Origin of the sequence: Pseudomonas sp. MB-090624 (genome assembly GCF_003205245.1) — a bacterium.
In the GTDB taxonomy this organism is placed as follows: domain Bacteria; phylum Pseudomonadota; class Gammaproteobacteria; order Pseudomonadales; family Pseudomonadaceae; genus Aquipseudomonas; species Aquipseudomonas juntendi.
In genome coordinates this window covers 38,838-95,272 of the sequence record NZ_QJRK01000022.1, presented here as the reverse complement: position 1 = coordinate 95,272, position 56,435 = coordinate 38,838, and the positions used below count along the sequence as shown (strand labels likewise).

At 61.2% G+C, this 56,435-nt stretch carries 49 protein-coding genes, 2 tRNA genes and 2 pseudogenes (1 of these 53 only partly in view); 24 read left to right on the top strand and 29 right to left on the bottom strand.

Annotated elements, in window-relative coordinates:
• Positions 1 to 595, bottom strand: partial view of a phosphatase PAP2 family protein gene (locus DMX12_RS14230; RefSeq protein WP_110678195.1) — the 5' portion only. The gene continues 200 nt to the left of window position 1, outside the view; 595 of the gene's 795 nt are visible here — the first part of the coding sequence; it begins with the start codon at positions 593 to 595; the stop codon falls past the left edge of the window.
• Positions 596 to 704: 109 nt separating this feature from the next.
• On the opposite strand from DMX12_RS14230, the gene hslO reads away from it, so the two are divergent.
• From hslO to DMX12_RS14215, 3 genes are all read left to right on the top strand, one after another.
• Entirely contained in the window at positions 705 to 1,604 is a 900-nt protein-coding gene (gene hslO, locus DMX12_RS14225) for an Hsp33 family molecular chaperone HslO (protein ID WP_054905720.1), read from the top strand.
• A gap of 179 nt (positions 1,605 to 1,783) precedes the next feature.
• Positions 1,784 to 3,325 (top strand): phosphoenolpyruvate carboxykinase, encoded by a 1,542-nt coding sequence (locus DMX12_RS14220; protein ID WP_110678193.1) that lies wholly within the window; start codon positions 1,784 to 1,786, stop codon positions 3,323 to 3,325.
• Between the two features lie 187 nt (positions 3,326 to 3,512).
• A complete protein-coding gene (locus tag DMX12_RS14215; RefSeq protein ID WP_110678191.1) occupies positions 3,513 to 3,953 on the top strand; it encodes a thioesterase family protein in 441 nt (146 codons plus the stop codon).
• A gap of 214 nt (positions 3,954 to 4,167) precedes the next feature.
• On the opposite strand, the gene DMX12_RS14210 is transcribed toward DMX12_RS14215, so the two are convergent.
• From DMX12_RS14210 to fdhD, 3 genes are all read right to left on the bottom strand, one after another.
• On the bottom strand, positions 4,168 to 4,590 hold the full coding sequence (locus tag DMX12_RS14210; RefSeq protein WP_125920221.1) for a glycine zipper domain-containing protein: 423 nt from the start codon (positions 4,588 to 4,590) through the stop codon (positions 4,168 to 4,170).
• A gap of 290 nt (positions 4,591 to 4,880) precedes the next feature.
• On the bottom strand, positions 4,881 to 7,226 hold the full coding sequence (locus DMX12_RS14205; protein ID WP_110678189.1) for an FdhF/YdeP family oxidoreductase: 2,346 nt from the start codon (positions 7,224 to 7,226) through the stop codon (positions 4,881 to 4,883).
• A 5-nt stretch (positions 7,227 to 7,231) separates the two neighbouring features.
• On the bottom strand, positions 7,232 to 8,062 hold the full coding sequence (gene fdhD, locus DMX12_RS14200; protein WP_110678187.1) for a formate dehydrogenase accessory sulfurtransferase FdhD: 831 nt from the start codon (positions 8,060 to 8,062) through the stop codon (positions 7,232 to 7,234).
• Between the two features lie 178 nt (positions 8,063 to 8,240).
• Between fdhD and lysM the strand changes: the two genes are divergently transcribed.
• Positions 8,241 to 8,681: a peptidoglycan-binding protein LysM gene (lysM, locus tag DMX12_RS14195; protein ID WP_054913526.1), complete on the top strand. Its 441-nt coding sequence runs from the start codon at positions 8,241 to 8,243 to the stop codon at positions 8,679 to 8,681.
• Positions 8,682 to 8,811: 130 nt separating this feature from the next.
• Here lysM and yrfG read toward each other — a convergent pair whose 3' ends face one another.
• Complete coding sequence (yrfG, locus tag DMX12_RS14190; RefSeq protein WP_110678185.1) at positions 8,812 to 9,474, bottom strand: GMP/IMP nucleotidase; 663 nt, start codon at positions 9,472 to 9,474, stop codon at positions 8,812 to 8,814.
• 64 nt (positions 9,475 to 9,538) lie between these two features.
• Between yrfG and nudE the strand changes: the two genes are divergently transcribed.
• Together nudE and cysQ are read left to right on the top strand one after the other, a co-directional pair.
• Entirely contained in the window at positions 9,539 to 10,105 is a 567-nt protein-coding gene (gene nudE / locus DMX12_RS14185; protein ID WP_029885608.1) for an ADP compounds hydrolase NudE, read from the top strand.
• Positions 10,102 to 10,920, top strand: a complete 819-nt coding sequence (gene cysQ, locus DMX12_RS14180; RefSeq protein ID WP_110678183.1) for a 3'(2'),5'-bisphosphate nucleotidase CysQ — start codon at positions 10,102 to 10,104, stop codon at positions 10,918 to 10,920. The genes nudE and cysQ overlap by 4 nt, the downstream gene beginning before the upstream one ends.
• A gap of 147 nt (positions 10,921 to 11,067) precedes the next feature.
• Here the strand turns inward: cysQ and DMX12_RS14175 are convergent, their stop codons facing one another.
• From DMX12_RS14175 to rfbC, 4 genes are read right to left on the bottom strand one after another with little or no spacing between them, the layout of a single operon-like run.
• Positions 11,068 to 11,523 (bottom strand): YiiD C-terminal domain-containing protein, encoded by a 456-nt coding sequence (locus DMX12_RS14175; RefSeq protein ID WP_110678181.1) that lies wholly within the window; start codon positions 11,521 to 11,523, stop codon positions 11,068 to 11,070.
• Positions 11,523 to 12,929: a sigma-54 dependent transcriptional regulator gene (locus DMX12_RS14170; RefSeq protein WP_110678179.1), complete on the bottom strand. Its 1,407-nt coding sequence runs from the start codon at positions 12,927 to 12,929 to the stop codon at positions 11,523 to 11,525. The genes DMX12_RS14175 and DMX12_RS14170 overlap by 1 nt, the downstream gene beginning before the upstream one ends.
• Positions 12,926 to 14,740 carry an ATP-binding protein gene (locus DMX12_RS14165; RefSeq protein WP_009684783.1) on the bottom strand — a complete coding sequence of 605 codons (1,815 nt, stop codon included), beginning with the start codon at positions 14,738 to 14,740 and terminating at the stop codon, positions 12,926 to 12,928. Before DMX12_RS14165 ends, DMX12_RS14170 begins: the two co-directional genes overlap by 4 nt.
• Positions 14,741 to 14,782: 42 nt before the next feature.
• Positions 14,783 to 15,328: a dTDP-4-dehydrorhamnose 3,5-epimerase gene (gene rfbC / locus DMX12_RS14160; RefSeq protein ID WP_054913520.1), complete on the bottom strand. Its 546-nt coding sequence runs from the start codon at positions 15,326 to 15,328 to the stop codon at positions 14,783 to 14,785.
• Between the two features lie 277 nt (positions 15,329 to 15,605).
• Between rfbC and aguA the strand changes: the two genes are divergently transcribed.
• The 3 genes from aguA to DMX12_RS14145 all read left to right on the top strand — a co-directional run bounded on the left by aguA (position 15,606) and on the right by DMX12_RS14145 (position 18,834).
• The gene (gene aguA, locus DMX12_RS14155) at positions 15,606 to 16,712 is read left to right on the top strand and encodes an agmatine deiminase (protein WP_110678177.1); all 1,107 of its coding nucleotides are present in this window, start codon (positions 15,606 to 15,608) and stop codon (positions 16,710 to 16,712) included.
• A 184-nt stretch (positions 16,713 to 16,896) separates the two neighbouring features.
• A complete protein-coding gene (locus DMX12_RS29965) occupies positions 16,897 to 17,094 on the top strand; it encodes a hypothetical protein (RefSeq protein ID WP_082416218.1) in 198 nt (65 codons plus the stop codon).
• A 420-nt stretch (positions 17,095 to 17,514) separates the two neighbouring features.
• A complete protein-coding gene (locus tag DMX12_RS14145; RefSeq protein WP_029885603.1) occupies positions 17,515 to 18,834 on the top strand; it encodes an OprD family porin in 1,320 nt (439 codons plus the stop codon).
• A 184-nt stretch (positions 18,835 to 19,018) separates the two neighbouring features.
• Here DMX12_RS14145 and DMX12_RS14140 read toward each other — a convergent pair whose 3' ends face one another.
• Together DMX12_RS14140 and DMX12_RS14135 are read right to left on the bottom strand one after the other, a co-directional pair.
• Positions 19,019 to 20,395, bottom strand: coding sequence for an ATP-binding protein (locus tag DMX12_RS14140; protein WP_110678175.1), 1,377 nt, complete (start codon positions 20,393 to 20,395; stop codon positions 19,019 to 19,021).
• Complete coding sequence (locus DMX12_RS14135; RefSeq protein ID WP_110678173.1) at positions 20,388 to 21,110, bottom strand: response regulator; 723 nt, start codon at positions 21,108 to 21,110, stop codon at positions 20,388 to 20,390. Before DMX12_RS14135 ends, DMX12_RS14140 begins: the two co-directional genes overlap by 8 nt.
• Positions 21,111 to 21,249: 139 nt before the next feature.
• Between DMX12_RS14135 and DMX12_RS14130 the strand changes: the two genes are divergently transcribed.
• The 3 genes and pseudogenes from DMX12_RS14130 (at position 21,250) to DMX12_RS29000 (ending at position 26,694) form a co-directional block, all read left to right on the top strand.
• Positions 21,250 to 23,547, top strand: coding sequence for a TonB-dependent siderophore receptor (locus DMX12_RS14130; protein WP_110678171.1), 2,298 nt, complete (start codon positions 21,250 to 21,252; stop codon positions 23,545 to 23,547).
• A gap of 211 nt (positions 23,548 to 23,758) precedes the next feature.
• Positions 23,759 to 23,934, top strand: a pseudogene (locus tag DMX12_RS30335) (IS110 family transposase); the annotation flags it as partial.
• A gap of 1,203 nt (positions 23,935 to 25,137) precedes the next feature.
• The gene (locus tag DMX12_RS29000) at positions 25,138 to 26,694 is read left to right on the top strand and encodes a P-loop ATPase, Sll1717 family (protein ID WP_146226828.1); all 1,557 of its coding nucleotides are present in this window, start codon (positions 25,138 to 25,140) and stop codon (positions 26,692 to 26,694) included.
• A gap of 468 nt (positions 26,695 to 27,162) precedes the next feature.
• Here DMX12_RS29000 and DMX12_RS14105 read toward each other — a convergent pair whose 3' ends face one another.
• From DMX12_RS14105 to DMX12_RS14080, 5 genes are all read right to left on the bottom strand, one after another.
• The gene (locus tag DMX12_RS14105) at positions 27,163 to 27,438 is read right to left on the bottom strand and encodes a hypothetical protein (RefSeq protein ID WP_081255175.1); all 276 of its coding nucleotides are present in this window, start codon (positions 27,436 to 27,438) and stop codon (positions 27,163 to 27,165) included.
• Positions 27,435 to 28,415, bottom strand: a complete 981-nt coding sequence (locus DMX12_RS14100) for an integrase domain-containing protein (RefSeq protein WP_063546592.1) — start codon at positions 28,413 to 28,415, stop codon at positions 27,435 to 27,437. The genes DMX12_RS14105 and DMX12_RS14100 overlap by 4 nt, the downstream gene beginning before the upstream one ends.
• A 929-nt stretch (positions 28,416 to 29,344) precedes the next feature.
• Positions 29,345 to 30,664 carry an integrase arm-type DNA-binding domain-containing protein gene (locus DMX12_RS14090; protein ID WP_063541515.1) on the bottom strand — a complete coding sequence of 440 codons (1,320 nt, stop codon included), beginning with the start codon at positions 30,662 to 30,664 and terminating at the stop codon, positions 29,345 to 29,347.
• 162 nt (positions 30,665 to 30,826) lie between these two features.
• Positions 30,827 to 30,902, bottom strand: a tRNA-Thr gene (locus DMX12_RS14085).
• 98 nt (positions 30,903 to 31,000) lie between these two features.
• The gene (locus DMX12_RS14080) at positions 31,001 to 31,249 is read right to left on the bottom strand and encodes a hypothetical protein (RefSeq protein WP_009682865.1); all 249 of its coding nucleotides are present in this window, start codon (positions 31,247 to 31,249) and stop codon (positions 31,001 to 31,003) included.
• Between the two features lie 500 nt (positions 31,250 to 31,749).
• Between DMX12_RS14080 and DMX12_RS14075 the strand changes: the two genes are divergently transcribed.
• Entirely contained in the window at positions 31,750 to 32,025 is a 276-nt protein-coding gene (locus tag DMX12_RS14075) for a DUF3077 domain-containing protein (protein ID WP_029885296.1), read from the top strand.
• A 230-nt stretch (positions 32,026 to 32,255) separates the two neighbouring features.
• Here DMX12_RS14075 and DMX12_RS14070 read toward each other — a convergent pair whose 3' ends face one another.
• From DMX12_RS14070 to DMX12_RS14045, 5 genes are all read right to left on the bottom strand, one after another.
• Entirely contained in the window at positions 32,256 to 33,461 is a 1,206-nt protein-coding gene (locus DMX12_RS14070) for a methyltransferase (protein ID WP_110678167.1), read from the bottom strand.
• A 128-nt stretch (positions 33,462 to 33,589) separates the two neighbouring features.
• A complete protein-coding gene (locus DMX12_RS14060) occupies positions 33,590 to 34,279 on the bottom strand; it encodes an ABC transporter permease (protein ID WP_054905008.1) in 690 nt (229 codons plus the stop codon).
• The gene (locus DMX12_RS14055) at positions 34,279 to 34,971 is read right to left on the bottom strand and encodes an ABC transporter permease (RefSeq protein WP_009682870.1); all 693 of its coding nucleotides are present in this window, start codon (positions 34,969 to 34,971) and stop codon (positions 34,279 to 34,281) included. Before DMX12_RS14055 ends, DMX12_RS14060 begins: the two co-directional genes overlap by 1 nt.
• A 54-nt stretch (positions 34,972 to 35,025) precedes the next feature.
• Positions 35,026 to 35,778 (bottom strand): ABC transporter substrate-binding protein, encoded by a 753-nt coding sequence (locus tag DMX12_RS14050; RefSeq protein WP_110678165.1) that lies wholly within the window; start codon positions 35,776 to 35,778, stop codon positions 35,026 to 35,028.
• Positions 35,779 to 35,789: 11 nt separating this feature from the next.
• A complete protein-coding gene (locus DMX12_RS14045; RefSeq protein WP_009682872.1) occupies positions 35,790 to 36,563 on the bottom strand; it encodes an ABC transporter ATP-binding protein in 774 nt (257 codons plus the stop codon).
• Positions 36,564 to 37,204: 641 nt separating this feature from the next.
• Here DMX12_RS14045 and gabP point away from each other — a divergent pair.
• Positions 37,205 to 38,590 (top strand): GABA permease, encoded by a 1,386-nt coding sequence (gene gabP / locus DMX12_RS14040; protein WP_029887657.1) that lies wholly within the window; start codon positions 37,205 to 37,207, stop codon positions 38,588 to 38,590.
• A 180-nt stretch (positions 38,591 to 38,770) separates the two neighbouring features.
• On the opposite strand, the gene DMX12_RS14035 is transcribed toward gabP, so the two are convergent.
• Positions 38,771 to 39,211 carry a hypothetical protein gene (locus DMX12_RS14035; RefSeq protein WP_009682874.1) on the bottom strand — a complete coding sequence of 147 codons (441 nt, stop codon included), beginning with the start codon at positions 39,209 to 39,211 and terminating at the stop codon, positions 38,771 to 38,773.
• A gap of 165 nt (positions 39,212 to 39,376) precedes the next feature.
• On the opposite strand from DMX12_RS14035, the pseudogene DMX12_RS14030 reads away from it, so the two are divergent.
• Both DMX12_RS14030 and DMX12_RS14025 read left to right on the top strand, forming a co-directional pair.
• Positions 39,377 to 39,674: pseudogene (locus DMX12_RS14030) on the top strand (type II toxin-antitoxin system RelE/ParE family toxin).
• 9 nt (positions 39,675 to 39,683) lie between these two features.
• A complete protein-coding gene (locus tag DMX12_RS14025; protein WP_029887656.1) occupies positions 39,684 to 39,986 on the top strand; it encodes an addiction module antidote protein in 303 nt (100 codons plus the stop codon).
• A 135-nt stretch (positions 39,987 to 40,121) separates the two neighbouring features.
• On the opposite strand, the gene DMX12_RS14020 is transcribed toward DMX12_RS14025, so the two are convergent.
• From DMX12_RS14020 to DMX12_RS14005, 4 genes are all read right to left on the bottom strand, one after another.
• Positions 40,122 to 40,197, bottom strand: a tRNA-Phe gene (locus DMX12_RS14020).
• A 90-nt stretch (positions 40,198 to 40,287) separates the two neighbouring features.
• A complete protein-coding gene (locus DMX12_RS14015) occupies positions 40,288 to 40,560 on the bottom strand; it encodes an oxidative damage protection protein (RefSeq protein WP_009682876.1) in 273 nt (90 codons plus the stop codon).
• Positions 40,560 to 41,624 carry an A/G-specific adenine glycosylase gene (mutY, locus tag DMX12_RS14010; protein ID WP_110678163.1) on the bottom strand — a complete coding sequence of 355 codons (1,065 nt, stop codon included), beginning with the start codon at positions 41,622 to 41,624 and terminating at the stop codon, positions 40,560 to 40,562. Before mutY ends, DMX12_RS14015 begins: the two co-directional genes overlap by 1 nt.
• Positions 41,621 to 43,867, bottom strand: coding sequence for an AsmA family protein (locus DMX12_RS14005; protein WP_110678161.1), 2,247 nt, complete (start codon positions 43,865 to 43,867; stop codon positions 41,621 to 41,623). Before DMX12_RS14005 ends, mutY begins: the two co-directional genes overlap by 4 nt.
• Positions 43,868 to 44,119: 252 nt before the next feature.
• On the opposite strand from DMX12_RS14005, the gene DMX12_RS14000 reads away from it, so the two are divergent.
• The 6 genes from DMX12_RS14000 to hisF all read left to right on the top strand — a co-directional run bounded on the left by DMX12_RS14000 (position 44,120) and on the right by hisF (position 49,616).
• Complete coding sequence (locus DMX12_RS14000; protein WP_047150101.1) at positions 44,120 to 45,781, top strand: OFA family MFS transporter; 1,662 nt, start codon at positions 44,120 to 44,122, stop codon at positions 45,779 to 45,781.
• A 615-nt stretch (positions 45,782 to 46,396) separates the two neighbouring features.
• Positions 46,397 to 46,990 (top strand): imidazoleglycerol-phosphate dehydratase HisB, encoded by a 594-nt coding sequence (gene hisB / locus DMX12_RS13995; protein ID WP_009682881.1) that lies wholly within the window; start codon positions 46,397 to 46,399, stop codon positions 46,988 to 46,990.
• Positions 46,991 to 47,629, top strand: coding sequence for an imidazole glycerol phosphate synthase subunit HisH (gene hisH / locus DMX12_RS13990; RefSeq protein WP_110678159.1), 639 nt, complete (start codon positions 46,991 to 46,993; stop codon positions 47,627 to 47,629).
• Positions 47,630 to 47,890 (top strand): DUF2164 domain-containing protein, encoded by a 261-nt coding sequence (locus DMX12_RS13985; RefSeq protein WP_009682883.1) that lies wholly within the window; start codon positions 47,630 to 47,632, stop codon positions 47,888 to 47,890.
• 114 nt (positions 47,891 to 48,004) lie between these two features.
• Entirely contained in the window at positions 48,005 to 48,736 is a 732-nt protein-coding gene (gene hisA / locus DMX12_RS13980; RefSeq protein ID WP_009682884.1) for a 1-(5-phosphoribosyl)-5-[(5-phosphoribosylamino)methylideneamino]imidazole-4-carboxamide isomerase, read from the top strand.
• Positions 48,737 to 48,845: 109 nt separating this feature from the next.
• Positions 48,846 to 49,616: an imidazole glycerol phosphate synthase subunit HisF gene (gene hisF, locus DMX12_RS13975; RefSeq protein WP_029886410.1), complete on the top strand. Its 771-nt coding sequence runs from the start codon at positions 48,846 to 48,848 to the stop codon at positions 49,614 to 49,616.
• A 103-nt stretch (positions 49,617 to 49,719) separates the two neighbouring features.
• Here the strand turns inward: hisF and choV are convergent, their stop codons facing one another.
• The 3 genes from choV to DMX12_RS13960 form a co-directional block, all read right to left on the bottom strand.
• Complete coding sequence (choV, locus tag DMX12_RS13970) at positions 49,720 to 50,898, bottom strand: choline ABC transporter ATP-binding protein (protein WP_009682886.1); 1,179 nt, start codon at positions 50,896 to 50,898, stop codon at positions 49,720 to 49,722.
• Entirely contained in the window at positions 50,895 to 51,743 is an 849-nt protein-coding gene (gene choW / locus DMX12_RS13965; RefSeq protein ID WP_172828412.1) for a choline ABC transporter permease subunit, read from the bottom strand. The genes choV and choW overlap by 4 nt, the downstream gene beginning before the upstream one ends.
• 81 nt (positions 51,744 to 51,824) lie before the next feature.
• Positions 51,825 to 52,772, bottom strand: a complete 948-nt coding sequence (locus DMX12_RS13960; protein ID WP_054905525.1) for a choline ABC transporter substrate-binding protein — start codon at positions 52,770 to 52,772, stop codon at positions 51,825 to 51,827.
• 451 nt (positions 52,773 to 53,223) lie between these two features.
• On the opposite strand from DMX12_RS13960, the gene DMX12_RS13955 reads away from it, so the two are divergent.
• Both DMX12_RS13955 and DMX12_RS13950 read left to right on the top strand, forming a co-directional pair.
• Positions 53,224 to 54,600 (top strand): L-serine ammonia-lyase, encoded by a 1,377-nt coding sequence (locus DMX12_RS13955; protein ID WP_110678157.1) that lies wholly within the window; start codon positions 53,224 to 53,226, stop codon positions 54,598 to 54,600.
• 447 nt (positions 54,601 to 55,047) lie between these two features.
• Positions 55,048 to 56,154: a GlxA family transcriptional regulator gene (locus tag DMX12_RS13950; RefSeq protein WP_110678155.1), complete on the top strand. Its 1,107-nt coding sequence runs from the start codon at positions 55,048 to 55,050 to the stop codon at positions 56,152 to 56,154.
• Positions 56,155 to 56,435: the final 281 nt, after the last annotated feature.

Genomic DNA, 56,435 nt, shown 5'->3' with positions numbered 1-56,435 from the left:
GCATGAACAGCACCGCCAGCGCCCAGATCACCACGAACTGCATCAGGCGGCGGCTGAACACGCTCATGAACAATGCCCAGATCAACAACACCGAGGCGTGGTCGCCGGGGAAACTCTTGCTGGAGCGGTCCTTCAGCTCCCACTTGGCTTCCAGGTGGGGGTAGTAGTCGCTCAGGTGCACCACGTCGTCGAACATCATCGAGGGGCTCTTGTGTTGCCAGCCCGCGGCATCCACCCACTTGGAAAACAGCGCGCGAATCACCACTAAGAGAAGCAGCGTGACCAGAAAGCCGAAAAACGCCTGGCGAACCTGCGCTGCCTTGAACACCCAATCACCGTGAATCAGCAGTGCCAGCAGGATCAGGCCGACCACGATGTCGAACGGGCGCATGCTGCCCACGGTCCAGATATAGCGCCAGGTGGTGTTGTCAGCCAACGGTGCATTGAGGCTGTGGAACAGCCACTCGTCGAAAGTCAGGCACAGGATCTGGCCAAAAGGCCATAACCAGAAACACAGTAGAGCGATCGGCAGCAGCGTGCAGGCTGCCAGCGGTCCCCAGGACCACCTTGCTTGGAACAGTGGTCGATTATCCATAAGATACCTCTATCTCCTATAAGGGAAACGAGCGCCTGAAGGCGCTCTGCGATGGGATTACTGATTCCCTTTCATTATTTTGTCATCATTTTCAGATAGCCAGACAACCATGAGCGACTTGCCAGAAAAAGATTTCACCCAACGTTTCATCTTCGACGAGCGCGATGTGCGCGGCGAGTGGGTGTCTCTCGATGACAGCTACGCTGCAGTGCTGGCGCGTCATGAATACCCACAGCCGGTGCAAACCCTGCTCGGCGAGCTGATGGCCGCCACCGCTTTGCTGGTCGGTGCCTTGAAGTTCGACGGCCTGCTGATACTGCAGGCGCGTTCCGCCGGGCCGATCCCGCTGCTGATGGTCGAGTGCTCCGGTGACCGTGATATCCGCGGCATGGCCCGATACGAGGCGGATCAGATCCCGGCCGACGCCAGCCTGGCGCAGCTGATGCCCGACGGCCACCTGACCCTGACCATCGACCCGGTCAAGGGCCAGCGTTATCAGGGGACCGTCGACCTCGATGGTGCCAACCTCTCGGAGTGCTTCACCAACTACTTCGTTCAGTCCCAGCAGTTGAACACGCGGTTCTGGCTGAATGCCGAAGCTGGCAAGGCGCGCGGCCTGCTGCTACAGCAACTGCCACGCGATCGCCAGCCGGACGACGAAGAGCGCGAAGACAGCTGGCAGCACGTGGTTGCCCTGGCCCAGACCCTCAAGCCGCAAGAGTGGGCAGAAGCCAATGAAACCCTGCTGCACCGCCTGTACCACGAAGATGCCGTGCGCCTGTTCGATGAACAGCCGCTGCGCTTCAAATGCAGCTGCTCACGCGAACGTTCCGGCAATGCCCTGGTCAGCCTGGGTGAGCATGACGCCAAGGCTCTGGTGCAAGAGTGCGGTGGGCAGGTAGAGATCGATTGCCAGTTCTGCAACCAGCGCTATTTCTTCGACGCCAGCGATGTGGCGCAACTGTTTGCCGGCGGCGGCACGGACGTAGCCTCAGAAACTCGCCACTGAAACGTTTAAGCTCAGGAAAATCTCCTGTCGAATTGCGCAAAAACGCAGTTCTGACAGGAGGGGCCTACTTTTTTTGGGCTTTTCTGGCATAATCCGGCCACTTTTTTCGCTGTAGTAGTTTTTTTGGAACAACTACAAAACGTTTGGAGCACTCGGCCTCGGGCCGGATGGGGTATCTCATGACGCAAGCCAATAACACCGTGTACACCGACCTGAGCGTCGATGAGCTGGTAAAAGAAGCGCTGCAACGCGGTGAAGGTGTACTAGCCGATACCGGCGCGCTGGTCGTGGAGACCGGTCACCGTACTGGCCGTTCGCCGGCTGACCGTTTCATCGTCGAAGAGCCTTCCACCCAGGACGCTATCGCCTGGGGCCCGATCAACCGCAAGTTCCCGGCCGACAAGTTCGATGCCCTGTGGGACCGCGTCGAGGCGTTCAACAACGCCCAGGATCACTTCGTTTCCTACGTTCACGTAGGGGCTGCCGCCGAGCACTACCTGCCGGTGAAAATGACCACCCAGACTGCCTGGCAGAACCTGTTCGGCCGTTGCCTGTTCATCAACCCTGAGCAGTACAACCCGGCGGGTCGCGACGAGTGGCAGGTGCTCAACGTGGCCAACTTCGAGTGCGTACCTGAGCGTGATGGCACCAACTCCGACGGTTGCGTGATCATCAACTTCGCGCAGAAGAAAGTGCTGATCGCCGGCATGCGCTACGCCGGTGAAATGAAGAAAGCCATGTTCTCGGTGCAGAACTTCCTGCTGCCGGCTGCCGACGTGCTGCCAATGCACTGCGCCGCCAACATCGGCGAAGCAGGCGATGTAACCCTGTTCTTCGGCCTGTCCGGCACCGGCAAAACCACCCTGTCGGCCGACGAAAGCCGTTACCTGATCGGTGACGACGAGCACGGTTGGGGCGAAGGCGTTGTCTTCAACATCGAAGGCGGCTGCTATGCCAAGTGCATCGACCTGTCCGAGAAGAACGAGCCGGTCATCTGGAAAGCCATCAAGCACGGTGCGGTGCTGGAGAACGTCGTTCTCGACGCCAACCAGCACGCTGACTACACCGATGTCAGCCTGACCCAGAACAGCCGTGCAGCCTACCCGCTGGAGCACGTTGCCAAGCGTTCGGAAAAGAACCTGGGCGGTGAGCCAAATGCAGTGATCTTCCTGACCTGCGACCTGACCGGTGTTCTGCCTCCGGTGTCGATCCTTAACAACGAACAGGCTGCCTACCACTTCCTGTCCGGTTACACCGCGCTGGTCGGTTCCACCGAAATGGGCTCGGGCGGCGGCATCAAGTCGACCTTCTCGACCTGCTTCGGCGCACCGTTCTTCCCACGCCCGGCTGGCGAGTACGCCGAGCTGCTGATCAAGCGTATCAACGGCTTCAACTCCAAGGTCTACCTGGTGAACACCGGCTGGACCGGTGGTGGCTACGGCGTTGGCAAGCGCTTCAGCATTCCGACCACCCGCGCGGTGATCGCTGCCATCCAGAGCGGCGCGCTGGTCGGTGCCGAAACCGAGCACCTGGACATCATCAACCTGGACGTACCGAAGGCCGTCCCAGGCGTTGATACCGAACTGCTCAACCCGCGTACCAACTGGGCTGACAAAGCTGCCTACGACGAGGCCGCCAAAGGCCTGGCCAAGCTGTTCATCGAGAACTTCAAGAAGTTTGAAGTTTCCGACGCCATCAAGGCCGCTGGTCCGCAGCTGTAAGCTGCAACCAGCCGCAATGAGAAAGCCGCCAGCATTGGCGGCTTTTTTGTTATCCGGCTGATGCAATGCCTTGTAGGAGCGGCCTCGTGTCGCGATGGGCCGCTCCTACAGGGTGAGGTGCAGGCAGCGGGAACCTGGTTTTTCTGTTTCACTGTCAGCATCCATTGCGAAGACAAGAGTCAGCCAGATGACCGAATCCCCTCAGCGCACTGCCTTCTCCCACTTTCACCCGATCCTCACCCGCCCGCAGGACAACGACCTCAATGGCCATATCGCCGGGGCCACGGTGCACGGCTTCTTCGAAACGGCGATCCAGGCGTTTCTCGTCGAGCAGGCCGAGTTGGACCTGCGTGACGGCGAGCTGGCGGCTTTCGTGGTCAGTTCGGCAGCAGATTTCTATGCATTGCCGGGCTTCCCGGACGTGCTGGAAGTTGGGCTGGGCGTAACGCGCCTGGCGGGCAGTACGGTGGAGTACCGCCTGGCGTTGTATCGCCCAGGTGAGCCCGAGGCCTGCGCGGCCGGCACGGTGGTGCAAGTCTTCATCGAGCGTGTCAGTGGCCGGCCTGTGGCGTTGCCAGAGGCGCTGCAGGGGATTCTTTCCGGCTTGGTGCTGGAACAACACGCATAAAAAACCCCGCCGGGAGGGGCTAATGCCAGTCAATTAAGTAATTTGGGGCCGCTTTGCGACCCTTCGCGGGCACGCCCGCTCCCACAGGGATCGCGCATTTCTTGAGTTCAGCGCCTGTGGGAGCGGGCATGCCCGCGAAGGGCTGCAAAGCAGCCCCATTAACGCTTAACTGACAGGCATTAGCCGGAAGGGGCCGGGGGAGGGCCCTCAGGCCTTAGTCGCGCCAGTGGCGCTTGTGCTTGCGGTGGCCGTAGTGATGGCCACGGTCGTAGTGGCGACGGTCATCGTAGCCACGGCGGTAGCGACGGTCGTCATGGCGCTCATCGGCGTCGGCCTTGTTGCCCAGGTAGTTACCCAGCGCACCACCAGCACCGCCGCCGGCAGCCGCGCCGATGTAGCTACCGGTAGTACCGCCTACCGAGCGACCCACCACGTTACCGCCTGCCGCGCCCAGGGCACCGCCAATAGCGGCTTCACCGCGCTGGCGCTTGTCGGCACCCAGCGCACCGCCGGCCGCACCGCCCAGACCGGCACCAATGGCGCCGCCAGTGCTACCGCCGATGGAGTTACCGACAACGGAGCCCAGTACCCCACCCAATGCGCCGCCAATGCCGGCCTCGGTGGTGCCGCCTGCCATGGCAACGCCGCTGAGCTAGCTGAAAGACAACAACAAAATCGAGGAGTACTTCTTCATCAAGAGAGCCTCATAAGGATGACGAGGCGAATTTGAGGGTAAGCGAGGTGGCTGGCAACGGAAATCCGACGAGTAACACGAGTTGTACACAATTCTGTAAGTGACTGTATTTGTTGTGAAACTTAAACCGTTTTCGGCTGTCTGAGGTCTTTATGGCAAAAGCCCTGAACCTGGCGGAACAGGGCTTTTTGGTTTTTGGCGTTGGGGCTTCTGGCCTCTTCGCGGCAACTTTATTACAGAATACGCCCGTCGTCCCGCGCCCGCTCCAGCTTGATGGCGATGAACTTCGAGGTTGGCGTATGGCTGCCATCGCCAATGCTCTCCAGCGGCACCAGCGGGTTCACCTCCGGGTAATACGCCGCCGCCTGCCCGGCCGGAATATCGAACGCCAGCAGGGTAAAGCCGTGCACCCGGCGGACGTGTTCATCCCCCCACAACGACACGATGTCGACCTTCTGCCCCGGCTGGAAGCCCAGGCGGATGATGTCGGCTTCGTTGGCGAACAGCACCTCGCGTTGGCCGCGCACGCCACGGTAGCGGTCGTCCAGGCCGTAGATGGTGGTGTTGTACTGATCGTGCGAGCGCATCGACTGCATGATCAGGTCCGGTAACTGGCCGCTGGCACGCACACGCTCGTCAAGCAGCGTATCGGGCAGCAGGTTGGCCTTGAAGTTGGCGCGGCCGGTGTTGGTCTTCCATGTGCGGCTGGCGGCATTATTGCCCAGGTAGAAGCCGCCTGGGTGTTGCAGGCGTTGGTTGAAGCCGCTGAAGCCTGTGATGGTGTCGGCGATCAGGTCGCGAATGCGCGCGTAGTCGGCGACCAGCCAGTGCCAGTCCACGGGTTTCTTGCCCAGCGTAGCGGCGGCGATGCCAGCAATGACCGCCGGCTCCGAGCGCATCTGCGAAGACAGCGGTTTGAGCTGGCCGTTGGACGCGTGCACCATGCTGAACGAGTCTTCGACCGTTACCGCTTGTGGCCCGTCGGCCTGCAGGTCGATGTCGGTACGGCCCAGGCACGGCAAAATCAGCGCTTGCTTGCCATGAACCAGGTGGCTGCGGTTGAGCTTGGTGCTGATGTGCACGGTCAGCTCGCAGTTGCGCAGCGCCTGCGCCGTGCGTTCGGTGTCCGGCGTGGCCTGGGCGAAATTGCCGCCCAGGCCGATGAACACCTTGGCCCGGCCGTCGAGCATGGCGTGAATCGCTTCGACCGTGTTGTGGCCGTTGTGCCGTGGCACGGGGAAGCCGAAGCGCTTTTCCATGGCCTCGAGCAGCGCCATGGGTGGGCGCTCGTTGATGCCCATGGTGCGGTCGCCCTGTACGTTGCTGTGGCCACGTACCGGGCACAGGCCTGCGCCAGGTGCGCCGATATTGCCGCGCAGCATCTGCAGGTTGACGATTTCCTGAATGGTCGGCACCGAGTGGCGGTGTTGGGTGATACCCATCGCCCAGCACATGATGACCCGCTCGGCGCGGCAGTACATGCGCGCCGCCAGTTCGATGTCGGCCATGGGCAGGCCGGATTGCGCCTGGATGTGGTCCCATGGCGTGGCATCTACCACGGCCAGGTAATCGTCCACGCCATGGCCGTGCTCGGCGATGAAGGCATGGTCGAACACCGCCGGTTCACCCTTGGCCTGGGCTTCACGCTCCCACTGCAGGGCGAACTTGGCCATGCCACGCAGCAGCGCCATGTCGCCACCCAACGCCGGGCGGAAGAATGCCGTGTTGGTTGGGCGGTCGCTGTTGGTCAGCATTTCCAGCGGGTTCTGCGGGTGCTGGAAGCGCTCCAGGCCCCGCTCTTTGAGCGGGTTGATGCAGACCACCTGAGCGCCACGTTTCACCGCGTCGCGCAGCGGGTCGAGCATGCGCGGGTGGTTGGTGCCGGGGTTCTGGCCCCAGACAAAAATCGCGTCGGCATGTTCGAAGTCGTCGAACGTGACCGTGCCTTTGCCCACCCCGATGCTTTGCCCCAACGCCACGCCGCTGGCTTCGTGGCACATGTTCGAGCAGTCGGGAAAGTTGTTGGTACCGAAGGCGCGCACGAACAGCTGGTAGAGGTAGGCTGCTTCGTTGCTGGCCCGCCCCGAGGTATAGAACTCGGCCTGGTCAGGTGTGGCCAACTTGTTCAGCTCGCGGGCGACCAGGGCAAAAGCGGCGTCCCAGCTGATCGGCTGATAGCGGTCGCTGGTCGCGTCGTAGACCATCGGCTCGGTGAGGCGGCCCTGGTACTCCAGCCAGTAGTCGCTTTGCTGCAGCAGGGCGGTGACGCTGTAACGGGCGAAGAAGGCAGCATCTACACGGCGCTTGGTGGCCTCCCAGTTCACGGCCTTGGCGCCGTTCTCGCAGAACTTGACCATGCCGCTTTCTGGCGAATCGCCCCAGGCGCAGCCTGGGCAGTCGAAACCGCCGCTCTGGTTGGTCTTGAGCAGGGCGCGAATGTTCTTCAGCGCGTTATCGCTGCCGACCCAGGCCTTGGCCACGCTGCGCAGCGCACCCCAGCCACCGGCAGGGCCGTGGTAGGGCTTGTAGCGAGGGGTTGAGGCTGGGGCATTGTCCGGTAGGTGCTGGTACGAGGTCACGACTGTTACGACTCCGCCGCCGGGCTGTAGACCCGCGGTGCGCTGTGCTTGGGTAGATGAATGAGGTTGAGGTTGTGCTTGCGCGCCCACTGCAGGGCAAGCCCGGTGGGGGCGGACAGGCTGACCAAGGTCTGGATGCCGGCGCGCAGCACCTTCTGGATCAGTTCCAGGCTGCAGCGGCTGGTGACGATCGCAAGGCCGCCCTGGCTGTCGATGCCCTGGCGCAGCAGCGCGCCGATCAGCTTGTCGAGGGCGTTGTGCCGGCCAATGTCTTCACGGCCTAGCAGCAGTTCGCCGTGGCGGTCCATGAACAGCGCGGCATGCACCGCCCCGCAGTGCTGGCCCAGCGGCTGAAATGCATCGATGCGCTCGCGCAGGCCCACCAGCCACGCTGCCGGTGGCAGCGGCGCACCGGGCAGCACGGCCAGTTCTGGCAACGCCTGCTCCAGCGCCTCGACCCCGCACAGGCCGCAGCCGCTGGTGCCGGCCAGCTGCCGGCGCTGGTTTTTCAGGTTCCAGAAGGCTCGGCTGGATATTTCCAGGTCTGCATACAGGGCCGAGCCACTGCCCGAGAGCTTCAGGTCGTAGATTTCCGTGGTGCCTTCGACGATGCCGCTGCCCACGCTGAAACCGACGGCGAAGTCTTCCAGGTCGGTCGGGCTGACCAGCATCACTGCCTGGTTGAGGCCGTTGTAGACGATGGCCAACGCAACCTCTTCGGCCAGCGGCGTGCTGTCACCTTTACCGTCGCTGAGCTGGACGTATGCGTAGGTGTTGCTGGGGGCCGGCAGGGACAAGGGCGATGAGGCCGTGCAGACCGGAGGTTTGCTGTTCATCGGGACAGGCTGTTCATTCGGCGGCTTGGTGTAGCACAAGCCTAGGCGCGTGGGCCTGTGGCGTCTAATCGCTAGCCTCTATCCCTTGATAGAGCGCGTCGATTGGTCGCAGGCAGGCGGCATGAGCAAAGCTGGCCTAGACTGCTGGGTTCGAGGTTTCGTGAACAAGGAGAGTGCTATGAGCTTGATCAGTTTCGTGAAGGAAGCAGGCGAGAAGTTGATCGACCTGCTGACCCCGGGCAATGCCAAAGCCGAAGAGCAGTTGAAGAAACACGTGGAGAATGTCGGCCTCGGCAACCCGAACATCACGGCGACCGTGGAGGGCGACAAAGTGATCCTCAAGGGTGAAGTCGCGAGCCAGGAAGAGAAGGAGAAGATTGTGCTGGCGGCGGGCAACATCGAGGGTGTGGCCAGCGTCGATGACCAGATCACTGTGACCGGCCCGGTCGTGACAGCCGCACGCCTGGTCACGGTCAAGAAGGGTGACACGCTGTCGGCGATTGCCCTGGTGGTGTATGGCAATGCCAATCAGTACAACAAGATCTTCGAGGCCAACAAGCCGATGCTCAAGCACCCGGACAAGATCTATCCGGGGCAGGTACTGCGTATTCCTGACTGATTTTTGCAGGCTTTATTGGCCCTATCGCCGGCAAGCCGGCTCCCACAAGGTTGCTGCAAGGCGTGAGGCCGGTGGTCACCTGTGGGAGCGGGCGTGCCCGCGAACATCGGCGTAGCCGGTGCCAGGGCGCTTACAGGCCAATCAATAGCTCCCGGTAATCCTCGACCGCAGCAAACTCTTCAGTATCGCGCGGCTGCGCCTGGCTATCGGGCTGGCGTACAGCCAGCAGGTGCGCCACACCAAAGCGCCGTGCGCTGCGCAGTATCTCCAGGGTGTCATCGATGAACAGGCTACGCCCCTGCTCAAAACCGATGTCCGCCTGCAAGGCGTCCCAGAACTGTGGGCTTTCCTTCGGGTAACCATAGTCATGCGAGCTGATCAGCCGCTCGAAATACGGTGCCAGCTCCACCCGTTCGAGCTTCAGCGACAGCGAATCACGGTGGGCATTGGTGACCATCACCACGCGCTTGCCGGCATTTCGAATCGCCGCCAGGAACGTGTCGGCATCCGGGCGCAACGCGATCAGGTCGGCAATTTCCCGCTTCAGCTCCCGGATCGGCAGCTGCAGTTCGCGGCTCCAGAAGTCCAGGCAGTACCAGTTCAGCGTGCCGGCATTGCGCTCGAACAGCGGCTGCAGCTCCATTTCCGCCATGGCCCGGCTCACGCCATGCAGCTCTGCATAGCGCTGGGGCAGGTGGTCGAGCCAGAAGCGGTTGTCGTAATGCAGGTCGAGCAGGGTGCCGTCCATATCCAGCAGGACGGTATCGATGGCAGACCAGGGAAGAACAGGCATGGGAAACTCTCGATCAGTCGGCAAGCCACGGTATAGTAACCCGTTCACGCCAAGGAGCCGTCCCATGCGCCAGAAACCCACCGTCCTCAGCCGCGAAATCGTCGCCAGCAGCCGCCTGTTCCGCGTAGAGGCTGTGCAATTGCGCTTCAGCAATGGTGCCGAGCGCACCTATGAGCGCCTGGTAGGCCGGGGTAACGGCTATGGCGCGGTGATGATCGTGGCCATGCTCGACGCCGAGCACGCCGTGCTGGTGGAAGAGTATTGCGGTGGTACCGACGAGTACGAGCTGTCGCTGCCCAAGGGCCTGATCGAGCCCGGCGAAGATGTGCTGGCAGCCGCCAACCGCGAGCTCAAGGAAGAGGCCGGGCTTGGCGCGCGCCAGCTTGAGCACCTGACCGAGCTGTCGCTTTCGCCGGGCTACATGAGCCAGAAAATTCAGGTGGTGCTGGCCACCGATCTGTACGAAGAGCGCCTGGAGGGCGATGAGCCGGAGCCGATGCGGGTCGACAAGGTCAACCTGCGCGAGCTGTCGGCCTTGGCCATGCACCCGCAGTTCACCGAAGGCCGCGCCCTGGCGGCGCTGTACCTGGCGCGTGACCTGATGATTCAGCGGGGGCTGTTGGCGCTATGAACGACAATCAACTGATGGGTGAAGTGGTCAAGTTGGCGTTGACTGCGGGCGAGGCGATCCTGCCGTACTGGCGTGCCGATGTGGCAGTGACCAACAAGGCCGATGATTCGCCGGTGACTGCCGCCGACCTGGCAGCGCATCGGGTGATTGCCGATGGCCTGCTGGCGCTGGCGCCGCAGATTCCGGTGTTGTCCGAAGAGGACTGCAACATTGCGCTGGCCGAGCGCCAGGGCTGGAGCCGCTGGTGGCTGGTGGACCCGCTGGATGGCACCAAGGAATTCATTGCCGGCAGCGAGGAATTCACAGTCAATATCGCCTTGATCGAAAAAGGCGAGGTGGTGTTCGGCGTGGTATCGATGCCCACGAATGGCCGCTGCTACTTTGGGGGCCGCGAATTGGGGGCCTGGCGGGCAGACGCGGGTGAGGCGGCCCGGCCGATCCAGGTGCGCAACGCTCCGCCAGCGGGTGAGCGGTTTACCGTGGTTGCCAGCCGCCGGCACTCCAGCCCCGAACAGGAAGCATTGTTGGCGGGCCTGGGTGCGGCAGTGGGTGAACTGGAGCTGGCCAATATCGGTAGCTCGTTGAAGTTCTGCCTGTTGGCCGAGGGCAGCGCCGATTGTTATCCACGCCTGGCGCCGACTTCGCAGTGGGATACGGCGGCGGCCCAGGGTGTGGTGGAAGGGGCGGGGGGTGAAGTGATCGGGCTGGACGGTTTGCCGTTCCGTTACCCGGCGCGCGAGTCTTTGCTCAACCCGTATTTCCTGGCGTTGCCGGCCAAGGCAGCGTGGCGCCAGGCCTTTCTTGAGCTGATCTAGCGGGCCTGGCCTGTAGGAGCGGCCTTGTGTCGCGATGGGCTGCAAAGCAGCCCCGGCAATTTGTGCACCATGCCCAAACCCTGGGGCTGCTTTGCAGCCCATCGCGACACAAGGCCGCTCCTACAGGGGGCGCGACAGCCTTCGTTCTCAGCGGTGCAGCACGTACTGGCCGCTGAAGGTGACGGCCGGCTCATCACTCCCGGCATTGCTTACCGTGGTCTGCAGCGTCAAGCGCGCCCGCCCACGACGCTGGTACATGTTGAGGAAGCGTTCCCAGGCTTTCCCTTCCGGCGCCGGGCAACGGGCTATTGCCGCCCCGGTAACCGGCAGCGGGTAGCTGATTTGCCCTTCCTGGATGACGATATGCCCGTCATCTATCCCCAGTTCGCGCAGCCGCATGTGCAACCAGCCCCAGCCCACCAGCACCGCTGCACAGTACAGGCTGCCGCCGAACATGGTGCTCTTGTGGTTGACGTTGGCCGCCAGCGGCAATTGCAGGCGCAGGGTGTGGTGTTGCCAATCAATGACCTCCAGGCCCATTTCGCGGGTCAGCGGGATGTCGCCATGCAGTACGGACTGCAGGTACTGGCTATCGGTGCTCATCAACGGTTGTCCTCATGGTCGTCGTGCCCGCCACTACCGCCCTCGAAGCTCAAGCCATGCTTGCGCAGCTTGTCGTGCAAGGTTTTGCGCGGGACGCCCAGCGCCTCTGCCAGGCTGCGCATGGAGCTGTGGGGCTGGGCCAGCTCGGCGGCGATCAGCGAGCGCTCGAATTGCTCGACCTGTTCGCTCAGGTTGCCACTCAACACCGAAGGCGCCGCAGCCGCAGCCGCTGGCAGCTGACCATCCAGCGCCAGTTCAAGGCCCAGGGCGAAACGCTCGGCGGCGTTCTGCAATTCACGCACGTTGCCTGGCCAGGTGTGGCGCAGCAGCATCGCCCGCTGCGCCGGCAGCAAGGCGTGTGGCGCCAGGCTGTGGCGCTGGCTGGCGGCGTCGGCAAAATGCTGGAACAGCACCAGGATGTCGTCGCCGCGGTCCCGCAGCGGCGGGATACGCAGTGGCGCTACGTTCAGCCGGTAGTACAGGTCGGCACGGAAGCGGCCTTGGTCGGCGGCCTGGCGCAGGTCTTCCTTGGTGGCGGCGATGATGCGGATATCCAGCGGGATCAACTGGTTGCCGCCCAGGCGCTCCACCACCCGCTCCTGCAACATGCGCAGCAGCTTGACCTGCACGTCCAGGCTCATGCTCTCGATTTCGTCGAGGAACAGCGTGCCGCCGTTGGCGAACTCGAATTTGCCGATGCGCCGTTTTTGCGCCCCGGTGAACGCCCCGGGCTCATGGCCGAACAGTTCGCTTTCGACCACCGATTCGGCCAGTGCCCCGGCGTTGATCGCCACGAACGGCCCATCACGGCGGCTGGACAGGTCATGCAGCGCACGGGCGACCACCTCCTTGCCTGCACCGGTTTCACCCAGGATCAGCACATCGGCGCGGGTTCCGGCCAAGGCGCCGATCTGCTCGCGCAGGCGCTGCATGGCCGGCGAATGGCCGACCAGGCGCGTGGCCAGTTGCTGGCGGTCGCTCAGCGCCAGGCGCAGGCTGCGGTTGTCCAGCACCAGGCGGCGCAGGGCCAAGGCACGGCGTACGCTGTCGAGCAGGGCGTCGCTGGCGAAAGGCTTTTCCAGAAAGTCATAGGCACCGGCGCGCATTGCCTGTACCGCCAGGGGCACATCCCCGTGGCCGGTAATCAGCAGCACGGGCAGTTCGCTGTCGCGGCCGTGCAGTTGCTCCAGCAGCTGCAGGCCATCGATGCCGGGCATGCGGATGTCGCTGACCACCACGCCGGGCCAGTCGGTCTCGATGCGCTCAGCCAGGCCTTGGGCATCGCCCAGCGCGACCACTTTCAGCCCGGCCAGGTCCAAGGTCTGGCTCAGGGCCTGGCGCAGGTGCGGGTCATCGTCGACCAGGATGACCTGGGCTTGGCTGTCGATCTGTGTCTCGGGGGTCATGCCGAGGGGTCCTCCGAATTGGGCAAGGTTGCGCCAGGCGCAGCCTTGCGTAGCTGCAGGGTCAGCAGAGCACCACCTTCCGGGTGGTTGGCCAGCAGCAGTTCACCCCCCAGGGCGCGCATCAGGCTTTCGCAGATGGCCAACCCCAGGCCCAGGCCCTGGGTGCGGGTCTTGGTGGTGAAGAACGGCTCCTTGGCATGCTCCAGGGCCTGGCGGCTGAAGCCGGGGCCATTGTCGCGGATGTACAGGTAGACGCAGTCATCACGCTGTTCGGCACTTAGCCACAGGCGGCGCGGGTTGGCTTTTTCGGTCAGGGCGTCCAGGGCATTGGCCAGCAGGTTGCCCAGCACCTGGCGCAGGCGGGTTTCACCGGCCTGTACCCACAAGGTGGCCTCCGGCAGGTCGCGGATCAGCTCCACGGCCATTGCCCGGCGGCGCTTGGCCAGCAGCGCCAGGGCATCGTCCAGGGCTGGCTGCAGGGCCACGCTTTCCGGCGCGTGCCGGTCACGGCGGGCGAAGGCCCGCAAGTGGGCGATGATCGACGCCATGCGCCCGGTCAGCTCGCCAATCAGCTTGAGGTTGCCGCGGGCGTCCTCGGTGCGTTGGTGGTCGAGCAGGATCTCGGCATTTTCTGCGTAGCTGCGAATCGCCGCCAGCGGCTGGTTGAGTTCGTGGCTGATACTGGCCGACATGGTGCCAAGCACCGACAGCTTGCCGGCCTGCACTAGCTCGTCCTGGGCGCGCACCGCCTCTTGCTGGGCATTTTCGCGCTCCAGTACGGCGCGCTTGAGGCGGGTGTTGAGGCCCTCGAGGTCGGCGGTGCGTTCGGCTACGCGCTTTTCCAGCTCCTGACGGGCGCGGGCTTCGAAGTCGATGCGGTCGATGTAGTGGCGGCGCCGTTGCATCACCAGCCCGGCCAGCAGCATTGCTACCAGCAGGGTGCCGGCGCCAATGGCCATTACCGTTTGTACCGAACGATCTACCAGCATGCGCGGGGCAAGGATGCTGACTTGCCAGCCGGTCTCCTTGATGTCGCGGGTCTGGGTGATCCAGGCGTCCGGGGCGAGCACCAGCGGTTGCGGTGCCTGGGTAGGGTAGGGCTGGATGGCGATGATGGCCTGGCGCTCGGCATCGCTCAGTGCGCGGGTGGCACGGAAGCGCCAATCGGGCCGCGAAGTGAGGATGACCACGCCATTGTGATCGGTCAGCAACAGCTGCTCCGGTGTGCGGCCCCACAGGGTTTCGGTGTGGTCGAGGTCGACCTTGACCACCAGCACGCCCACGATGCGCTCGCGATCACGCACGGCGGCGGCAAAGAAGTAGCCGCGTTTGGCCGACGTTGTGCCCTGGCCGAAGAAGCGGCCCAGGTGGCCCGCCATGGCTTCGTTGAAGTACGGGCGGAAGGCGAAGTTGCGGCCCACGAAGCTGTCGTGCTTGTCCCAGTTGGAGGCCGCCAGGGTGTTGCCGCTGACGTCCATCAGGTACATCACCTCGGCGCCGGTCTGCTGCACGATGCCCTTGAGCAGGCGGTTGGCGTTGGTCACCGCCTCCAGGCGGAAGGGGTCGGCCAGTACGCTGCGCAGTGCCGGCAGGTCGCCGAGGATCTGCGGCAAGGTTTCGTAGCGGTGCAGGGTGCCGAGCAGGTTGGCCACGTACAGGTCCAGGGTCTGGCGGTTCTGCGAGGCCAATTCCTGCTGGTAGTAACGTTCGGCCAGGTGGTGCAAGGGCCACAGTAACGGCGCCAGGCACAGGGCCAGCAAGGCCAGGCTGCGCCAGCGGGGACGGCGTGGGGGCGTGGGTTTAGCAATCATCACGTAAATGCGCCAGAAAGGTCTGGCGCAATTATGCGCTAGTTACGGCAGCAGTTCCGCCTCTGCCCATGCCCGGCCAAGCTTGTCCTTGTCTGACAGCAGCGGTGGTTGCTGCAGCCCCCAGTCGATGGCCAGGTGCGGATCGTCCCAGCGGATGCAGCGGTCGGCGCCGGGGTTGTAGTAATCGGTGGTCTTGTAGAGGAACTCGGCCGACTCGCTCAGCACCGCAAAGCCGTGGGCGAAGCCTGCCGGTATCCACAACTGCCGATGGTTGGCTGCGGACAGATTCACCGCGACCCACTGGCCGAAGGTTGGCGAGCTTTTGCGCACATCCACGGCGACATCGCGGATTTCGCCCTGAACCACGCGCACCAGCTTGCCCTGGGTATTCTCCACCTGAAAATGCAGCCCGCGTAGCACGCCCTTGACCGAGCGCGAGTGGTTATCCTGGACGAATTCGACATTCACCCCGGTCTGCCTTGCGAACTCGCGGGCGTTGAACGCTTCGAAGAAAAAGCCACGGCTGTCACCGTAAACCGTGGGCTCGATGATCAGTACATCGGGGATTGCAGTCGGGATGATGTTCATGGCGGTTCGCTTACCGTTCGTTAACTATTGACCCTAGTCGCCCTTCCTGGAAATTTCCGCATGCAGCAGTGACAGGATGCGTACGATATGGCCAGGGTAGGCGGCCAAGCGACGGGTGCTAGCGGTTGAACCCGCTTTAAATTCGATTTCTATCGATATTAGGGTGGCGGCTAGCCTGAAAATTCGACGTATAAGGCTTTAAATATCGATATGTATCGGTTATAAATAGATCAACGTCTCACCGCAATCCGGCCCAGGGCCATCACAGAGGTCAACCATGAAAACCCTCAACTCCACGCCACGTGCCGATGGTTTCCACATGCCCGCCGAGTGGGCCCCGCAAACCCAGGTATGGATGGTTTGGCCGGAGCGTTCGGACAACTGGCGCCTGGGTGGCAAACCGGCGCAGGCAGCCCATGTAGCCCTGGCCAAGGCCATTGCCCGTTTTGAGCCGGTTACCGTTGCGGTTTCCGCTGGGCAGTACGAGAACGCGCGTCGCCAGCTCGACCAGCCGAATATTCGGGTGGTCGAAATCAGCAACGACGACGCCTGGGTGCGTGACACCGGCCCGACCTTCGTCATCAACGACCAAGGCGAAGTGCGCGGTGTGGACTGGGGCTTCAACGCCTGGGGCGGCTTCGATGGTGGCCTGTATGCGCCATGGAACCGCGACGAGGAACTGGCGGCCAAGGTGCTGGAAATGGAGCGCTGCCAGCGCTACCACACCGAAGGCTTCGTGCTCGAGGGCGGTTCGATCCACGTGGACGGTGAAGGCACGCTGATCACCACCGAGGAATGCCTGCTCAACCGCAACCGCAACCCGCACCTGACCCGCGAGCAGATCGAAGCGGTGCTGCGCGACCACCTGGCGGTGGATACCGTGGTGTGGTTGCCCGATGGCCTGTACAACGATGAAACCGACGGCCACGTCGACAACTTCTGCTGTTACGTGCGCCCGGGCGAAGTGTTACTGGCCTGGACCGATGATTCCAACGACCCCAATTACGCCCGTTGCCATGCCGCCATGGAGGTGTTGCAGAACACCCGTGACGCCAGGGGCCGAGCACTAATCGTGCACAAAATGCCCATTCCCGGGCCGCTGTACGCCACGGCTGAAGAATGTGCCGGTGTCGACCACGTGGCCGGCAGCCAAGAGCGTGACCCATCGGTGCGCCTGGCCGGCTCCTACGTGAACTTCCTGATCGTCAACGGCGGCATCATTGCGCCAAGCTTCGATGACCCGGCTGATGCCGAAGCCAGAGCGATCCTTGCGCGGATATTCCCCGACCACGAAGTGGTGATGATTCCCGGGCGCGAGCTGCTGTTGGGCGGTGGCAATATCCACTGCCTGACCCAACAGCAGCCGGCACCGGTGACGCGCTGAGTGCCAGCCCGGTGACATAGAGGCCCGTCAGTAGACGGGCCTTTTTTCGGGCGACGCCCGGCGGCTGGTTTGGCATAGGTTTTGTATTTTTTTTCAAGGAGATAGCTTGGCTCTGCCAGGTTATCCGAGCTGTAACATTACCTACGTAGATTAGCCGCTCACGGGTTAGGGAGTACGTGTAGACATGAACGCAGCAAGTGAGTCGGCTTTGCGCCCATTGGCAGTTGGTCACCCATCGCTCAAGCGGGTTGCGGCGTGGTTGAAACACCATGGAAGCATCAGGGTCAGGACGACCGACCCACGACGTCTGCTTGCCGGACGCTACCCGCAAGGTTTGCTCAGCGATGCTGAAATGCAGGCGCTGATGGCGGTGTGGCACTAATCGACTACAGCTGTGCCGACCTCTTGGCGGCGATAGCCGCGAAGAGGCCGGCACCTGCCACACGCCCCTCCCCACACGCACCCGGTAAATTGTCGGGGCAGTCAAGATGCCGTTTCTGACAAAAAGATAAAATCCCCGCCTACAGCGCCAACATGCATTGAAATGCCTCGTATCACGGGATGATCTTGGTTATATCAACCTGCATTTCACGACTTTTTGACATTTGTAATCGCACACGGCTAGGATTCGGCCCAACGCCTGCTGGCCACTTCGGTTGGCCATGCTGCTGCCAGAGGCCGCCCGTGCAATTGCCGGCCGGCCTTCAAGTCTGGATCCGCATAGCGTCGAACCTACGTAAGGGGCGTTGGTTCCTGGCGTTGTATTGCAGCGCGTTTTTGATTAAGCGATAAGGAAAATAACATGTTGAAAACCAGGATCAGCCTGGTCGCCCTGGCGATGATCGCCGCGACCCAGGCACAGGCCAATGATCAGGCCGAGAGCAAGGGCTTCATCGAGGACAGCCACGCCAACGTCCTTCTGCGCAACGCTTACATCAACCGTGACAAGAAGCACGGCACCGACGACCAGATCGAATGGGGCCAGGCAGTCATCGGCAACTTCTCCTCCGGTTTCACCCAAGGCACTGTCGGTGTCGGCGTCGACGCATTCGGCCTGTATGCCCTGCGCCTCGATGGCGGCAAAGGCCATAACGGTGGCGCGGGTGTCGACTTCTTCAAGCCACACGAAACCACCAACGCCGACGGCAACGCCAGCTCGCCGCACAACCTGGCGCGTGGTGGCGCAGCCGTGAAGTTCCGCATTTCCAATACCGTGCTCAAGTACGGTGACCAGATGCCAGCACTGCCAGTGCTGCAGTACGACGACGCACGTCTGCTGCCAGAAAGCTTCACCGGCACCCTGATCACCTCCAAGGAAATCAAGGGCCTGGAGCTGAACGCCGGCCGCTTCACCCAGGAAGCGCGCAAAAGCGCCGAGCGTCGTGATGGTGGTGGCCTGAAGTCGATCAACGTGCTGGGTGGTAGCTACAAGTTCAGCGACAACTTCACCGGCTCGCTGTACACCGCAGACAACGAAGACGTGATGCGCAAGCACTACCTGGGCTTGAACTACGTCTTCCCGATCGCCAGCGACCAGTCCCTGACCCTGGACTTCAACGGCTACAAGTCGGACATCAACAACAAGTACGTCAAGGCCGCCGGCCTGAACGGCGACTCCAACACCATCTGGAGCCTGGCGGCCACCTACGCGTATGGTGCGCACTCGTTCACCCTCGCCCACCAGCGCAGCACTGGCAGCACCGGCTACAACTACGGCTGGTACCAGAACCAGGGCGGCGTGGGTGACGGTGGTTCGACCATCTACCTGGCCAACTCGTACTGGTCCGACTTCAACGCCGAGGACGAGCGTTCCTGGCAGCTGGGCTACGGTCTGGACTTCGGTGCCTACGGTATCCCTGGCCTGACCTACAAGCTGGCATACGTAGTGGGTGACAACATCAACACCCGCAACAACGCCAACCCGCAGGGCTTCGGCGAAGGCAAGGAACGCGAGATCTTCAACCAGGTCCGTTACGTGGTGCAGGACGGCCCGGCCAAAGACCTGTCCATCAAGCTGCGTAGCTCGTTCGTGCGTACCAACAACGCCGTACAGCAGAACGGCTACAACGACGATGGCAACGAAGTACGCGTATTCGTCGAGTACCCGATCAGCATCTTCTGATGCTGAGCTGAGGGTGCTGGGGGCTGCTTTGCAGCCCATCGCGACGCAAGGCCGCTCCTACAGGCATGCCCCGAACCGGGCCCCTTGTGGGAGCGGCCTTGTGTCGCGAAAGGGCCGCACCGCGGCCCCGGCGATCTGCGCCCCAACCCCAAAAACGAGCTGCCACGCCCCCTCGGGATTCGGCTCAACCCGGTAGCACCACGCTAACCCGCAATCCACCCCCTTCGCGGTTCATCAGAAGCAGCTCACCGCCATGGCTGCCAGCGATGCGTTGCGCAATGCTCAACCCCAACCCGTATCCCCCGGAGGACTGGTTGCGCGACCCTTCGCCGCGTACGAACGGGTCGGTAATGGTCGCCAGCAGCCCCGGCGCAATCCCCGGGCCACGGTCGTCGATATGGATCAGCACCCCGCTGTTCGCCCGTTCCAGTGTGACCGAAACCTCCTTGGCATAACGCAGTGCATTGACCAGCAGGTTCTGCAGGCAACGCTGCAACAGCAACGCATCCACACGCACGCCGCCTGCCTGGCCATGCACTGGCAATGGCTCTTTTTCGGTTGCCAGGTCGGCGCACAGGCGTGCCACCAGTCGGTCCAGGTCCACCTGCTGCAAGTTCTGCTGTTCCCCGGCGCGCAGGTAGTCGAGCACCTGGCCGATCATGTCGTCCATCTGCCTGATGTTCTGCCGCAGGCGCTGGTGGTGTTCATCGTCCGGCAAGCGCTCCAGGCGCAGGCGCATGCGGGTCAAGGGGGTGCGTAGGTCATGGGACACAGCGGCGAGGAAGTAGGCCTTGTCGTTGACCATGGCAATCAGGCGCTGCTGCATGGCGTTGAACGCCTGGGCAGCCTGGCGTACCTCCTGCGGGCCATCCAGCACCAGTGGCGGCTGCTCAAGATTGGTGCCCAGGCCACGGGCAGCATCGGCCAGGCGCTGCAACGGGCGCAGGCACAGGCGCACGGCAATCAGGCAGACCAGCAGCACCGCGACAATGCGCAGTGCATACACCCGCAACAGGTAATCGCTGATCAGCACCCAGGCCGACTCGCCGCTCCAGCCCTGCAGCTCCTGGCCCTCGATGATAAGCCAGTGGCCATCGGCCAACGGCACCGCAAACTGCATATGGGCCTGGGCCGTGCGCAAACCGAACAGGCTGCGCCAGACTATCGGTTGGCCCGACGCGTCGGTCAGTTGCACATTCATCAGGCGTACCGCCTGAGCATGGCCCAGCTCGTACTTGAGGGCCTGGCGCAGCAGCAATTCGACCCGCCGGCGCTCACGGCGCTGATCATGCGTTGGCTCGGGCAGGTGCTCGGCACAGCGCACCTGGTAATGAGCCGGCACTGGCAGCGCGGCATCGTGGCAGTCGGCCCGGGCGATCAGGGGCGCACTGCGCGCGGCGATCAGCCGCACGGGGGCTTCGAACACCTGGGCGAAGCGCACATCGAACCAGATGCTGCTCGACATCAGCTGCACCACCAGCGTGCCGCTGACCATGATCAGCAATAGCTGGCCGAACAGGGTGCGCGGCCACAGCCGGCGAAGCCAGCGCACCTCAGGCATCGGCCTGGTGCTGGCCCATGGTCAGCAAGTAGCCTTCGTTGCGGATGGTGAGGATTTGCGCGGCCCCGTCCGGTGCGCGCCGCAGGTGCTGGCGCAGGCGGCTGACGCACATGTCCACCGAGCGGTCATCAGGCAGGTGGTCGCGGCCGAATGCGCTGCGCGTCAGCTGGTCGCGGGAGACCACGCGGTTGTTAGCCTCCAGCAACTCGCGCAGCACCCGGTAGTCGGAGCGTGGCAGGGGCAGGGTCTGGCCATCGGGGCGCGTGAGCAGGCGCTTGACGTGCTCCAGGCGGAAGCCGGCGAACAGTTGTGCATCGGCCTCTGCAGTGCCCTGCGCCTGGGTTTCCAGGCGTTGCGGGCGACGCAGCACCGCCTTGATCCGGGCAATCAGCTCGCGTGGTTCGAAAGGCTTGGCCAGGTAATCGTCGGCACCCACTTCCAGGCCGATGATGCGGTCCAGCGTGCTGCCTTTGGCCGACAACATGATCACCGCCAGCCCGGGCGTGGCCTGCAATTGGCGACAAAGGCTGAGCCCGTCTTCGCCGGGCAGCATCAAGTCGAGTACCACCAGATCCACCGTGTGCCTGGCCATTTGCGCGCGCATCTGCTCACCGTCGGCCGCCTCCAGCACGTTGTAACCGGCGTCGGCCAGGTAATCACAAAGAAGTTCGCGGATCTCGTCGTCATCGTCGACGACCAGCAGGGTCGTGCTCATGCGGAAAACACCTGTCGGGTGAGGCCCAGGGGCGCTCATTACATTCAATTACATCCCCGTACATGTCGGGTCTGGCGCCGGGAGGGCCGATCCCTAGAATCCTAACAAAAAATCATCTGCAAATACGAAGCCTTCCCAAATGAATCCCTACAGCATTCCGAACGCGCTCACCCCCACCCTTGCAAACGGCAACCGCCTCAAGCCACTGGCGTTCTGCATTGCCGTGGCTATCAGTGGTGGTGCCATGGCCGCCGACAGCCAACCCCTGGAGCTGGACGCCACGCAAATCGAAGACAGCGCGCTGCTGCCCGCCGACGCTGCAGGCCAGCTGGGCTACACCGTCGAGAGCACACGCAGCTCCACCGGCCTGAACCTGACGCCACGGCAGACCCCGCAGTCAGTCACCACCATCACCCGCCAGCAGATGGAAGACCGTGGCATCCACACCATCGAACAGGCCCTGGAAACCACCCCAGGGGTAACGGCCAACAAGTCCGAAGTGGGCGGGCGTACCGATTACCGCGCCCGTGGCTATTCGATCAGCAACTGGAAGGTCGATGGCCTGCAGACCCAAGGCGGTTCTGACTTCAGCGGCAGCGGCAATGCCCTGAACATGGACCTGTACGAGCGCATCGACATCGTGCGCGGGGCCAACGGCCTGCTTGGCGGCACCGGTGACCCTTCGGCCACCGTCAACCTGATCCGCAAGGCGCCGACCAAGACCTTTGGCGGTAGCGCCTACGCCACCTACGGCAGCTGGGACAAACGCCGCCTGGGTGCCGACCTCAACCTGCCGCTGTCCGAGGACGGGCGCCTGCGCTCGCGTTTCGTGATGACCCAGCAGGACGCCAACTCGTTCCGCGACAACCAGTCCGACCGCTCCCGCGCGGCGCTGGCCAATTTCGAATTCGACCTGGACGACGCCACCACCCTCGGTGCCGGCTACCAGTACGAGTACAACAAGGTGGTGGGTGGCGGCTGGGGCGCGAACATTCCGCTGTGGTACCGCGACGGCAGCAAGACCGACCTGCCACGCAGCACCAACGTGGTGCCCAGCTGGAGCTTTGGCGAGTACACCACCCGCACCGCTTTCGGCTCGTTGCAGCACCGCTTCGACAACGACTGGACGCTGGACCTGAAAGCCTCCCAGGCCACCACCGAAGCCCTCAACCACCGCGGCCTGGCCAAGGTCAACTCGGCAGGGCGCGGCACCTATGGCGGCTACTGGGACCAGGATGGCAGCGGCGCCGTACTGAACGGCCTGCACAGCTCCACCGACACCACCCAGCAATCGGCGCAGATCGACCTGTCTGGCCCATTCCAGCTGTTCGGCCGCACCCACCAGGCCATGGTGGGCTATAACGACAGCCGCACCGTGGGTTGGTCGCCGCAGTACACCTGCACCATGGTGGGCGACGGCATGGCCAGTGCACCGGCGTTGGGGTGCCAGTTCCGCGCCAACAACGGTTTCCCGGTCACCGATTGGCACAACGGCGTGGATGACGACTACGGCCTCATCGCCTCGCGCACCGGCCTGCAGAGCAAGACCACCACGCGCTTGCAGGGCATGTACGCCGCTACCCGCCTGAGCATTACCGACCCGCTGTCGGTGATTGTCGGCGTGCGCACCAGCAACTACGCGTCGGTGACCCGTAGCGTGGCCGGCGAGCGCAGCAGCCAGGAAGAGAACGGCATCGTCACCCCATACCTGGGCGCGGTGTACGACCTCAACGACACCTACTCGCTGTACGCCAGCTACACCGACATCTTCACCCCGCAAACATCGGAAACCGTGAGCGGCAGCAAAGTCGAGCCGATTCGTGGGCAAAGCTATGAAACGGGTATCAAGGGTGAATGGTTCGACGGCCGCCTGAACGCCTCGGCAGCGTACTTCCGCACCAAGCAGGAAAACAAAGCCGTGCTCGATGGCGACCTGACCACCCCGACCGGTGCCAGCGCCTACAAGGCCGGCTCGGGTGTGGAAACCGACGGTATCGACCTGGAAGTGGCAGGCGCGTTGACGCCTGAATGGAACGTGTACGCCGGCTATACCTACCTGCACTTCCGCCGTGTCGACAGCGACGGCCGCAGCGACCCGTCGCACCTGTTCAAAGCCTCCACCACCTACCGCCTGAGCGGCCCGCTCGACCGCCTGACCGTAGGTGCCGGTGTAACAGCGCAGAGCAACATCCGCGCTATTTCCAGCCCTGCAGGCCAGCCGGTCAACGGCGTGAGCAGCGGTGCAACCGATGTGAACTGGTCGGGTTATGCCATCTGGAACGCCATGGCCAAGTACCAGGTAACCGATGCCACCAGCGTTACCCTCAACGCCAACAACCTGTTCGACAAGCACTACTACACCCAGTACGGGTTCTATGCCGGCGGCATCTACGGTGACCCGCGCAACCTGTCGCTGACGGTAAGCACTGCCTTCTGACATGCAGGGGCGGCCTTGCGTCGCAGCCCTACGAGTTGCGCTGTCGCGCAGAGAACTCAATTCGTAAGCGCGACGCGGCCGGTGTGGGAGCGGGCGCGCCCGCGAAGAATCCAACGCGGTGGCTGGCACCGGCTACGCCGGTGTTCGCGGGCGCGCCCGTTCCCACAAGGCCCCTGCTAAATCAAGCAGTTATGTATCGTTCTATGAGAGCTTCAACCACGACAGCGGAAAATCCGTAGGCAAACGCGCTATTTCAGGGGGGGGCGGCTTGAAGCCCGGCTTGCCAAGGTCGCTATCGTGGCCTGCATGCGGATCTTCCTGGTGCGACTAAATGCCATGCTCAGGAATGGCGAGCCTTGGCTGGATCTGGTGTTGCCTCAGCCGAAGAGGGCGTATATCAACAGCCAAAATGCAGGACTCGACGATTACACGGTTCCTGTGGGAGCGGGCGTGCCCGCGAACACCGGCGCAGCCGGTGCCAGACACCGCGTCGCCTGCTTCGCGGGCAAGCCCGCTCCCACAATGAATCGCACAGGCTTTTCAAATTTTGAGAAAGACAGTTGCTCCTGCATCAAGGGAGTTGAGCGGGGCTCTGGGGCGTGGGCTGGAAACAAAAAAGGCCCACCTTGCGGTGAGCCTTTTGAGTACTTCGTATGGTACGGCACCAGGAGTCGAAAATAGTTGTGACTATCTGATTTATAATGTTTTTTATCTTTCGGTTACCTATTTCTACCCCTAAAAATATCCCCATGGATTTATCTTTATAGCAGCAGCCTCAGCCTCACGCTGTCTGTACTCTCGAACTTCAAGCTCATCTTCCAATCCTCTATGTAGCCTATCCGAAGCCGTAGGGATCCGCTCTGCAGTCGGCGTCCCGCGCCCAATGCAACTATTTTCAGAGTTAACAGAAAATACTGCATTACAGTTATCTGCATTGGCTCGCAGGAGAGTGAAAAGTCCACCCGCATCTAATGGGGCTGCTTGAGTGGAGATCTGCCCGTCAGATTGAATAATATGTAATCGTAATTTTTAGAGGCGCAGGCGATCCGTTATTTGTATTGCTTAACATTTTCAGTAAGCTTTCGAGAGAAGTTATCTTCCTCCTCGAGTGGTATTATATCAAAGGTCAGAAGTTTACCGTCCGGTTGTACCAGTGCGCCTGTATTATTTCAGTAACGGACCTTTGTAGTCGCCGCTAACTTCCACTGACTCATGCTCTTGTTAGTGAGACGAGAGCGATACCTCTATTTACGGGAGTTACTCTCAATGTAGTTCCATCAACAGAAGGATAGACAGCGTTGCCTCGGAGCGACCGGTATGAACAATTTTATAGAACATGGGAGACGCAATGCCAATTGCGAACAAGCGCGACCTCACCTGTCCTCCTTGTCGAAGATTTATCCGCAACGTTGTGAACAGCAGTTAGTCACTAATAACAGGAATATTTCTCCTGCATGCTTGGCGCCGAGGGCGGATGTGTGGTAAATAGTTTCTTATGGCTCAGGCGCGCTGCGAGTAGCGTGCTGCTCAGTTTGGGCAATAACCTATTTTTCTACAGTAAGTTAAAATCGGATATACAGGAAGTTTTTGATGACTACTTCAGGTGTACTAAAGCTAAAGGATATTCCTCTTGGTAGCACAGATGCTAAGAATGAGGTGCTGAGTAATAGTCCTGAAGAAATCGTACGTTTCGTTAACTCGTTTGTTGTTCCGCCAGCGCTATCGATAGAAAAATTTTACGATAAGAAAAAATATTACATAGTGGGATTAAAAGGCACAGGGAAAACAGCTCTTCTGCGCTATGTCTCATTAAAGCTTGAGGAATCCGGCGACTCAGATTCAAGTTTCGTTTTGTTTAAATCAGACGTAGATGAAGACTTGAGAAAGGATTTTGCTCGCGCAGCCAGGGTTCAAGTGGTGGCAGAAAATAGTGATGCTTATGACGGCGATGATTTTGAGACCGTATGGCGTTGGTTTATCTATAGAAAAATTGCCTCTCTAATTCAAGAGGGCAGCTCACCATTCCAGAATAACGAATTGCTCAATACGTTTGTTGCATTGGTCACTTCTGAAGCAGATGCTAAGCCAGAGAAATCTGGACTTATGCGATTGGTGCCTAATATTCGAAAAGGTACGGTTGAAATAAGCCAGTCGCCGAAGTTAGGTTTGGAATTTGATTGGGATGACTCTGGTCGAGCAAAGGTTAATTTCAACGACCTTGTACGTAGAGCCGATCAAGCCTTCCAGAAATTAGAGCCTGATGCAAGACGGTTGAACGTTTTTTTTGACGAGCTCGAGCTGAATTACGCTAGCAACAAGCAGTACCAGCGTGATGCTCGCTTAGTTAGGGATCTGATTGTCTCGATTGAGCGATTGAACGCGACTTGTAAGTCGAGAGGCTATCCAATCTGCCTCTATGCAGCCATCAGATCAGAAGTCTTAAGTGCTGTGGACGCATTGGGGAAGGAAATCAATAAGCCGATTGCTGATTTCGGGTCTGTAATATCATGGAATAGACCCGGGCTTGATGCCACACAGCAGCCGCTATTGAATATTATCTGGCAGCGCATAAACAATGCGCGCGAGGAAGCAGGACTTGTAGACTTATCATCTCAAGAGTTATGGAATCATTATTTTCCACGAAAAATAAATAATCAAAGTCCGCAAGTCTATATTCTTCATAATTCATGGTATCGTCCTCGTGATGTAGTGCGCTTGCTAATTACTGTGCAAGACCAATATCCAGATGATGAAACTTTTTCTTTGCAAGCTCTCGAAGCTATACGCAAAGCATATTCCACTGCATCTTGGGTAGAGCTCGCAGAAGAACTGAAGGCAAAATATAAGGCTGCTGAAGTTGAAGGGATTAAATATCTTTTCTATGGATACAAACAAATAGCTACATTTGCTGAGTTAAGTGAGAGGGCAGATCTTGTAGTGCTGGAACATGATGAGACGAAAAAGCTGCTGGAGCGAGTTTCACTTCGTGAAGTGCTAAAAGATCTTTTCCGTGTTGGAATTATAGGGAATATAGATGAGCACCATGAAAGAATGCGTTTCTCCTTCAGGGGTGATGATGAGATTCTCTTCCAGAACAAAGTCTTTGTTCATAATGCATTAAAGGCTCATTTGTCATGCTTTGGATGATTGATGCTGGCGGTCTAAAAGAATCGACATGTATTCGGTACTTTGTTTTTAGGTCTATGCCGCTTAGGGAATCTATGGGTTGAGATATTCTGACTGCTCTCTAATATTTCAAATGATGTAGGTTTTTCAGTTCCGATAAGCCTGCGAATCGGCCGGGCGCAGAGTTCGGCCGATCTTGGTATGGAAGCTTTAAGGTGTTAGTGGCTGGCTAGTTTCCGTTTGTTGTCTGATACTTCAGCGTTGCTCCTAATTTTTGAATGGTAAGTCTATTTCTGATTATAATGTGCGCCTTGGCGGAATTGAGAGTAATCCAGGTGCGTAGGCCTTTATGTGGCTTTAGGTGCTAAAGCTATTTGATAGTGTTCGACTTTTCAGAATAATTAAATTGTTCTTAATTGCTTCTTCTTCATTGAATAGAGCGAAAGCCTGTGAAAGCAAATTGCTGAGTCACTCATGCAACGCACTCGATCAGAGTTTGAAATTCCATGATTTTTTTAAGCGGCGAACTATCAGCCGTACCGTCAGTACGTAGTAATACCGCGTCGCCTCACTGTGTCTACATAGGCGATGCTCAAGAAACCAAGATAAGTGTTTTTTTTGCCAGGCCCAAGGCGTCTCTCGCTGCCAGCGATCTGCAATCTCAGCTTGGATAAGCTTCGCCTGCCGCAAATGACGTTGCCGCGTCGCGCGCGATCCGATCAGCACGCCAGCCAAGAACAGCTCCATATCGAATGGCTTGCTCATGTCCGTCCTCCAATGTAGGCCGCGACCACATCGATCCGACCGTGCCCTAGCTCACTGCTGATTTGCCTCCGAGCTTCACGATCAAGGTATCTATCTACCAGGCAACACTGGCCGCCGTTGATAGGCGCCCGGTGCTGGGTGATTTGCTCATAGCGCTCACATGCGTACGCCGCACGGAGCTCATGGAAGCCTCTGAGGTTGTGTGCATGCAGGATGGCCCGCGCGGGGTGAATGATTTCTTGCAGAACATTCAGATAGCTTTCATGTGGCGCTATTAGGTTGCTGCTACCTGCAGGCGACATCTGCCGTGCAAATCCGAGCGCACCTCGAACATGGTCATCCACCGCAATCCAACGTGGCGCTGAGGCACCCGCGCGGCCACCTTTGGTGCCATCCTGAATGTTTATCTTGCCTAGATCGTTAGCCTCACGGCTTAGCCGTGGCAGGTCAGCCAGGATGGCCTCACGCAAGCGCATGCCGGTGGCGCGCGTCAACAGAACAATCGCGGCGACCCGCTGCTGATGATCACGGCAGAGCGCATCGACAATCTGTTTAACCTGTTCGCGGTCTTGGCCTTGCGGCACCGACTGGCGAATCCCGGTGCGCTGCATGCCCAGTGCCTTGCTCGGACTTCGTAACTTCACGTACTGATCACCGCGAAGCGCCGCCATGATCCTGTTGACGCTGGAAAGCCGGTTTTGCGCGGTGCTGACGGCGAGGTCACCGCGCTCAACCGTGTCGCGCAGATATGCTGCATAGTCGGCCAACACCTTCCGATCAATCTGCCGCGCATCATTGATACCCGGCCCCTGTTCGGAACGGCACCACTTCACGAATGCCAACCACCGGTCACAGTGCGCTTTGACCGTTCCGTAATGGCCACCGCCGAACATGTCTTTCAGTGCCTGCGGCCCTGCATAGCTCAGTTGCCTGCCGTAGCCGAAATTGCGGCCGTCGCGCCTACCCACCAATGCCATGTCGGTCACCTCATCTTCGCTCTCCGATCCTCGCCCCCACGTCATCCCGCCAAGAATGCTGAGTGTTATCAGGGATCAAGGCCCCTGCGACCTATGGGGATGTCCTCTAACGCGGGACTGGCGGCTCCTTACGACCGGGAGCAAGGGCATCTCATGATCTGGCCTCCTGAGCACCGTTACCGGTGGGCGGGTGGAGGCTGCATTGGCTGACGAGACCAATGCCGAGAGATCCTGAGCCGGGTGAACGCAGCAATGCGATGACCGGGGCATGCCTGACTGTCAGTCAGGTGCAGGCCATTCCCTGGTCTGCGGCACCATCATCTGCATGGCTGTTGCTGGTGACATCGGCGTTTGTCACGCCAATTGTCACGAGGGGAATTGCCGCTGAGCCATGTGCGATCAGGGCTGCAGCAGTGTCAGGAGCGCCCGTCTCTTTCCAGTGAAAGAGACGGGCGCAGGTCGGCGCACGCGAAATGGCCAAGCGGATAGGTTGCTGCTAAGCAGATGGGTAGGGTGGTTGCCGCAGGGGCAACGATATTGAGTTGGCATCCATCACATGGGTAGTGACCGTACGAGCTGCCGGACGCGAATCGTACTTGGGGAGAACCACCGCGGGAGCGGCGTGACCTTTAAGGTTCGGGTCACCTGGGGTGCTGTCATCGACAGCTCTTGCAACTCCCGGTCTACGCTTGTGGACAATATTCGTCAAGCAAAGCGATTTCAGGGATTTAGCGCCTGTGGATAAAACTATCCCCCGGTGGGCATCAGTGGTTTTCCACAGACGTACGCTGTGCCAGCGTTTTTTTTCTTAGGTATGGTCCTTTCAAACGGGGCGGCTTTGCAGCCCCGTTTGAAAGGACCCGCGCGGAGGAGCTTCATGCGGTGCTGTGGGTAACTTCACAGCGAGTTTGATGCGGTGGTGCGGCGAGTTACTCGGTCCTCTTGGCACTGCGAAGGCGCGTGACGTTCTCGCCCGTCTGCTTGGCAAACTCATGCGGCGTCACATGGCCCTCGCGGTTCGCCTCCAGAAACCGGCTCCACCAGGTCATGATCATCCGGCGCTCTTCGAGGAACTCGGCCTTGTGGGTATAAGCGGCCCGCACGTTGTTGCGTTCCTTGTGGCTCATCTGCCGTTCGATGGCGGTCTCTGACCACAGCCCGGACTCGACCAGCGCACTGCACGCCATGGCTCGGAACCCGTGGCCGCAGATATCCACCTTGGTGTCGTAGCCCATCGTCCTGAGCGCGGCATTCACCGTGTTCTCGGACATCGGTTTCCACGGTTTGGCATCTCCCGCGAACACCAGGTCGAACTTGCCCGTGATCGCGTGGATTTGCTCAAGCAAGGCCACTGCCTGCGGCGATAAGGGTACAACGTGAATGTCTCCGGCCATTTTCGTACCCCTTGTGGAAAACGGTACGCCGTCGAGCGCCGGGCGAGTGTCGGGGATCTCCCAGATGCCGCGATTGAGGTCGAACTCGTTCCAGCGGGCGAAGCGCAGCTCACTGGAGCGTACGAACACGTGCAGCGACAGCATCACGGTAAGGCGTGTGAGTGGACGACCTTTGTAGTCGTCGATGCGTGCTTGCAGCTCTGGCAGCCGCGATAAGGGTAGTGCGGGTCGATGTGTAACCCGTGGTGCTCTGATCGAGCCGTCGAGGTCGTGAGCCGGGTTCGCGGTGATCAGCCGCAGCCGTTTGGCTTCGCGCATGATGCTTTGCAGGTAGTTCTTGATCCTGAGCGCCACGTCGATGGTGCCGCGATTCGTCACGGCTTCCAGTGGCTGCATGAGGTCGTGGGTGTCCAACTCAGCGATTGCCCTGGCACCGAGCAAAGGGAATACGTGAGTCTTCAACCGGCTGAGCACAGTCTTGGCGTGCCCCGGCGCCCACTTGGGCACCATCCCGGCATACCAATCGAGCGCGACGCTTTCGAAGGTACGGCCATTGATTACGGCTTGCACCTTGGCCTGCTGCTTGGATTGGATGGGGTCAATGCCGTTGGCGAGCTGCTGTTTGAGCTCGAAGCGCTTGTGGCGAGCGTCAGCCAGCCCGACCACCGGGTAATTGCCGAGTGAGGTCAGGCCCTCGCGACCATCGGGCTTGACATACCTGAGCCGCCAGCCTTTGCGACCGTTGGGCTTCACGAGCAGGTAAAGGCCATCGCCGTCAAAAAGCTTGTACTCACGTTCGCGAGCCTTTGCAGTGCGGCAGGCGTTGTCGGTAAGGGGAGCTGTTGTGCGAGCCATAAGGGTACTTTCCAATGTCGAATTGGTAGGTATCCTTAAAAGTACCCTTATTAGCGCTGGCTACCCTCGGAATCCGACGGAACGCCAAAACGAAAAAACCCGCCAGAAGGCGGGTTTTTCGGGGGTTCCAGAGATTTTGAAAGCTTTCTCTGGAACCTTGAATGGTGCCGGCACCAGGAATCGAACCCGGGACCTACTGATTACAAGTCAGTTGCTCTACCATCTGAGCTATACCGGCAATGGGGCGTCATTATAGCGATCGGTTGGCGCCTGTAAACCACTTCGTTGCGATTGTTCGTAAAAGAGCTAAGTCACCGACCTAAAAGAAGAAATTTCTTACCAGCCGCGGTGCAGGGTGGTGACGCTTGGCTCGCTTTTACCTGGGTTGAAAAACAGCTTGTCGTTGTCGCAGCCGCGCTTGCGGCAGGGGCTTTCGGTGCGCATGGGCAGGCCGTTGTCACCGCCCAGCTGCATGCCGGGGTGGTTCCAGCCCAGGTTGTCGCTGGGGTGCGACGCTGGGTGTTGGGAGCAGGCCGTCAGGGCCAGGGCGAAGCTGAGCAGGGCGAGGGGCTTGGTTAGTGGCATGGGGTGGGTCCAATGTCGAATCTGGCGCAATGCCAGAAGATCGCAGGGCCGCTGGGCAGCGCGCGATTCACTTTTTAATGATTTGGGGCGCGGATGATACACCGATGAGGGTGGGTTTAGCATGGGGTTGCCTGGGAGGGCCTCTTCGCGGGTGAACCCGCTCCTACACTTATCGATTAGCCTGCAGGTACGAAAATTCTGAACCTGGGACCTGAAGGCTTCAGGATCTGTAGGCTTCAGACGTATCCTACGCGCGCCGCCGAAGTATCGCTGTTGTCGGGAAAATGGCTCACGGATAACGTTTCCGGGTCGCTCAGGCGACCGGGTGTGAGAACCCTGCTTCGAATAATGCGCTACCCCTTTATGGCGGCCGTACGTGGGCAGACTTCGGTCTGGCCGGGCTTCCTTATTCGACCGGTTTCTCACCCCGCGTACGGCTGCCACCTGAAATCCGTGAGAAAGATTTTTGGCAGTCCCTTTTCCCCGAATAAGGTTTTGCCATGAAGAAAGAAATTACTGACCCCATCACCACCGCAGGCGTAGAAACCTTCCTCCCCGCCGGCAACCCCTCCCTCAATCTGCTCCGCGTCGAGCCCGGTATCCCGGTCGATGCCGCCTATGAGCATGTCTCCATCCTGATGGGCTACATCAAGCACTTGGTCCGTGAGGGCGATATGGAAGACGACCATAAATTCCTGGGTGCTGCCGATTACCTGTGCGACATGGCCAAGGCGCTGATGAACGATATCGAGATCGCCAAGAACAAGGCGCACTAGGGCCCCGCAAACGCTCTCTGTGCTAACCACAAGAAATGTTTATGCACAAGTGGCATTCGCAGCTTTAGCGAAAGCCATGCCGCATCGCAACACCGCCTGTCTTTGCGCAAATGCCTGTTTTTGCTGGGCTGCAGGTGCGCGGCGGAATAAGCCAAGCGTTTGAAATAGCGCTTGGCTCCAACAGGTAATCACAAGCTTGTTCACAGAGTTATCCACAGGTTGTGCTGCGGCTAACGGTCGCGTTCAGCAAGGATCAACAGGTTGCGTGGGGTCAGTGGATAGTCGCAGAAAAGCCCCAGCCGCACGTCGAAACCCTGCTCTTTCAGGAAGAGGGCGCGATCGAGCACCAGCCACAGCTCCAACGGCCGGCGGAACAGGTTACGCACCCGCTCCAGGTTGCGTACCTCGGCCAGGCGTTGCCAGCCTGCGGCTTCCAGCGCTGCCCAATCAGGGTTGCCGCTTAGCGGCAGGTTTTTGAGCTGCGCCAGGTCACGGCAGTAGTGCTCGAAGGGCTTCTCCAGCCAGGCCACAGGCAGGGAAGGTGTGGGCAGGTATTCGTCATGTTGCCGTTGCTGGCGTTGCAGCAAGTCGAAACCGAGGCGGCGGGCCATGGAGGCGTCGCGCTGGCGCCGCACGCGGGCGCCGGCTGTCACGGTTTCGCTCAGGGGCAGGCCAAGGTCGTCCAGCGACAGTTGCAGGCGGGAGGCTTGCGCGGCTGTGGATAACGCCTGGTACTGCTGCTGCGCGATCCGGTTGTAGCAGCACGGCGCCACGGCCAGTTGCCGACAACCTTGCTGGCTGGCCAGCTGCAACAGGCGTAAATGCAGGTCGCCACAGGCGTGCAGGGCAACCACGCTTTTTGCACCATCAAGGTGGCGGGCGCTGTCGCCGGCCATCACGTCCTGGTGTACGTGCATGGCTGGCAGGTGATGGTGCGCACTCAGGGCTTGGCCAGCGGCGACCAGCTCGGCATCGTATTCCAGGCAGGTCAGTTGCTGGCCGGGTTGCAGCAGGCGGCGGCCGAGGTGGCCTTTGCCCGAGCACCAGTCCAGCCAGTGGCGGGGCTGGTTGCGGAAGGCCAGGTGGCTGGCGAAGGCTTCGATCTGCTGCCACTTGCGGCCGGGGACCGCTACGTCCAAGCGGTGGGCGGCGGGGGGCAGGTCAGTTGCCGGGAGGTTGCCCAGGGCGGATAGCTGTTCGGCTTGCCGGGCCAGTTGCGGGAACGGGGCCGGCAACACATCGGCAGCGTCGGGGTGTTCTGCATCTGCCAGGGAGGACTTGCGCAAGTGGGCGGCGAGCTCGGGGTGGGTGGTTTCCCAGTCCAGTTGCAGGGTGGTGAAGGGGCGCGGTTTCCACAGCTGTTGGTGCTCGATCAGGAACTGGTCGAGGGCCTGGAAGCGGGTGCTTAGCTGGTCGCTGTGGAGGTAGTTGGCCATGGGTAGATGTGTGTAGGTTTTAAGGGCCTCTTCGCGGGCACGCCCGCTCCCACTAGTACAGCGCCAGCCTTGAATATGGCGCTATACCTTGTAGGAGCGGGCGTGCCCGCGAAGCAGTCGGTGAGCGATCAACGGCCCTGGCTGGCATCCACGCGCAGCCAGCGCTCCAGCAGCTTGAAGCCTTGCACCAGCAAGAACGAGATCGCCAGGTAGAACACCCCGGCCGCGAAGAATATCTCCACTGGCAGGTAGGTGCGCGCGATGATGGTGCGGGCCATGCCGGTCAGTTCCAGCAGGGTCACGGTACTGGCCAGGGCACTGGCCTTGAGCATCAGGATCACTTCGTTGCTGTACGCCGGCAGGCCGATGCGCGCAGCGCGCGGCAGCATGATGTAGAACAGCGTTTTGCCTCGCGACATGCCCAGGGCCCGTGCCGCCTCGATCTCGCCCTTGGGTATCGATTGCAGGGCGCCACGCAGGATCTCGGCAATGTAGGCCGCCGTGTGCAGGGTCATGGTCAGCACCGTGCACCAGAACGGATCGCGCAGGTACGGCCACAGCGCGCTGGAGCGCACGGCATCGAACTGCGCCAGGCCGTAGTACACCAGGAACAGCTGTACCAGCAGCGGCGTGCCACGGAAGAAGAAGATATAGCTGAACGGCACGGCGCGCACATACCAGCGGCGCGAGGAACGGGCAATGCCCAGGGGGATGGCCAGGATCAACCCGGCAACCACCGCAATGGCCACCAGCTCCAAGGTCAGCACGGCGCCTTCAGCCAGGCGTGGCAGCCATTTGAAGATGACTTCCCAGTTCATTATTCGGCCCTCGCAAAGCCGCGAGCGGCGCGTTTTTCCAGGAAGTACATGCCGGTCATGGCGATGACCGTCAAGCTCAGGTAGATGCAGGCCGCGACCATGTAGAAGGTGAACGGTGCCTTGGTCACGGTCACGCCGATTTGCGCGTGGCGCATGATTTCTTCCAGGCCGATCACCGACACCAGGGCAGTGTCTTTCATCAGGATCATGAACAGGTTGCCCAGGCCGGGCAGGGCGATGCGCCACATCTGCGGCAGAATGATCCGCGACAGGATGCGGCCCTTGGACAGGCCCAGCGCCAGGCCGGCTTCACGGTGGCCCTTGGGGATCGCCAGGATCGCCCCGCGGAACACTTCGGTGGCGTAGGCGCCGAAGCACAGGCCCAGGGCAATCACCCCCGCAGCGAAGGCGCTGAGCTCAAGGCCCGGCATGTTCAGGGCTTCGCCGAGGGTGTTCATCAGCCCGACGGTGCCGAAATAGATAAGCAGTACCCACAGCAGCTCGGGCACGCCGCGCACCAGGGTCGAGTAGAAACCGCCAAGCCATTGCAGCGGCTTGATCGAAGAGGTCTTGGCCAGGGCGCCAAGCAGGCCCAAAACCAGGCCCAGCAGCAAGGCGCATAGCGCCAGTTTTACGGTCATCAGTGTGCCGGCCATCATGGCCGGACCGAATCCGTGCAGGTCGATATTCATGGGCAGGTCATTCTAGGGACTTGCGCGCCGCAGGGGCGCGCAGGTCAGGGCGGATCATTCGATGCTGAACGGGAAGTACTTGTCGTTGATCTTCTTGTACGTGCCGTCGGCCTTGATTTCTGCCAGGGCCTTGTTCAGGTTGTCGCGCAGCTGGGTGTCACCCTTGCGCACGGCAATGCCGATCTTGTCGCTGTCCATGACCGGCTCGCCCTTGAACTCGAAGTTGGAGCCGTCTTTGCTTTTCAGCCACTCGTACTGCACGTACTTGTCGGCCAGGATGCCGTCGATGCGGCCGGACACCAGGTCCAGGTAGGCGTTTTCCTGGGTGTCGTAGAGTTTGACGTCTACGCCCGGGTAGTTGTCTTCAAGGTAGGTGCCCGCCAGGGTGGCGCGCTGGGTGCCGATGACCTTGCCCTTGAGCGAGGCCTCGTCGGTCTTGAAGTCGACGTTCTTCGGTGCGATGAACTGCAGCTTGTTGGAGTAGTACGGGTCGGTGAAGTCGACAGCCTGCTTGCGCTCGTCGGTAATCGACAACGACGACACCAGGAAGTCGAACTTCTTGGCGTTGAGGGCCGGAATGATACCGTCCCAGTCGGAGGTCTCGACCGAGCACTCGACCTTCATCTTGGCGCACAGGGCGTCGCCGATGTCCTTGTCGAAGCCGACCACATTACCGCTGGCATCCTTGTTGTTGAACGGTGGGTAGGCGGCTTCGATACCCATGCGCAGTTTTTCTGCGGCCATGGCGTTCGCCGACATCACCAGCGTGGCAGCAGCTGCCAGGAGAAACTTCTTGTAGGTGTGCATGTATTGCTCCGTTAGCGGTGGCTGGACATGAATTGCTTGCAACGCGCCGAGGTCGGGTTTTCGAAGACCTGTTGCGGCGATCCCTGTTCTTCTACCAGGCCCTGGTGCAGGAAGACGACTTCACTGGACACATGGCGGGCGAAGCTCATCTCGTGCGTCACCAGCAGCATGGTACGGCCTTCTTCGGCCAGTGCGCGGATAACGTTAAGCACTTCCTGGACCATTTCCGGATCGAGCGCCGAGGTTGGCTCGTCGAACAGGATGACCTTGGGCTTCATGGCCAGGGTACGGGCAATGGCGGCGCGCTGTTGCTGGCCACCGGAAAGCTGGGCGGGGTAGCTGTGGCGTTTGTCGTAGATGCCGACCTTGTTCAGCAGCGCTTCGGCGGCTTCTACAGCCTCGGCCTTGCTTTGGCCGAGTACACGGCGTGGCGCCTCGATGATGTTGTCGAGGATCGACATGTGCGGCCACAGGTTGAAGTTCTGGAAGACAAAGCCGATTTCGCTGCGCAGGCGGTTGATCTGGCGGTTGTCGGCGGCGATCAGGTCGCCGTTTTTGGCGGCCTTGAGCTTGAGGCTTTCGCCAGCGACCAGGATTTCGCCCTGGTGCGGGTTTTCGAGCAGGTTGATGCAGCGCAGCAGGGTGGACTTGCCGGAGCCTGACGACCCCAGGATGGAGATCACGTCACCGTCGCGAGCGGTCAGCGAAATACCCTTGAGAATTTCCTGCTCGCCGTAGCGTTTGTGCAGATTGCGGATTTCCAGCGCGGGCGTGGCCTGAGCCATGTGCGGTCCTCATGTGTACGGGTGCGTTCCCAGCTGTTGGCGGCCTTCCTGGCGTGCGCCAAGCTAGCATAGCGGCATTATGACGGCCAACAGGGTCGCCGGGGACTGTGGGCGCTGGTGGGGCAGTTTGTCGCATCGCTACAGCGTAACGTCGCGCAGATGTCTGCGAAGGTGTCGCCCAGCACCAGTGCCTTGATGAAAAAAGGCGCGATGGTGCCAGCTTTGGGCAGCTCATGGAAGCGGTTTTAGACCATTCGCCGGTAAACCCGACGTTCCAGGTTGCGCGCTCCTCGCAGTCACGGGTTTGACCGCGAAGACCCATCCGGCATTCCTGGTTGTACCTGTGGGTTGCACTTTTTTGCATTGCAGCGGTGCACGGGTGTTACCGAGGGGCACCTTTGGTGCGTTTGTAAGTGGGTATTTCAGTAATCTGCCTTGTTAACGGCCTTTTGGTCACTTACTGGCCGAATGCCCTCCAAACCACGCCGTGCAAGGCCCTGCGAGCATTCTGACGAATGCAGTGCGCACCTGGCGCGCTTATTGCCAGCAGGAAACCGCCGATTGCAGCGACGCCTAGTCCAACCCCAGGCGCGCTCCGTAACCGCAGTCGCAGTGGTCCACTCCTTACAAAGGTAGTTTCAATGAGCGGTAACAATTCCAATGACCTCGCTCAGGGGCTCAAACAACGGCATGTGACCATGCTGTCCATCGCTGGCGTCATCGGTGCCGGCCTGTTCGTAGGCTCTGGCCACGCCATCGCGGCCGCCGGCCCGGCCGTGCTGCTGGCCTATGCCGCCGCCGGTACGCTGGTGGTGCTGGTAATGCGCATGCTGGGTGAAATGGCGGTCGCCTCGCCTGACACCGGTTCGTTCTCTACTTATGCCGACCGTGCCATCGGGCGCTGGGCCGGCTTCACCATTGGCTGGCTGTACTGGTGGTTCTGGGTGCTGGTGATCCCGCTTGAGGCCAACGCCGCTGCGGCCATTCTGCATGCCTGGTTCCCTGCCGTAGACCTGTGGGCGTTTTCCTTGGTTATCACCTTGGCGCTGACCCTGACCAACCTGTGCAGCGTAAAGAACTACGGTGAGTTCGAGTTCTGGTTCGCCCTGTTGAAAGTGCTGGCCATCATCGGCTTCATTGCTGTGGGTTGCGCGGCCATGTTCGGCTTTGTGCCCAATAGCCAGGTCAGCGGTGCCAGCCACCTGTTCGACACCCAGGGCTTCATGCCGAACGGCCTGGGTGCTGTGCTGGCGGCCATGCTCACCACCATGTTCTCGTTCATGGGTACGGAAATCGTCACTATCGCCGCTGCCGAATCGAAAGACCCGGGCAAGCAGATCAGCCGCGCGACCAATTCGGTGATCTGGCGTATCTGCCTGTTCTACCTGGTTTCGATCTTCCTGGTGGTGGCTCTGGTGCCGTGGAACGACCCGGCGCTGGCCGAAACCGGTTCCTACCAGACCGTGCTCAGCCGCATCGGCGTGCCGAATGCCAAGTTGATCGTCGACATCGTGGTGCTGGTTGCGGTGACCAGTTGCCTGAACTCGGCGCTGTACACCTCTTCGCGCATGCTGTTCTCGTTGAGCAAGCGCGGTGATGCCCCGGCTGTTGCCCAGCGCACCACCAAGGCCGCTACGCCGCATGTGGCGGTATTGCTGTCCACGGCTGCAGCGTTCCTGTGCGTGTTCGCCAACTTCGTGGCCCCGGCCCAGGTGTTCGAGTTCCTGCTGGCAAGTTCGGGTGCGATTGCGCTGCTGGTGTACTTGGTGATTGCCGTGTCGCAACTGCGCATGCGCGCACAGCGTGAGGCCCGTGGTGAGAAGATCACCTTCAAGATGTGGCTGTTCCCGGGCCTGACCTGGGCGACCATTGCCTTCATCGTGGCGATTCTGGTGGTGATGGCCCTGCGCGAGGACCACCGTGCCGAGATTATCGCAACGGCGCTGCTGAGCATTGGTGTGGTGGCGGCTGGCTTGCTGGTGCACCGCAAGCGTGAAGCTGCCGGGCGGGTGGCGCTGGATAACTAATCCACGCTGGCTGCACTGAAAAGGCCGCGTCCTGAGAGGGGCGCGGCCTTTTTTGTTGCCTGGGCCGGCCCTTTCGCGGGCATGCCCGCTCCCACAGGGGCGGCGTTGCCTTCGAGCTTGTGCTTGACCTGTGGGAGCGGGCGAGCCCGCGAAGAGGCCGGTACAGGCTACATGACCCTGTTAGCCAAACTGTTTTTGCTGCTGCTTGGCCACCAGCTCGGAGGCCGCTACATAGGCCGCCTGGAACTCATCGCTCTCCAGCCAGGCCATGGTCGCCTCTTCATCGGCGCCGTCGAGCCACGCGCGGTAGGCGGTGAACACCAGCACGATATAGTCGGTGGCGTGTTCTTCCTTGTGCCCCTTGAGAACCAGCGCCAGAAGCGGGTCTACCAGGAATACCGAAATCATCGGCACCAGGCCGCCGCTCTCCTGTGCTTCCTTCATTTTGGTGAACATGGCGTCGTAGCTGCCCGACTCCATCGCCTTGTTGTACACCTGCTCGACGCTGGCGCTGTCACCGGCACTGGCCTTGACCGCCTGCCCGCTGCGTACCATGCGGTTCTGCTTGGCCTTGCTGGCGGCACGCTTGGCGCGTTTTTGTTGCTTGGTAGGGGTGGCCATGAGGGCTTGAATCCTTGGGTGTGTTCGGTAGGTGCGCGTATTGAAGCGCAGTTGCCCAGGAAACCCAAGTGCAGCTGCTGGAGGAGGCAGGGCAGGACCCCCGCACAAACAGTTTGAAACAGCTACACATTGTCTGTAGTGTGAACTGTGGTTTACATTTTCTTCATGCATACATTAATCCAGACCGAAACCTACCGAAGGTGGTTCGTAGCACTGCGGGATCCGCGGGCGAAAGCTCGCATAAACGCCCGGTTGCGGCGGTTGGAGCTCGGAGCTCGGAGTGAAGGGTGACTGTAAGCCAGTTGCTGAGGGGGTGTCCGAGCTTCGGGTCGATTATGGTCCGGGCTATCGGGTGTATTTCGTTCAGCGAGGTTATGAAGTGATCATCCTTCTGGCAGGTGGCGACAAATCTAGCCAAGCCAGGGATATCAAATCCGCGCTCAAGCTGGCTCGTGACCTCTAGGAGACCATCATGACAAACATCAAACTGACCAAATGGGACGCTGTGGACCATTTGAAAACTGAAGAGGACATGGCCTTGTACCTTGAGGCCTGTCTGGAGGAAAACGACCCTGCACTGCTCGCTGCTGCCTTGGGTGACATCGCTCGCGCTCGTGGTATGGCTCAGTTGGCACGTGATACTGGGCTCACGCGGGAAGGGTTGTACAAGGCCTTGTCTGCTGAAGGTAATCCGAGCCTGGCGACCATCATGAAGGTAATGGCGGCGCTTGGCGTTCGGCTCCATGCCGAAGTGCTGCCACGCTCAGTGGGGTAAAGCTTATGGGGCCTTGGCGGCGAAATGCTTTAGCTGCCAAAGCTTGAGCAAAAACCGCAGACAACAAAAAACCCGCACTTGGCGGGTTTCTTGTTGTCGCTTCGGGTAACTTTGCAACCACCAGAAGCTTGAAGGTGGTGCCCAGAGACGGAGTCGAACCGCCGACACGAGGATTTTCAATCCTCTGCTCTACCGACTGAGCTATCTGGGCGACGAGGTGAATTAAATAGATTTTCTCCCGGGCCGTCAACGACTTTTTCAAAAAATTTTAAATTAATTCCGTCGCTTACGGTTCGTGGGGTCATTCCGAGGGTGGCACGTAGCCTTCCGCCTGGGCGTATTCCTCACCGGCGAAAAACTTGTCCATTTCAGCCTGGAGGAATTTGCGGTCCTCGGCGTTCATCATGTTCAGGCGCTTCTCGTTGATCAGCATGGTCTGGTGTTTCTGCCAGTCGGCCCAGGCTTTCTGCGAGATGTGTTCGAAGATGTCCTGGCCCTTGGCGCCGGGGTAGGGCGGGCGTTCCAGGCCTGGCAGTTCTTCTTGGTATTTGCGGCACATCACGGTGCGGGTCATCAGGCATCTCCTGCAATCAGTTCGTCGGCCGCGCGCTTAAGCAGTTTTTTCACCGGGGCGGCAAGGCCCAGGCGCGGCGGGGTGGCGAGGTTATACCAGAGCCAGTCAGCCTCGGCCACGTGCTCGCCAAGCGGCGCGACACGCACCAGCCAGGGCTCGATCGCCAGCTGGAAGTGGCTGAAGGTGTGGGTCAGGCCATCCATGGCCTGGCTGCCGGCCAGGCGCAAACCGTGCTGGTAGGCCAGGTCGTCGAGTTGGGCGATGTCGTCCAGCTCTGGCAGGCTCCACAAGCCACCCCACAGGCCGCTGGACGGGCGCCGATAAAGCAGAATGGCGCCCTCGTGGTTGGCCAGCAGTGGCATCAGCGTGCGGCGCTGTGGCAGCGCCTTGCGCGGTTTGGGTTCGGGGTAGCGGGTTTCTTCACCGTGCAGGTGGGCTTCGCAGCCACGTTGCAGCGGGCAGATCAGGCAACTGGGCTTGCTGCGCGTGCACAGCGTGGCACCCATGTCCATCATGGCCTGGGTGTAGTGGTTGGCGCGCTGCTGCGGGGTAAAACGCTCGGCCGTGGCCCACAGCTGGTTTGCCACCTTCGGTTCGCCCGGGTAGCCGCCCTGGGCGGTGAAGCGGGCCAGCACGCGCTTGACGTTGCCGTCGAGGATCGGCGCGCGGATGCCCATGCTGATGCTGGCGATGGCACCGGCCGTGGAGCGGCCGATACCGGGCAGCTCGGTGAGCTGCTCGACACTGCGCGGGAACTCGCCACCATGTTGCGCCACGACGATCTTCGCGGCTTTTTGCAGGTTGCGGGCGCGCGCGTAGTAACCCAGCCCGGTCCACAGGTGCAGCACTTCGTCTTCGGGCGCTTCGGCCAGCGCCTGCACGGTCGGCAGCGCCTGCATGAAGCGGTCGAAGTAGTTCAGTACGGTGCTGACCTGGGTTTGCTGCAACATGATTTCCGACACCCACACCCGGTACGGGGTTATGCCCTGTTGCCAGGGCAGGTCGTGGCGGCCGTGTTCGTCGTACCAGTCCAGCACAGCGCTGGAGAACTGCTCTGGGGTCATCGCTTGAACAGCCCCTTGAGCGCGTCTTTCAATTCCGGGCTCACTTTGTCTCCGAGTTTTTCATCGAGCTTTTCGTCGATCTTGTCTTTGAGGCGGTCACCGGCCAGCTTGGCTGCGACCTTGCCCAGGCCGTTCTGGTCCAGGCGGCAGGCCTTGGCGCCCAGCTCCAGCGGGCCGCGGCAATGCAGCGGTACTTCAACCCCCACATAGCGCTCGTTGACCTGGCAGGCAGGGTCCGGCATGGCACGCTGGTCGCCTTCGACGATCACGCCGATGTTGTAGTCCATACCCAGTACACGCAGGTCGAGGTCGCCATGGCCGTTCACGGTCAGGCCCGGGATGCGTGCCTTGAGGTCCGGGTTACTGGCAACGCCATTGCGCACCACCAGGCTGCCACGCAGTTCCTGGAACGGGGTGTCCTTGCCGCGTGGCTCGCCGGTGAGGGTTTTGCGGTTGAGGGTGGCGATGGCCTGGCACAGTTGCTGCTCAAGGTTGGCATTGACCAGCACACCGTCGTTGATGGTGAAGTTTGCACTGCCATTGAGCGTGTCTACCAGTGCCTTCTGGCTGTTGCCGGTGGCGGTCAGATCACTGGTCAGGGTCAGCAGGCCCTTGACCGGTGGTGCCTGCTCCTTGCCGTCGGCCTTGATGAAGTGCTCCACCGGCACCCGTTGGATGCGGGTGCTGACCCCCAGCTGTGGCACGGCAGGGCGCACATCGACCGTACCCTTGGCGTCGAAGGTGCCGTTGTACAGGCCACCGCGCAGGGTTTGCAGGGTCAGCAGGCCGCCCTGGCCGCTGGCCTTGAGCTGGGCGTCGACGATCGGCAGTTTGTCCAGGGTCAGCGAGCCAAAGGCCAGCTCGGCCTGCAGGTCCAGGGTACGCAGGCGGTCGACCGGCAGCAGCTTGTCATCGCTCCAGGCCACCTGGGTCGGTGCGTTGGGCAACGGTGTGGTGCCGGCACCGGCAACCGCGCTGGCTTCCTGTTGCTTGACCTCGGCCTGGCGCGCAGCCGTGGCGCCTTTGGCTTGTTCGCTCTTGGCCGGCAGGTAGCGGTCGGCGTCGAAGCTGTCGCCTTTAAGCTGCAGGCGCAGGGCTTGCCTGGCGAAGTCTTCGATGGCTACGCGCCCGCTGAACGTGCTGTCGTCCAGCTTCACTGCCAGGTCATCCAGGCTCAGGCTGCTGGGTGTGCCTTGCAGGCGGGTCACCAGCTCCAGCTTGCCGAAGGCTGCCGGGTCGTTGGTTGCCGGCAGCGGGTGGCCGATGCCGTCCAGGAAGGTGCGCAGGTCGAACTGGGCAATGGACAGGCCGCCGCTCAACTGGGGGGTCTTGTCCAGGTCGCGCAGGTTCAGTTCACCCAGGGCGCGCAGTTGGTTGGCCGAGACTTTCAGGCCGTTCCAGGAGGCGACGTTGGCGGCCATGTCGACCAGCAACTGGCCCTGGGCAACGAAGGCCACCGTTTTGCCGCCGGTCGGTTCACCCGAAGTTTCGCCCGACAGGCGCATGTCCTCGAAGTTGTAGCGCTTGAGCTTGCGGTCGAAACGCAGTTCGCCGGCCAGCTCGGTGCGGGCTTTGATATTCGGCTGGTTGGCACTGACAAAAGCACTGGCCTTGAGTGGGATGTTCGCGCCTTCATGCACGGGGCCGGTGCTCAGCTGGATGCTTTCAGCGCTGTAGCTCTGGCCGGTCTTGGCGTCGGTGTACTGCACCCGGGCGTTGTTGACGGTCAGGCTGTCGATGTCCAGCTTGACAGGGCGTTCGTTGCCGTCGGCGGCCGCGGGTTTCTGCTCGGAGGGGGCCTGGGCCGGTGCGTCGGTGGCAGTGCCAGGCTGCGCAGGCAGCGGTTTGCCAATGTCTTCCCAGTTGCCATGGCCTTGTTCGTCACGGGCCAGGGTCAGGTTCAGGCCCTCGACGCGCACGTCGCTCATTTGCACCTCGCGGCGCAGCAGCGGCAGTACCCGTACCGACAAGCCGAGCATCTGCAGGTCGGCGAACGGCTCGTTGGGTTTGGCCAAGGTGGCGATGCTGGCCTCGTGCAGCTCCAGCCCCAGCCATGGGAACAGGCTCCAGCCGATATCACCGTTGAGGGTCAGTTCGACATGTGCCTTGTCGCGTGCCAGTTGGCGAATCTCGTCTTTATAGTCGTTGGGATCGAATAGGTGGGTCAGGGCGAAGCCCAGCGCCACGATGATCAGCAGCAACCCGAGAAGCCCCAGTCCCAGGATTTTGCCGAACGCTTTCATGGGCGAATCCTTGTAGTCCGATTTTGAAATTCAAGCGGCTGAGTATAGCGCCGCCATGCATATCCCTGCGTATTCGACCAGAGATGCAGGATATTTCCTACGCTTTTAGTCGGTAGTACGTCTTTAAAAGGGGGACATGATCGATTCAGCCAAGCAAAAAAAACACGATATCAGATTGCTTTCACGCGACTCGATCCTGCTAACCTTGCGCCGCTTTGCCTGCCCTCACCCTATAAGAAAAGGATCACGTTCATGACCAGTACCGTCACGACGGGCGCCCCGGCGAGTACGCCAGGCTTCCTGTCGAAGGAGCGCATCATCGCCCGCCCGGGCTTCAACCGTTGGCTGGTTCCGCCAGCTGCCCTGGCCATTCACCTGTGTATCGGCATGGCCTATGGCTTCTCAGTGTTCTGGCTGCCACTGTCGCAAGCCCTGGGTATCACCGCCCCAGTGGCGTGCGCGGCCGACATGGGCTTCGTGGCCCGCCTGTTCAGCGCCGAATGCGACTGGCCGATTTCCATGCTGAGCTGGATCTACACCCTGTTCTTCGTCTTCCTGGGCTGCTCGGCGGCCGTGCTGGGTGGCTGGCTGGAGCACGCCGGCCCACGCAAGGCTGGCCTGGTATCGGCGCTGTGCTGGTGTGGCGGCATGCTGATTTCGGCCATTGGGGTCAAAACCCACCAACTGTGGCTGATGTGGCTGGGTTCCGGGGTGATCGGCGGTATCGGCCTGGGGCTGGGGTATATCTCGCCGGTATCGACCCTGATCAAATGGTTCCCGGACAAGCGCGGCATGGCCACCGGCATGGCCATCATGGGCTTTGGCGGCGGCGCCATGGTCGGTGCGCCACTGGCCACCGCACTGATGGGCCACTTTGGCAACGCGCAGGAAGTGGGGGTGTGGCAGAGCTTCGTTGCCATGGCGGCGATCTACTTCGTGTTCATGACTGCCGGCGCCCTGGCCTACCGCGTGCCGCCCACCGGCTGGAAGCCTGAAGGCTGGACTGCGCCGCTGAAAAAAGCCGGCAACACCATGGTCACCGACCGCCACGTGCACGTCAGTGTGGCGTGGAAAACCCCGCAATTTGCGCTGATCTGGCTGGTGCTGTGCCTGAACGTGTCTGCCGGCATCGGTATCATCGGCATGGCTTCGCCGCTGCTGCAGGAAGTGTTCGCTGGCAAGCTGCTGGGCAACGAGCTCACCTTCAGCGAGCTGAACGCCGCGCAACTGGCGCAGATCGCCGCGATCGCCGCCGGCTTCACCGGCCTGCTGAGCCTGTTCAACATCGGTGGCCGGTTCTTCTGGGCATCGTTCTCCGACTACATCGGGCGCAAGAACACCTACTTCGCTTTCTTCGCCCTGGGCGTGGGCTTGTACAGCCTGGTGCCGAACATGGGCCACCTGGGCAATGTGGCGCTGTTCGTGGCGGCGTTCTGCATCATCCTGTCGATGTATGGCGGTGGCTTCGCCACGGTGCCGGCGTACCTGGCCGACTTGTTCGGTACGCAGATGGTCGGTGCCATTCATGGGCGCCTGCTGACCGCCTGGGCGGCTGCAGGTGTGCTGGGGCCAGTGCTGATCACCTACCTGCGCGAGTCGCAGCTGGCAGCCGGGGTAGAACGCGCGGCAGCCTATGACATGACGCTGTATATCCTTGCCGGGCTGCTGGTGCTGGGCTTTATCTGCAACATGCTGGTGCGGCCGGTTGCCGACAAGCACTTCATGAGCGATGCCGAGCTGGCGGCCGAGCGGGCGTTGAGCCATGACAAGGGCGCCGATGGCGCGCGTTCGCTGGAGTGGAAAGCCGCGCCGGGTAGCCTGCCGCTGGTGCTGCTGGCCTGGGCAGTGGTGGTTGTGCCGTTGGCCTGGGGGGTGTGGATTACCCTGCAGAAGACGGCGGTACTGTTCCATTGATGAGTGATACAGCCGGCTGAATTTGCCGGCTGTACCGGCCCTATCGCCGGCAAGCCAGCTCCCACGGGGATCGCATCAGGGCTGACAGGTGTTTGCCACAAGGTATGCAGCGCCTGTTAGAGCGAGCGCCGCCCGCGCGGCGCAATCGCGAGCTGCGCTCGCTCCTACGTTTGTTTCGGGCCAATTATTCCTGTGGGATTCGCGCGCGAACGCCTTGGTGCATGCCTCAATATCGCGCCGTACAAACAAGGCGGCCGCGCGCGCCTGTCACAGGCGTTACTGGCCCGAAACAAACGTAGGAGCGAGCGCAGCTCGCGATTGCGCCGCGCGGGCGGCGCTCGATCTCACAGGCGCTGAAGATGCTGCGGCTACCCTTGCGAGAAACCATAGAATCTCCCACAGGTCCACCCTAGGCTTTGAACACGGTGGGGCCTGTAGAGCGGCCTTGTGTCGCGATGGGCTGCAAAGCAGCCCCCTTCACCCGGTTGTATAGACCTGTAGCGCTATCAACCCCCCGTCATTGCTCGCTTTGCCATATGTCATCCGCGTTTCAAGCTGGCGCGTTCTGGGCCTATAATGGCACCCTTTTCGCCCAATGATTTTGCGGAGCTGGTGATGGTCGAACGTAAGGCTTCCGTCGAGCGCAACACCCTGGAAACCCAGGTCAAGTGCTCGATCAACCTCGATGGCAGTGGCAAGGCCCGATTCGATATCGGTGTGCCTTTCCTGGAACACATGCTGGACCAGATCGCCCGCCACGGGCTGATCGATCTGGATATCGAGTGCAAGGGTGACACCCATATCGACGACCACCATACCGTCGAAGACGTTGGCATCACCCTGGGCATGGCATTCGCCCAGGCCATCGGTGACAAGAAGGGCATCTTCCGCTACGGCCACGCCTACGTGCCGCTGGACGAAGCGCTGTCGCGCGTGGTCATCGACTTCTCGGGCCGCCCCGGCCTGCAAATGCATGTGCCGTATACCCGGGCCAGCGTCGGTGGCTTCGATGTCGACCTGTTCCAGGAGTTCTTCCAGGGCTTCGTCAACCACGCCCTGGTTACCCTGCACATCGACAACCTGCGTGGCCATAACACTCACCACCAGATCGAAACCGTGTTCAAGGCGTTCGGCCGTGCCCTGCGCATGGCGGTCACCCTGGACGAGCGCATGGCCGGCCAGATGCCGTCCACCAAAGGGTGCCTGTAAATGCAGACGGTAGCCGTACTCGACTATGGCATGGGCAACCTGCACTCGGTGGCCAAGGCGCTCGAGCACGTCGGTGCCGGTAAAGTGCTGGTGACCAGTGATGCGGCGGTCATCCGCGAGGCGGATCGCGTGGTGTTCCCTGGGGTAGGTGCGATTCGCGACTGCATGGCCGAAATCCGCCGCCTGGGCTTCGACAGCCTGGTGCGCGAAGTCAGCCAGGACCGGCCGTTCCTGGGCATCTGCGTGGGTATGCAGGCACTGCTCGAACACAGCGAGGAGAACACCGGCGTCGACTGCATCGGTTTGTTCCCCGGCCAGGTGCGCTTCTTTGGCAAAGACCTGCAAGAAGACGGCGAGCACCTGAAGGTGCCGCACATGGGCTGGAACGAAGTCAGCCAGACCATCCACCACCCGCTGTGGCACGACATTCCGGACCGCGCACGTTTCTATTTCGTGCACAGCTACTACATCAATGCCGGCAAGCCTGGCCAGGTGGTCGGCCGTGGCCACTACGGCGTCGATTTCGCTGCCGCACTGGCCGATGGCTCGCGCTTCGCCGTGCAGTTCCACCCGGAGAAAAGCCATACCCATGGCCTGCAGCTGCTGCAGAATTTCGTCGCCTGGGACGGGCGTTGGTAAATGAGCAGGTCAAAGACCAAGGCCCCGATCATCACCCTGGCTCCTGAGCAGGAGCGCGACGCGCTCGCTACGCTCAAACGCTTCCTCGAAGACCGTTTCGAGCTGGAGCTGGGGTCTTTCGAGGTGGCTGAGGTCCTTGAGCTGTTCAGCAAAGAAATTGCACCCCATTACTACAACAGGGCGATTGCCGATGTTCAGCTGCACCTCAAGGAGCGGTTCGAGAGCATCGAAAGCGATCTGTGGGCGCTTGAAAAAAGCTGAAAGTTGCAAGCTTCAAGCTGCAAGCCGAAGCTGGATCGCCTATCGAATACACGACGCGCATTGCTTGCAGCTTGTCGCTTGCAACTTGCCGCTTGAATTGACGAAGGAAAGAGCATGCTGATTATCCCCGCTATCGATCTGAAGGACGGTGCCTGCGTGCGCCTGCGCCAGGGCCGTATGGAAGACTCCACGGTATTCTCCGACGACCCGGTGAGCATGGCCGCCAAGTGGGTCGAGGGTGGCTGCCGCCGCCTGCACCTGGTCGACCTGAACGGCGCCTTCGAAGGCCAGCCGGTCAACGGTGAAGTGGTCACTGCCATTGCCAAGCGCTACCCCACCCTGCCGATTCAGATCGGCGGCGGCATTCGTTCGCTGGAAACCATCGAGCACTACGTCAAGGCTGGCGTCAGCTATGTGATCATCGGCACCAAGGCGGTCAAGCAGCCAGCGTTCGTCGCCGAGGCGTGCAAGGCCTTCCCGGGCAAGGTCATCGTTGGCCTGGATGCCAAGGACGGCTTCGTCGCCACCGACGGCTGGGCCGAAGTCAGCTCGGTGCAGGTCATCGACCTGGCCAAGCGTTTCGAGGCCGATGGCGTTTCGGCGATCGTCTACACCGACATCGCCAAGGACGGCATGATGCAAGGCTGCAACGTGCCATTCACCAAGGCATTGGCCGAAGCCACCTCGATTCCGGTAATTGCCTCGGGCGGCATTCACAACTTGGGTGACATCAAGGCTCTGCTGGACGCCAAGGCCCCCGGCATCATCGGCGCCATCACCGGCCGTGCCATCTACGAAGGCACCCTCGACGTGGCCGAGGCCCAGGCCTTCTGCGACAACTATTGAATAGGAGCGGCAAGCTGCAAGCTGCAAGCTGCAAGAGAAAAGCCGGACCGCGTACTGCTTTATCTTGCAGCTTGCCGCTTGAAGCTTGCAGCTGCCCCCAGGAGCTTCCATGGCTTTAGCTAAACGCATCATCCCTTGCCTGGACGTGGACAACGGCCGGGTGGTCAAGGGCGTCAAGTTCGAGAACATCCGTGATGCCGGCGACCCGGTGGAAATTGCCCGTCGCTACAACGAGCAGGGTGCCGACGAAATCACTTTCCTCGACATCACCGCCAGCGTCGATGGCCGCGATACCACCCTGCATACCGTCGAGCGCATGGCCAGCCAGGTGTTCATCCCGCTGACCGTGGGCGGTGGCGTGCGTACCGTGCAGGACATCCGCAACCTGCTCAATGCCGGGGCAGACAAGGTGTCGATCAACACCGCCGCGGTATTCAACCCGGAGTTCGTGGGCGAGGCGGCAGACCGTTTTGGCTCGCAGTGCATTGTCGTGGCCATCGACGCCAAGAAGGTGTCCGGGCCGGGTGAAGAACCCCGCTGGGAAATCTTCACCCACGGTGGGCGCAAGCCGACCGGGCTGGATGCGGTGGCATGGGCGAAGAAGATGGAGGGCCTGGGTGCCGGCGAGATCCTGCTGACCAGCATGGACCAGGACGGCATGAAGAGCGGCTTCGACCTGGGGGTTACCCGGGCCATCAGCGATGCGCTGGGTATTCCAGTGATTGCCTCGGGCGGGGTGGGTAACCTGCAGCACCTGGCTGACGGTATTGTGCAAGGGCATGCCAGCGCGGTGCTGGCGGCCAGCATTTTCCACTTTGGCGAGTACACGGTGCCGGAGGCCAAGGCCTACATGGCAGCGCGCGGGATCGTCGTTCGCTGAAACATTGATTGGGGCTGCTTGGCAGCCCTTCGCGGGCACGCCCGCTCCTACACTGTGGGAGCGGGCGTGCCCGCGAAAGGGCCGCAGCGCGGCCCCAATTGCATCACCCGTGGTTCTTGCCAAGCAGTGCGTGATACAGCTCGGTATCCCCCAGAATCCCCACCAGTTTGTCGTTCTCCTGCAGCACCAGCTTGTTGCCGGTGTGGTAGCGAATCTGCAGCGCTTCACGCATGCCGATGTCCGCATGCACCAGCGTCGGCCGACGCCCCAGGCCTTCCACCGACTGCCCCGGCGCCCATTGCTGCATCTCCAGGCCGTTTTGCCCTTGGCGTGCGCGCTTGATCGAGTTGCCTTCGCCCAGGTCCAGCCACGAGTCGCCGCTCGGGTCGAGGCACACCGAACCATTGACCCGTTTGCAGTTGTCCAGGCTGCGCATCAGGCTGCGGCCGCAAAGTACGTTCAGCGGGTTGGTGTGGGCGACGAAGGTACGCACGTACTCGTCGGCCGGGTTTAGCACGATTTCTTCCGGCTTGCTGTACTGGATGATCCGGCCGTCTTTCATGATCGCGATACGGCTACCCAGCTTCAACGCCTCGTCCAGGTCATGGCTGACGAACACGATGGTCTTGCTCAGCTTGGCCTGCAGGCCCAGCAGTTCATCCTGCAAGCCCTGGCGGATCAGCGGGTCCAGTGCCGAGAAGGGTTCGTCCATCAGCAGGATGTCGGCGTCCATCGCCAGCGCGCGGGCCAGGCCAACACGTTGCTGCATGCCGCCCGACAGTTCGTCCGGCTTCTTGTTGCGCCACTGGGTCAGGCCCACCAGCTCAAGCTTCTCGTCGACCAGCTTGCGCCGTTCCTTCTCTGGCCGGCCCTGCATTTCCAGGCCAAAGCTGATGTTCTCGCGTACCGTCAGCCAGGGCATCAGGGCGAACTTCTGGAACACCATGGCAATGCGCTTGGTGCGCATCATTTTCAGCTCGGCCGGGGTGCAGTGGGCGATGTCGATGTGCTTGCCTTCATGTTCGACAAACAGCTTGCCGCGGCTGACGGTGTTCAGGCCGTTGATGCAGCGCAGCAGGCTCGACTTGCCCGAACCGGACAGGCCCATCAACACGCAGATCTCGCCCTTCTGGATGTCCAGGTTGGCTTTTTCTACGCCCACCACCAGGCCGGTCTGCTTGAGGATCTGCTCGCGAGTCTGGCCTTTGTCCAGCAGTGCCAGCGCCTCGCGTGGCTTGTTGGAGAAAATGACGTCGACGTCTTCGAAACGAATGATGCTCATGCTTCACCCCTTACCGGCAGTTCCGGTTGCTTGCAGATACGGTCGAGCATGATCGCCAGCAGCACGATCGCCAGGCCCGCTTCGAAGCCCAGGGAAATATCGGCGGTGTTCAGTGCGTTGACCACAGGTTTGCCCAGGCCGTCAGCGCCGACCAGGGCGGCGATCACCACCATCGACAGCGATAACATGATGCACTGGGTAACGCCGGCGGCGATGCTGGGCATCGCATGCGGCAGTTCGATACGGGTGAGCAGTTGGCGGCGCGAGCAGCCAAACGCCTTGCCGGCGTCCATCAGCTCCTGCGGTACGTCGCAGATGCCCAGATAGGTGAGGCGGATAGGGGCGGCAATGGCGAACACCACGGTCGAGATCAGCCCTGGCACCACGCCCAGGCCGAACAGCGTCAGGGTGGGGATCAGGTACACGAAGGTGGGCACCGTTTGCATCAGGTCGAGCACCGGGCGCATGGCGGTGTAGAACATCGGTTTGTGCGCGGCGACGATGCCCAGCGGCACACCGATGGCCACGCACACCACGGTGGCGAAGGTCACTTGTGCCAGGGTTTCCATGGTTTCCTGCCAGTAACCCAGGTTGAGAATCAACAGGAACGACAGGGCGACGAATGCGGTCAGCGACCATTTACGCTGGATGAGGTGCGCCAGGGCGGCGAACAGGGCGGTGAGGACGAACGGGTTGAACCAGGTCAAGGCACTGGTGACGCCGTGGATCATGAACTCCAGGCCCTGTGCGATGGCGTCGAAGTAATTCGCGCCGTGCAGGGTCAGCCATTCAACGAACGAGGCGATGTACTGACCCAGCGGTATTTTCTGATCGATAAGCATGATAGCGAGCTTCCACCTGCATAGATTGAACTCAACCCGGGGCAGGCACGGTCCTGCCCCGAGGTAGCGCTATGGCGAATTGCGTTATTGCGTCAGCTTGGCCTTGGCCGCCTCCAGGCCGGGTTTGCCATCCACGGTAGTCACGCCGGCCAACCAGGTGTCCAGCTTGCCTGGGTTGTCCTTGAGCCATTTCTTGGCAGCGGCCTCGGGCTTCATCTTGTCGTCCAGGACGTAGCCCATCATGGTGCTTTCATCCTTGAGCTCGAACGACAGGTTCTTCAGCAGTTGGCCAACGTTGCTGCACTCCTGCACGTAGCCTTTGCGGGTGTTGGTGTATACGGTCGCCTTGCCGAAGTCGGGGCCGAAGTATTCGTCCCCTCCGGTCAGGTACTGCATCTTGAAGCGGGTGTTCATCGGGTGCGGTTCCCAGCCCAGGAACACCATGGCTTCGCCACGTTTCTGCGCCCGGTCGACCTGCGACAGCATGCCGGCCTCGCTGGACTGCACCAGCTTGAAGCCGGCGTCTTTCAGGCCGAAGGCGTTCTTGTCGATCATGCTCTGGATGGTGCGGTTGCCATCGTTGCCGGGTTCGATGCCGTAGATCTTGCCGCCCAGCTCCTTCTGGAACTTGGCAATGTCGCTGAAATCCTTCAGGCCCTTGTCATACAGCGCCTGGGGCACGGCCAGGGTGTACTTGGCGTTTTCCAGGTTGGCGCGCACGGTGTCCACAGTGCCGGCGTCGCGGTACTGCTTGATATCGTTTTCCATGGTCGGCATCCAGTTGCCGAGAAACACGTCCAGGTCCTTGCCGGTAGCCAGCGACTTGTAGGTCACCGGTACCGAGATCATGGTGGTGTGGGTTTTGTAACCCAGTGCTTCGAGCACAACGCTGGTGGTCGCAGTGGTGACCGTGATGTCGGTCCAGCCGACATCGGAGAAACGGACCGTCTGGCACTGCTCGGGCTCGGCGGCCTGAGCCAGCAACGGTGCGGACAGCAACGCAACCAGCAACAGCGAGGGTGTACCTTTCATGGGTGGACTCCTGAGATTTTGTCTTCGGGTTCGCGTGGGTCGCCGAACGTTCTGACGGTCCGGTCGACCAGGCCTGCAGAGGGCAGGATGCGTGGCCGTGCTTTACGAGTCGCTTTCGATAATCCTCCACCGCCGGGCAATCGCCTACTGGTAGGGTCGTATCCAGTACGGAACGGGTCGTATCCAGTATGGGCGATGTCGCTTATGGATTTTTCCAACCCCTCGCCCGCATTTTTGCGTCAACAGGCCGATGGAAAACGGCGTGTCGGGCCCATTCCCCAGGTGAAACCGGTGCGGCGCTGCTGGACAAAATGGCGTCGGTTGCAGACGGCGAGGCGGCCGGTAAAAGCCCGATGATGCTGGCAATTCAAGGCGGCCCTGCTTGAGCCTAGCAGCTACCCCGCCGTGCGCATGGCGCGCACAGACAAGCCCAGCAAGAGGTGATTCGGTAATGGCCATCAGCGTGTTCGACCTGTTCAAGATCGGTGTCGGGCCTTCCAGCTCCCACACCGTCGGCCCCATGCGTGCTGGCGCCCTGTTTGTCCAAGGGCTGCGCGAGCGCGGCGAGTTGGAACGGGTGCGGCGGATCGAGGTGCGCCTGTATGGCTCGCTGTCGGCCACCGGCGTCGGCCACGGCACCGACAACGCCACCATCATGGGGCTGATGGGGGAATGGCCAGACGCCATTGACCCGACCCAGATCGTGCCGCGCATCGCCGACCTGCGCGAAACCAATACCCTCAAGCTGGACGGGCGCCTGCCTGTCGAGTTCGTGTGGGCGCGCGACATGCTGCTGCTGGACGAAAACCTGCCTTACCACCCCAACGCCATGACCTTGGTTGCCGAAGGCGAGCAGGGCGAGTTGCACCGAGACACCTATTACTCGGTGGGTGGCGGCTTTGTGGTGGATGCCGCGCAGGCCGCCAGTGGCGTGCTCGATGCCGACCAGACGGTGCTGCCGTACGATTTCAACAGCGCCGCCGAGCTGCTGCAGCTGTGCAAGCAAAACGACCTCAGCGTGTCGCAATTGATGATGGCCAACGAAAAGGTCTGGCGCAGTGAAGAGGAGATTCACGCCGGCTTGCGCAAGCTCTGGCAAGCCATGCAGGAATGCGTCAACAACGGCCTGAAATACGAGGGTACGTTGCCCGGTGGGCTAAATGTGCGCCGCCGCGCCGCCAAGCTGCACCGCAGCCTGCAGGAGATCGGCAAGCCCAACGTGATCGGCTCGACCATGAGTGCCATGGAGTGGGTCAACCTGTTCGCCCTGGCTGTCAACGAAGAGAACGCCGCAGGCGGGCGCATGGTGACGGCGCCTACCAACGGCGCGGCGGGCATCATCCCGGCGGTATTGCACTACTACATGCGCTTCAGCGATGAGGTGGACGAGTCCAGTGTTACCGATTTCTTCCTGGGCGCTGCGGCGGTCGGCATCCTGTGCAAGAAGAACGCTTCCATCTCCGGCGCCGAAGTAGGCTGCCAGGGTGAGGTCGGCTCTGCCTGCGCCATGGCCGCTGCCGGCCTTGCGCAAGTGTTGGGCGCGACCCCGGCGCAGCTGGAAAACGCCGCGGAAATTGCCCTGGAGCACAACCTGGGGCTCACCTGCGACCCGGTGGGCGGGTTGGTGCAGGTGCCGTGCATCGAGCGCAACGCGATTGCTGCGGTAAAAGCCATCAACGCGGTGCAAATGGCCCTGCGTGGCGATGGCGAGCACTTCATTTCCCTCGACCAGGTGATCCGTACCATGCGCGACACCGGTGCCGACATGCACGACAAGTACAAGGAAACCTCCCGCGGTGGCCTGGCGGTCAATGCCATCGAATGCTGATGTTCCAGTAGGCACCCAGGGCCTCTTGGCGGTTGAACCCGGCAAGAGGCCCTCGAGTTTCAAGGCAGCGCAAAAGGCCTGCCAGTGCTCCTTTATGGTGCACTCGAATCTGCCAATTGCCGGATGTCGTAATCAGTGTGGGACTTGTCGGTGACACTAAACAGTGTCGTTTCTGGGCAACTGCCCAATGGCGTGTCACCAAACTGCTCAGCCGTTACCCGCACGGCGCCTAGCACGGCTGTTTGAGACAACTTGGCCAGCACATCCAAAGCCTATGATTTGCCTGACAAAGGGGTCGTTTTCAGGTTTTTTTGGATGGCCATTCAATTTCAGGCACGGCGTTTGCGTAGGTAATGGTCACCCACCCCCGGCATGTGACGGGGGCAATAACAAGAAAATGAGTGCCCGCCTGAGGCACATCCAGCATTTGTGTGAGGAGAAACCGCGATGACGTCCTACACCTCCGGGACCACGTCCCAGAACCGCACAGCACCCCAGTCCATCGGGTTTCTTCTATTGGACAATTTCACCCTGATTTCCCTGGCTTCGGCTGTGGAGCCCCTGCGCATGGCCAACCAGCTGTCCGGCCGCGAATTGTACCGCTGGCACACGCTGACGGTCGATGGCGGCCAGGTGTGGGCCAGCGATGGTTTGCAGATTACCCCGGACGCGGCCATGCACAGCGCCCCTGCGATCGACACCGTGATCGTCTGCGGCGGTGTAGGCATTCAGCGCACCGTGACCCGCGAGCACGTAACCTGGCTGCAAGCCCAGGCGCGTCAGTCGCGGCGCCTGGGTGCCGTGTGCACGGGCAGCTGGGCCTTGGCCTGTGCCGGCCTGCTCGACGGCTTTGATTGCAGCGTGCACTGGGAATGCCTGGCCGCCATGCAGGAGGCCTACCCGCGGGTCAACATGAGTACCCGCCTGTTCACCCTCGACCGCAACCGCTTCACCAGCTCTGGCGGCACCGCGCCGCTGGACATGATGCTGCACCTGATCAGCCGCGACCACGGCCGCGAGCTGTCGGCGGCAATCTCCGAAATGTTCGTCTACGAGCGCATTCGCAACGAGCAGGATCACCAGCGCGTGCCGCTCAAGCACATGCTCGGTACCAACCAGCCGAAGTTGCAGGAAATCGTCGCGCTGATGGAAGCCAACCTGGAAGAGCCTATCGACCTGGACGAGTTGGCGGTGTATGTGTCGGTGTCGCGGCGCCAGCTCGAGCGGTTGTTCCAGAAGTACCTGCACTGCTCGCCGTCGCGCTACTACCTGAAGCTGCGCCTTATCCGCGCCCGGCAGCTGCTCAAACAGACACCCATGTCGATCATCGAAGTTGCATCGGTGTGCGGTTTCGTCTCCACGCCGCACTTCTCCAAATGCTACCGCGAGTACTTCGGCATTCCGCCGCGTGATGAGCGCGTGGGCTCCAACACCACGCAGCAGGTGGCAATGATGCCGATTCCGCAGGCCATGACCTTGTCGCCGCACAGCGGGCCGATGGCTGCCCTGAGTCAGGCGCGTAACGAATCGACCTTTGCCAGCGTAAGGCTCTGAAACGGCATCGCCGGCAAGCCGGCTCCCGTAGGTCTTGCACAGGTCTTGAGCCTGTGTGATCCCTGTGGGAGATTCTATGGTTTCTGGCAAGGGTAGGCGCTGCTTCTTCAGTGCCTGTGAGATCGAGCGCCGCGCGGGCGGCGCTCGATCTCACAGGCGCTGGATATCTTCTGACAAACACCTGTCAGCCCTGATGCGATCCCTGTGGGAGCTGGCTTGCCGGCGATAGGGCCGTAACAGAAGAAATCAGGCGCGCTTGTTGAACTGCGCCAATGCCGGCA

Coding starts and splice junctions, on each gene's coding strand:
- DMX12_RS14135 (WP_110678173.1), bottom strand. CDS start 21,110: ATGAGCACGACCCTGCTGGTCGTCGACGATGACGACGAGATCCGCGAA.
- DMX12_RS14035 (WP_009682874.1), bottom strand. CDS start 39,211: ATGGCCACCCCTACCAAGCAACAAAAACGCGCCAAGCGTGCCGCCAGC.
- DMX12_RS14015 (WP_009682876.1), bottom strand. CDS start 40,560: ATGACCCGCACCGTGATGTGCCGCAAATACCAAGAAGAACTGCCAGGC.
- DMX12_RS14060 (WP_054905008.1), bottom strand. CDS start 34,279: ATGAACTGGGAAGTCATCTTCAAATGGCTGCCACGCCTGGCTGAAGGC.
- DMX12_RS14105 (WP_081255175.1), bottom strand. CDS start 27,438: ATGAGCAAGCCATTCGATATGGAGCTGTTCTTGGCTGGCGTGCTGATC.
- DMX12_RS14145 (WP_029885603.1), top strand. CDS start 17,515: ATGTTGAAAACCAGGATCAGCCTGGTCGCCCTGGCGATGATCGCCGCG.
- DMX12_RS14090 (WP_063541515.1), bottom strand. CDS start 30,664: ATGGCTCGCACAACAGCTCCCCTTACCGACAACGCCTGCCGCACTGCA.
- hisH (WP_110678159.1), top strand. CDS start 46,991: ATGCAGACGGTAGCCGTACTCGACTATGGCATGGGCAACCTGCACTCG.
- DMX12_RS13950 (WP_110678155.1), top strand. CDS start 55,048: ATGACGTCCTACACCTCCGGGACCACGTCCCAGAACCGCACAGCACCC.
- DMX12_RS14050 (WP_110678165.1), bottom strand. CDS start 35,778: ATGCACACCTACAAGAAGTTTCTCCTGGCAGCTGCTGCCACGCTGGTG.
- rfbC (WP_054913520.1), bottom strand. CDS start 15,328: ATGAACATCATCCCGACTGCAATCCCCGATGTACTGATCATCGAGCCC.
- DMX12_RS29000 (WP_146226828.1), top strand. CDS start 25,138: ATGACTACTTCAGGTGTACTAAAGCTAAAGGATATTCCTCTTGGTAGC.
- lysM (WP_054913526.1), top strand. CDS start 8,241: ATGAGCTTGATCAGTTTCGTGAAGGAAGCAGGCGAGAAGTTGATCGAC.
- DMX12_RS14000 (WP_047150101.1), top strand. CDS start 44,120: ATGACCAGTACCGTCACGACGGGCGCCCCGGCGAGTACGCCAGGCTTC.
- DMX12_RS14070 (WP_110678167.1), bottom strand. CDS start 33,461: ATGGCCAACTACCTCCACAGCGACCAGCTAAGCACCCGCTTCCAGGCC.
- DMX12_RS14045 (WP_009682872.1), bottom strand. CDS start 36,563: ATGGCTCAGGCCACGCCCGCGCTGGAAATCCGCAATCTGCACAAACGC.
- DMX12_RS13955 (WP_110678157.1), top strand. CDS start 53,224: ATGGCCATCAGCGTGTTCGACCTGTTCAAGATCGGTGTCGGGCCTTCC.
- DMX12_RS14165 (WP_009684783.1), bottom strand. CDS start 14,740: ATGATTGCTAAACCCACGCCCCCACGCCGTCCCCGCTGGCGCAGCCTG.
- choV (WP_009682886.1), bottom strand. CDS start 50,898: ATGAGCATCATTCGTTTCGAAGACGTCGACGTCATTTTCTCCAACAAG.
- DMX12_RS14005 (WP_110678161.1), bottom strand. CDS start 43,867: ATGAAAGCGTTCGGCAAAATCCTGGGACTGGGGCTTCTCGGGTTGCTG.
- DMX12_RS14215 (WP_110678191.1), top strand. CDS start 3,513: ATGACCGAATCCCCTCAGCGCACTGCCTTCTCCCACTTTCACCCGATC.
- mutY (WP_110678163.1), bottom strand. CDS start 41,624: ATGACCCCAGAGCAGTTCTCCAGCGCTGTGCTGGACTGGTACGACGAA.
- DMX12_RS14075 (WP_029885296.1), top strand. CDS start 31,750: ATGAAGAAAGAAATTACTGACCCCATCACCACCGCAGGCGTAGAAACC.
- cysQ (WP_110678183.1), top strand. CDS start 10,102: ATGAACGACAATCAACTGATGGGTGAAGTGGTCAAGTTGGCGTTGACT.
- DMX12_RS14170 (WP_110678179.1), bottom strand. CDS start 12,929: ATGACCCCCGAGACACAGATCGACAGCCAAGCCCAGGTCATCCTGGTC.
- DMX12_RS13960 (WP_054905525.1), bottom strand. CDS start 52,772: ATGAAAGGTACACCCTCGCTGTTGCTGGTTGCGTTGCTGTCCGCACCG.
- aguA (WP_110678177.1), top strand. CDS start 15,606: ATGAAAACCCTCAACTCCACGCCACGTGCCGATGGTTTCCACATGCCC.
- DMX12_RS14025 (WP_029887656.1), top strand. CDS start 39,684: ATGACAAACATCAAACTGACCAAATGGGACGCTGTGGACCATTTGAAA.
- DMX12_RS14080 (WP_009682865.1), bottom strand. CDS start 31,249: ATGCCACTAACCAAGCCCCTCGCCCTGCTCAGCTTCGCCCTGGCCCTG.
- DMX12_RS14100 (WP_063546592.1), bottom strand. CDS start 28,415: ATGGCATTGGTGGGTAGGCGCGACGGCCGCAATTTCGGCTACGGCAGG.
- DMX12_RS14130 (WP_110678171.1), top strand. CDS start 21,250: ATGAATCCCTACAGCATTCCGAACGCGCTCACCCCCACCCTTGCAAAC.
- DMX12_RS14210 (WP_125920221.1), bottom strand. CDS start 4,590: ATGGCAGGCGGCACCACCGAGGCCGGCATTGGCGGCGCATTGGGTGGG.
- hisB (WP_009682881.1), top strand. CDS start 46,397: ATGGTCGAACGTAAGGCTTCCGTCGAGCGCAACACCCTGGAAACCCAG.
- hslO (WP_054905720.1), top strand. CDS start 705: ATGAGCGACTTGCCAGAAAAAGATTTCACCCAACGTTTCATCTTCGAC.
- DMX12_RS14220 (WP_110678193.1), top strand. CDS start 1,784: ATGACGCAAGCCAATAACACCGTGTACACCGACCTGAGCGTCGATGAG.
- hisF (WP_029886410.1), top strand. CDS start 48,846: ATGGCTTTAGCTAAACGCATCATCCCTTGCCTGGACGTGGACAACGGC.
- DMX12_RS14140 (WP_110678175.1), bottom strand. CDS start 20,395: ATGCCTGAGGTGCGCTGGCTTCGCCGGCTGTGGCCGCGCACCCTGTTC.
- DMX12_RS14175 (WP_110678181.1), bottom strand. CDS start 11,523: ATGAGCACCGATAGCCAGTACCTGCAGTCCGTACTGCATGGCGACATC.
- gabP (WP_029887657.1), top strand. CDS start 37,205: ATGAGCGGTAACAATTCCAATGACCTCGCTCAGGGGCTCAAACAACGG.
- DMX12_RS13985 (WP_009682883.1), top strand. CDS start 47,630: ATGAGCAGGTCAAAGACCAAGGCCCCGATCATCACCCTGGCTCCTGAG.
- nudE (WP_029885608.1), top strand. CDS start 9,539: ATGCGCCAGAAACCCACCGTCCTCAGCCGCGAAATCGTCGCCAGCAGC.
- DMX12_RS14055 (WP_009682870.1), bottom strand. CDS start 34,971: ATGAATATCGACCTGCACGGATTCGGTCCGGCCATGATGGCCGGCACA.
- yrfG (WP_110678185.1), bottom strand. CDS start 9,474: ATGCCTGTTCTTCCCTGGTCTGCCATCGATACCGTCCTGCTGGATATG.
- hisA (WP_009682884.1), top strand. CDS start 48,005: ATGCTGATTATCCCCGCTATCGATCTGAAGGACGGTGCCTGCGTGCGC.
- fdhD (WP_110678187.1), bottom strand. CDS start 8,062: ATGAACAGCAAACCTCCGGTCTGCACGGCCTCATCGCCCTTGTCCCTG.
- DMX12_RS29965 (WP_082416218.1), top strand. CDS start 16,897: ATGAACGCAGCAAGTGAGTCGGCTTTGCGCCCATTGGCAGTTGGTCAC.